The sequence below is a fragment of the Pseudoalteromonas sp. NC201 genome (assembly GCF_002850255.1).
GTDB lineage: Bacteria > Pseudomonadota > Gammaproteobacteria > Enterobacterales > Alteromonadaceae > Pseudoalteromonas.
Window position 1 is genome coordinate 37,501 of sequence record NZ_CP022522.1, and the last position, 56,797, is coordinate 94,297.

The window sequence follows — 56,797 nt, forward strand, 5'->3', positions numbered from 1 at the left end:
ACTAGTCGAGTCGGCCTGCGCGGAAGATGTAACGGGGCTAAACATACCACCGAAGCTACGGCTGCGAATATACCACCCAAACTATTTTAAGATTAACGTTGACGCACGAAGTGCCCAACGGTCAAGCGACCAACACGTTGAGTTGGCAAGAGATAGTTTCGGGGTATATTCGCGGGGTAGGGGAGCGTTCTGTAAGTGGCTGAAGGTGTGCCGGGAGGCATGCTGGACATATCAGAAGTGCGAATGCTGACATGAGTAACGACAAGAGGAGTGAAAAACTCCTCCGCCGGAAGACCAAGGGTTCCTATCCCATGTTAATCAGGGTAGGGTGAGTCGACCCCTAAGGCGAGGCTGAAGAGCGTAGTCGATGGGAAACGGGTTAATATTCCCGTACTCGGTATGAATGCGATGGGGGGACGGAGCAGGCTAGGCAAGCATGGCGTTGGTTGTCCATGTGAAAGGCTGTAGGCTGGTGACTTAGGAAAATCCGGGTTGCTAAGGCTGAGAGTCGAGACGAGCCACTAAGGTGGTGAAGTTGTTGATGCCCTACTTCCAGGAAAAGCCTCTAAGCTTCAGTTCATACTGAATCGTACCCTAAACCGACACAGGTGGTCAGGTAGAGAATACTAAGGCGCTTGAGAGAACTCGGGTGAAGGAACTAGGCAAAATTGTACCGTAACTTCGGGAGAAGGTACGCTCTTGTTTGTGAAGGACTTGCTCTGTAAGCAAACGAGAGCCGCAGTGACCAGGTGGCTGGGACTGTTTATTAAAAACACAGCACTGTGCAAAATCGTAAGATGACGTATACGGTGTGACACCTGCCCGGTGCCGGAAGGTTAATTGATGGGGTTAGCTTAGGCGAAGCTCTTGATCGAAGCCCCGGTAAACGGCGGCCGTAACTATAACGGTCCTAAGGTAGCGAAATTCCTTGTCGGGTAAGTTCCGACCTGCACGAATGGTGTAACCATGGCCACGCTGTCTCCACCCGAGACTCAGTGAAATTGAAATCGCAGTGAAGATGCTGTGTACCCGCGGCTAGACGGAAAGACCCCGTGAACCTTTACTACAGCTTGGCACTGAACATTGACCCTACATGTGTAGGATAGGTGGGAGGCTTTGAAGCAGAGACGCTAGTTTCTGTGGAGCCGACCTTGAAATACCACCCTTGTAGTGTTGATGTTCTAACTTAGGCCCCTGAATCGGGGTTGAGGACAGTGCCTGGTGGGTAGTTTGACTGGGGCGGTCTCCTCCCAAAGAGTAACGGAGGAGCACGAAGGTTTGCTAAGTACGGTCGGACATCGTACGGTTAGTGTAATGGTAGAAGCAAGCTTAACTGCGAGACAGACACGTCGAGCAGGTACGAAAGTAGGTCATAGTGATCCGGTGGTTCTGAATGGAAGGGCCATCGCTCAACGGATAAAAGGTACTCCGGGGATAACAGGCTGATACCGCCCAAGAGTTCATATCGACGGCGGTGTTTGGCACCTCGATGTCGGCTCATCACATCCTGGGGCTGAAGTCGGTCCCAAGGGTATGGCTGTTCGCCATTTAAAGTGGTACGCGAGCTGGGTTTAGAACGTCGTGAGACAGTTCGGTCCCTATCTGCCGTGGGCGTTTGAGAATTGAGAGGGGCTGCTCCTAGTACGAGAGGACCGGAGTGGACGAACCGCTGGTGTTCGGGTTGTGATGCCAATTGCATTGCCCGGTAGCTACGTTCGGAACTGATAACCGCTGAAAGCATCTAAGCGGGAAGCAGGCCTCGAGATGAGTTCTCACTTTGACTTAGAGTCAACTGAAGGGCCGTTGAAGACTACAACGTTGATAGGCGAGATGTGGAAGTGCTGTGAGGCATTAAGCTAACTCGTACTAATTACCCGTGAGGCTTAACCATACAACGCCAAAGTGGTTTACTAGAATTGTTCCAGACAATTCCTAGCATGACCTCCATCCATGGAGGCCTTAGCTAACAGAAGTTAATAGACTAAAGTAGACAAAAGAATTTAATAGCTTTTTCCAGATTTACATTGATGAAGGAGACTTCATTGATGAACAGAATTTCCTGGTGACTATAGCGTTTTGGACCCACCTGACCCCATGCCGAACTCAGAAGTGAAACAAAACAGCGTCGATGATAGTGTGGATTACCCATGTGAAAGTAGAACATCGCCAGGGCCAAATAAGAGAAGCCCGTTGCAGCAATGCGACGGGTTTTTTTGCTATTTGAGGTAAAGTACTTCCATGTAGCATCTCCCCTTCGTGCGTCCTTGTGCTCACTTCCTCGAACTGCGAAGCGGTGCTTCGGTTTCTCGTCACCCAAACTCAGAAGTGAAACAAAACAGCCGAAGGGTCGGCCCCGGTCAATGATAGTGTGGATCACCCATGTGACTCTCTATTTAAAAAATGAGAACATCCTACTTCGTAGCGAGCCAGGGCCAAATAAGAGGTTGATGAAAAGCGTTCATCCATGAACTTCATCGACATTCGAACATCCATGTACATCAAAACCCGTTGCAGCAATGCGACGGGTTTTTTGCTGTTTGGGGTATAGAGATTTGAGATTTAAAAATCTCGCGAGGTAAACTCGCTCCTACCATAGTATTATAAGCACAGTACAACATGGTAGGAGGCGGTTTACCCGCCGATGGCTTGCAATGAAGTTCCGGAAAAATCTCGCGAGGTTTTCTAAACCTAAGTAAATGCGCTCCTACCACAGTATAGGCACAGTGCAACATGGTAGGAGGTGGTTTATCCACCGAGCATTTGTAAGCGAGAAGTTGCTATATGGTTTTATGCAATAAGGGCTATAAGGAAGGGTCAATTAACGATATGATGGGCTAAAAACAGGGGGTCTTAGTGTGTCATTTCATTTAATTGCACTGTTGGTAATATTTGCATTGTTTGGTACTTCAGCCACTTACTTAATTCGCTTTATGTATAGCTATTGGATTAAGAAGCAGCTTGAAGTGAAGTACATTATTAATGCGAGTATTTGTGCGCTGTTAGTGATGGTGATCTCAGTGATCAATGAGCTTATCCGATAACCTGAGTGCTCATCAGTCTATAGAGGCACAGCCTGACAGGTATGGGCAATACATAGTGTTTGTATTGGCATCACAGGTTCACAACTAACCGCTGGCGCTTTTCCTTTGTTATTCAGCTTTTCTTGCTCTGTAATGGCGCTAACGACAGCTTCTACATCTTGCTCATCAGTATGCTTCGTTGAGTAGATCAGGTATTCTCTTGGTCCACCACAGGTTAATCGCTCACCTACTCCAATTACTTTACACTGATAGCTTGCATCACATCCTATATTTGCTTTTATATCGCTGAGTGTATGCGTAGCATTCGAGCGACTTGTTGCATCGCTTGGTGTTATTTCACAGCCAGATAACGCCGCAATTAGTGTGCCGATGCAAGCGAGAGAAATAGCTAACTTCATTATTGCCTCTAGTATGTAGGACGACTATTTTCTAGTTTAACACACTTATTTTCAACGCATTGTGTTGCGGGTTCAATTAAATGCTGACAGATACTCATCATCTGATTTTGCATATTATAGGCGCGCTCTAATGTAGTAATTTGCTCCGCTAACTGCTTAACTTGGGCCTCATCTGCTGATCTTGTTGAATACACTAGATAAGAAGAAGGGCCACCACAGGCACGATCGCCAACGGCAATGACTTTACACTGGGTATCGTTATCACAGCTTTTGTCGGCCACCACGCTTTCCAATGACTGTTTATGGGTTTTGATGTCAGAGGTGTCGAGCTTTTTACCATCTTGTTGAATAGGTAAGCTTGCTTCTTTTGATTCTTTAATTTCGGTGTGGTTTTCGCTTACAGGCTTAGTTTCTTGTGCTTTTTGTTCTACAGTTTCTTCTTTAGTTACTTCTTCTTGGCAACCAAACAGCAAAAAGGTTGCCAGTAAAGTGGGGATCATCTTGTTCATTATATGCTCTCCTAATGTTTGCTAATTAAACTACGCAAGTCCTTAAGGAATAGCAAGCTCTGCAGCCTGCATACACTATATGTGATCGCAGGCTGTGAGGGACAGCGCTATAGACCGCCTTTGGTGAGTTTTTGCGGATCGAGTAATGATTGGAGCTCGTGTTCACTCAGATCGGTTTGCTCAGCAGCGACCTCTATAATTGGGCGTCCTTCTTTGTAGGCAAGCTTGGCAATTTGTGCTGCTTTTTCATACCCGATCACAGGATTTAATGCGGTAACTAAAATCGGGTTTTTAGCCAGTGCCTTTTGAATATTCAGCTCATTCACCTTAAAGCTTGAAATAGCTTTGTCCGCAAGTAACCTCGCGGTATTTGAGAGGATCTCAATGCTTTGCAAAATATTTAATGCAATCACTGGCAGCATAACATTCAGCTCAAAATTGCCAGACTGGCCTGCAACACTAATCGTTGCGTCATTACCTATCACTTGAGCACTGGCCATTGCAGCCGCTTCTGGAATAACAGGGTTTACTTTACCTGGCATGATTGAAGAGCCTGGTTGTAGCGCCTCAAGCTCGATTTCACCTAGGCCAGCAAGCGGTCCTGAATTCATCCAGCGCAAGTCATTGGCTATCTTCATTTGTGCTACTGCAAAGGTTTTAAGTTGGCCTGAAAGTCCCACAATCGCGTCTTGTGAGCCGATATGATAGAAAAAGTTGTTGCCTTTACTGAAGCGGATCCCGATGTTAGTGCTCAGGTTTTGGCTAAATAATTTAGCGAACTGTGGATCGGCATTAATACCTGTGCCTACTGCTGTTCCACCTTGACCTAACTCGTAAACTTTTTCTAAGGAATGAACAATGCCCTGACAGGCATTATCTACTTGCGCTTGCCAGCCACTTAATGTTTGTGCAAAGGTCACCGGCATTGCATCCATCAAGTGCGTCCGGCCAGTTTTGACGTGATGACCAACTTGCTCTGCTTTTTGTTCAATACTACTAGATAAGTGTTTTAGTGCAGGCAGAAGGTCATACACTGCTGTGATTGCACTACTCACGTGAATCGCTGTTGGGATCACATCGTTTGAGCTTTGGCCCATGTTAACGTCATCATTAGGATGAATTGCGACACCGCTTAATTCAGTAGCTAGAGTAGCTATCACTTCGTTGGCATTCATGTTTGAACTGGTACCAGAACCAGTCTGAAAGACATCCACTGGAAATTGATCTAAGTGTTTGCCATCGATTAGCTGCTGACAGGCACTCACAATTGCTTTTGCTTTATCACTTGATAGATGGCCAAGGGATTGATTGGTTTCCGCTGCGGCTTGTTTGATGTAGGCCAATGCTTTGATAAAGCTACTTGGCATTGTGATCCCGCTAATAGGAAAGTTATTTACAGCACGCTGTGTTTGCGCTTTGTAGAGCGCATGCTCAGGAACATCTAATGTTCCCATACTATCGGATTCTTGACGAAATGTAGTCATCGTTGCTCCTAATAAAAAGGGTTAAACTGCTGGCAGGTTTGGCACGCATCTCGCTGGAGCTTCAAAAATTGCCGTGACGAAGTATGGTGATGTTTATAAAACCGTTTTAGTGCCAACAAAGGTTTAAATAATTGATCCATGCATTGTTTACGTATGGCTGTATCAACGAGTGGATCGGCAATCTGTTCTAACAGTTCGGACAATGTATTTTTAAGATAAAGCTCTTGCAGCAGCGGGTTATTATGGCGCTCGTACCATTTTGCCATGCCTATGCCTGCTGAAATATATTCCGCAACCAAGAGCGGCGCCTCAAGTTGTGGTCGCTGGCAGTGGCGATTAAGCTTCGCACGATAAGTTTGTAATAAAGTAGCTAGCTGCATAAATACAAAACCAAACGATGTAATGATAATGGTTATCATTACATCGTTTGGTTGGCAATTCAAGCTTTAGTATTCGCACTGCCAAACAATTTGTTTAGCATTCACCATAGCAGCTCACTATGAGTCTGAAATGAATTTAAGAAAGTGTGATTCAGCTTAATTATAGCCGAGGAGATATTGCTGCTCTGAATGCTCTTTCTCTTGTTCTTCGAGTTGCATCAGGTTGGCGACTTCTTGTCGGTAAGCGCGACTTTTCGTGAAGGTATTTTTACGCTTCTTCAGAACAAGTCCTTCGCTTTTAAGTTGGCTTGGCATTTGGGTGATCTCTGAAATTTTCATGCTCGCTTCTCCTCTTAGTACTCTTTAAACTTAGCAGAAGTTGTACCAAAATAAATTTCTTTTCTAATTTTAATTGCTTAGTGGAAGTTTTAGCTATTTGCCTTGCAATTGAGATAAATTCTTGCCTCAATGAGGCGCATAAATCGATCAAAATAGTGCAAACGAGATGACAAAACCTTACTCTCAAGCGTGTGAAAACAATAAACAGCCAATATTAGAAAAGCTCACTCCCTATCTAAATAAACCTTTGGAAGTGCTAGAGGTAGGTTCTGGTACGGGTCAGCATGCGGTGCACTTTGCTGCGGCGTTACCGCATTTAACGTGGCAGACGGCGGACAGGGAGGTTAATCACGCAGGTATTCAAGCGTGGCTTGATGACGCTGAGTTAGAAAATGCTTTACCGCCATTGGCGCTAGACTTACACCATGGGTGGCCTGTTAATCAGCGTTATGATGTGATCTATACCGCTAATACCTTGCACATTGTGTCATCAACGCTCGTAGAGCGTTTAATTGCAGGCGTTGGACGACACCTTAAAGAAAGCGGCTACCTGATAGTTTATGGGCCGTTTAATTATCAAGGTGAATTTACCAGCGAGAGTAACCGAGAGTTTGATGCGTATTTAAAGTCGCAAGACAAAGAGAGTGGCATTCGCGATCAAGAATGGGTATTGGCGCTTGCGGCAGAGCAAGAACTTACACTACAGCAAGACTATACGATGCCGGCTAATAATCGCTTATTGGTGTTTAAACGGTAGTTTTGCTTGGCACTCGGTAAAGTAATGCCCGAGTGCGTCTGCTTCGCGCTTGGTAAAATCCTCAAGCGCGTGTTGAAAGTCAGGTTGAAATAAGCGGTGATACGATTGCCTCCACACCGGCTCAAAACCCCTCACTAACTTGTGCTCGCCTTGAGCACCCGCGTCAAAGACAGCAAGCTGATTAGCAATGGCGTACTCTATGCCTTGATAGTAACACAGCTCAAAATGCAAAAAGTCGTAACTATCCTCAATTGCGCCCCAATAGCGACCATACAAGGTATCACCATCCACAAGATATAAACTAGTGGCAATAATTTCGTGGTTTAAGTAGGCGCAGCAAAGACGAAACTTATCTGGCATCGAGGTGATAACTTGCTGAAAAAAGTCGCGAGAGAGATAGCCGTGGTGTCGCGATCGCTTAAGATAGGTGAGCTGGTAACTAAGAAAAAACGCATCAAGTTGTGCTGTGCTTATTTCTCTGCCAACAGTCCAACTTATGTTAATACCCTGGGCTGTCACAGCTTGGCGCTCTTTCATGACCATTTTACGCTTTCTTGATGTGAGTCGTGCGAGAAAATCATCGAACTCGGCGTAACTTCGATTATGCCAATGAAATTGCACATTGCGGCGCATCGTTAAATGACTTTGAGTGAGAAAATCGCTTTCACGACAAAAATTAATATGGACTCCACTAATGCCTAGTTGGGCGAGGCTCGTGAGCGTAGCGTCAATATATTCAAGCAAGCAAGAAGATAGACGTTTAGTTAATATTCTTGGCCCTTGAGTTGGCGTAAAGGGGACGCCACATAGCCATTTCGGATAGTAATCTAATCCATGGCGCTCGTAGGCTTCAGCAAAAGCCCAATCAAAAACGTACTCGCCATAAGAGTGCGATTTAATATAGCCTGGTAAAATTGCAATCAACTCGCCCTGGCGTTCAATCATTAGGTGATGTGGTATCCAGCCAGTCTCTTTGCTGGTGCAGCCGCTCGACTCTAATGCAAGCAGCCACGCGTAGCTCGTAAATACATGTGATGGTGAAACGCAGTCCCACTGTGCTTCTGTCACTTCAGTTAGAGAATGAATAAACCTATGTTGGTACTCAGTCATTGTGGCCGTCAAAAAATGCGAGCAGTGCTTGCTCAAAGTTACTGTAATCAGGGTTAAACGTGATCCGCGCAAGAGCGGTGTATTGCGTCATGCTTTTCTCGTGACGCTCGCCAAAATGGACGGTTTTACCTGTGCGGCAGTTAATGAAGGCTTGGTCTTCTAAGTGGTAACTGGTGCAATTACGATAAGGCCCTTTGCGGCCGTAAAAAATATGTTCAGGTGGCTGCAAAATACCAATATGAGACATATCGACAATGTTGTCGGCTTTCACGCTCCGATAATTCACACCTTGCTTAGTCGATGGCGTTTCCGAGTAGATAAATTGGGTCAATGTTGATTTAGGTTGCCATTTTTCTAGCAGCTTTGCCGTTGCATGATTGTCTATGGTGGTATCGACATCGCTATAGCTGATAAACATCGGTACATCTGGCAAAGTGGTGAGTGATTTGAGTGGCGCCATAGCCTGATGGGCTAACGTTGCGCCATGCCATGGGAAAGATTCATATTTGGCGAAATCCAAATCGGCGTCTTCATCTATCCAATTGACAAATGGCACGTAATCAATCCATTTGGCTAGCCAACCGTTCTTATTATGTGGCTCTGTGGCGGGTGAAATAAGTGCAACAGAGCCTAAATTCTTGGGCTTGTGCTTCGCTATGCTACTCAGCACTATGGCGGCACCAGTGGAGTAACCAAGTACGGAAAAATGCTTAAAATCTTGGCTCGTCTGTGCGATGGCATAATCCGTATGGGTTTGCCAATCGTCAATATCAACTTCGGTTAAATCGCTTGGTGCAGTCGCGTGGCCTGGCAGTAACATGGTTCTGACATTGTATCCTGCTTCATAGAGCGCTGACGCAAGGTAGTGAAAAGTAAAAGGAGAATCGGTCAGACCATGGATAAGTAAAATGGCGTGATCTTTGTTGTCATGCTCAAGTGAAAATGGCGCGATTAAGTCACTTACCTTGGGGATTGTCAGGTTAAGTAATTTTGCTGTGGGCGTTATTAACGGGCATGGCAGTGTAGCGCGAGGATTGCGGCTTTCAATAATTTGCTTAGTCGAACGAATATAATCGTTATAGTTTTTTACATTCCCCACATCGACGGTGACGGGGCCTTTATCGATCGCTTCGCGGAATAATCCCGACTTTTTGCTCTTGGTGAATAGCGACATATCACTCACTTGGGTAACACAGTCTTGTGCGATGACCAAAGGTGAAGCAAACAGGCTAAAAGCAAATACTGTGGAGGTAAGGTAGTGGCGCATAGTCGGTCCTTATGAGCATAAAATCACATGCAGTATAGCGAGAACAGATGACGATAAAAATGGTTAGCGGATCGGTAATATGCGTTTTGCAAAAGTTTGCTTGAGGACAATCGTTGATTCAATCCCGCTAATCACCTTACAGGCGCCCAGTTGATGTTTGGCGAACTGTTCATAGCTGGGCAAATCCTTTGCTACGATTTCCAATAGGTAATCATGACTTCCTGAGATCACCGAACAACTAATCACCTGATCTTCAGATTCCACGTGTTGTTCAAATAAATGCGCTGCGGTTGCGGTATTTTCACTGAGTTTTATAAATGCATAAACCAGAATACTTAGGTCAACTTGTGCTCTATCAAGTGCCGCATGATAGCCTGAAATTACTCCTGTATCTTGTAAGCGTTTTACGCGTCGAAGACAGGGAGTATCGGAAAGGTTTGCCTTTTCGGCGAGTGAGGCATTACTCAAACGTGCGTTATGTTGCAAAGCGTTAAGGAGCAATTTGTCCTTGGCATCTAGATTTACCGACATAAACCAAATAAAAGAGTGATTCTTGCTAATCAGTATTAAACTTTTAGAGAAAATTGGCAAATTATGCTCATGGTGATTTGCTAGCCTTAACTGTGGAATAATCACGAGAAGTAATCATGAGTCCATTAGCCGTACAATTTGACGCTTGGATTAGAGGTCCGTTTGTCGACCTTAACGACAAGCTTGAGCATCTTTATTGGCAGCAACAGGATAAAGCAAACGTTGAAGGCGTTGGTGAAACGCTAAAAGCACAGTTATTAGAAGAAGGTAATCAGCTAGTCCAAGCCTTGCTAGAAGAAGGCAATACCGACGAGGGCTTTGAGCAAGCATTCGACTTACTCGGTAACGTTGGTCTATTTATGGCTGCATGCAGACGCCACGAAATTACCGAGCCAAGCCGTGAAAAGGTGTCTCCACTAACGCAAGCATCGGCACTGGCCATGCACATTGGTGCCTCTTTGGGAGTTACGCCGCGCTTCGCAACGGCTCATCTCACCACACACAACCGCGCAATCAACGGCGTGTATAAGCGCTTTACTTCTCATCCGGCAGAGCGCTTATTCATCGACTACAATACTCAGGCCATTCTTGCCTATAAACGCGCGTCCGAATCGTTAATGAAGGTGCATCATTTGGGAATTTCCCATCCCATGTCATTGGTGCTACTCAAACAAGTTAAGCAAGCGCTGCTTGAGGTGATAGAGTCTAATCGAGAGTTATTTAAGGAACTAGATCCCGAGGCATTCTTTTACGTTGTACGACCCTATTACAAACCATACCGAGTTGGTAAAGAGGTCTATCGTGGCGCAAACGCTGGAGATTTTGCGGGTATCAATGTTATCGATATGATGTTGGGGTTATGCCCGGCTAATGACATTAGTTACGGTCAAATGCTGGTGGAAAAATTCCTCTATATGATGCCAGAAGACCAAGCAACCCTGCGTGAATGCATGCGTACGCCTAATTTAATGGATGCGTTTCTGAGTGCATTGAAAGGACCGAAAAGTGATTGGTTTGGCCCTGCTTGTAGCTTGTTTATACAAGTGTGTAAGCTGCATGGAGATACGGCCATACAACATCACAATCAACTCGTCGAAAAGTATATCGCCAAACCTTCGCAGGCGATGCAGCAACAGCACTTAAGCAAAGTGACCGCCAGTGGTCCACCGATTGAAGTCTTACTCAAAGAACTCGCGGACTTAAGAGATAGGCGAGCTGCAGCCGAGCGCGATGATATCTTTACTCGGCATCATGATTTAAAACGATTACGCCAAGCAATAGGGGTTAAGCATGAAGCAATATAGGGATGATTTTCACTTGCCTACGGGTCGCTATTTATTGAGTCATTCCGTTGGTCGTATGTTGAAATCGGCAGCGGAAGATTTTCATCAGCAATTTATGGTGCCCTGGCAACAACAAAACCAAGAGCCTTGGCAGCAGTGGCTAAGCGGTATTGATCGCTTTACCTCAGCCCTAGCTTCCCTATTACACACTGATGCGCGCCTGTTTTGTCCGCAAACAAACCTTTCCAGTGGTTTAACGAAATGGGCGATGAGTTTGCCCGAAAGTGGCATTCGCAAAGTACGCGTATTGATGAGTGAGCAAGACTTCCCCAGCATGGGATTTGCGTTACAAAACGCGCTGGACAATATTGAGATTGTTTATATTCCCGAAGCGATGAATATGCACGACCTTAGCGTGTGGCAGCAATATATTGACGAGCAAATTGACTGGGTATTTGTCAGTCATGTTTATTCGAACAGCGGTCAGCAAGCGCCTGTCGCTGACATCATTAGCCTTGCTAACCAATATGGTTGTCGAAGTATTATCGATATTGCTCAGTCACTTAGTGTATTACCAATAAATTTAAGCGAGTGGGGCGCGGATTGCGTTATCGGCTCTTGTGTGAAATGGAGCTGCGGTGGCCCTGGCGCCGGTTTCATCTGGGTGAATGAGGATGTCTTGCCTTATTGCGAACCAAAAGACGTTGGCTGGTTTTCGCATCAAAATCCATTCGAGTTTGATATTCACCATTTTGCGCTGAGTGAAAGTGCGCTGCGTTTTTGGGGCGGTACACCAAGTGTGGCACCTTATATCTATGCGGGGCACAGCCTTGGCTATTTTGCCGAGCTTGGGGTTGAGCAAGTAAGAGCGTACAACTTTGCTTTGTTATCTGAGTTACAAGCGGCATTGCCTGAATTTTATCGCTCTCCTACAGCACAGAGTGCTTGCTCGGGGACCGCTATTTTGCATTTTGGCTCGCGGCATGAGTCAGTGATGGATCAGCTTAAGCGTGCGGACATTGCTGTGGATAATCGTCGCTACGGTATTCGTGTCTCACCACATATTTATAATAGTCAGGAGGACATCGCGCAGTTGGTGCGAGTTATCAACGAAAGCTAGTTTCCTAACCCTAGTGCTTTTTTGGTCTTCTTCTTCACCGAGCGCCAATGTGTCATTGGTTGCTTGGGCGCGCGGGCTATCAATGCGTTGAAATCAATTTCTTCTGCAAGTACCTCTCCTTGATGCGCCAAGATCACGGAGTGGGGTTGTAGTGCCTTTACTTTGGCAAGAGATTGACGATACAAGCGTGGATAGAATACCGGAAAAGGCGCAACAAATTGCCCTTTTACTTTTACCGTCAAGTCCGCTACATAGATGCGCTTACTGGGGAGATGATACAAGCTCAAATCTCTATCCGTATGACCGGGTGTGTGTATCGCTTGCCATTCGTTAAAGTAGGGCAAGCTATCACCGTCGGCTAGGAAAAAATCTGGTGATAATTGTCTTGGATACCAAAGGTTACGCTTGGCCTTGCGCTTTCTCCCAGCAACCCAAAGTGCCAGCGCCATATCGGAGAGGTGCATCATGACACCATCAATGCCACGATACCACTGACTGGGAGCATTTGCGGCCGCAATCTTTGCGCCGGTGAGTTTTTTGAGTTTATGCGCGCCACCGGCATGATCTGGGTGCATATGCGTGACCACAATCAGCTTGAGTGCGCTTAGTGGCTTGTGCAGTTGTAGGATGTAGTTGCAGACCAACTCAACATCGGCACGACAGCAACCATCGAGTAACAGCAGGCCAGTTTCGTGCTCAACCAGATAAATATGTTGAATATAGCCTTCTAAGACATGTATTTTCATTAGTCACACTCATTTCTCCAATCAGATCTCAACATAGCATAGGTTAAAGACGTCTGACCAGTTGTGTGTGGAAGTGATAAATCGCAGACATAAAAAAACCGCAATTAAGCGGTTTTCTTATAAGTGATGGCGGAGAAGGAGGGATTCGAACCCTCGATAGGGCTACAAACCCTATACTCCCTTAGCAGGGGAGCGCCTTCAGCCACTCGGCCACCTCTCCGGCGCAATACTTTAAAAATGGCGGAGAGATAGGGATTTGAACCCTAGATACGCTATTAACGTATGCCGGTTTTCAAGACCGGTGCTTTCAACCACTCAGCCATCTCTCCATGGGCAAAGATAATACTTAGCGATTTAGGCGCTGTAAACCGTTTTTAAACTGTTTGCTTAAAAAATGTGCTAAAAGTGAGGTTTTTTTAAAATTGTGCTAGAAATTAGCGGTTTGACGAAGAGGTTTTGTACAAAAATGCTGGTTGAAGTGGTGCTTTTATGGTCTATTGAAACAAATGCTGACGAGAGCATGGCGGGTTGGGGCGCCATGCTCTGTGCAGACTTACTTATACATAATCACGTCTTTTAACGCTAAGTGTTGACCACATACTGCCAACCACTTCGTCCAATTGATACGACGTTGTTTAGTTGGTTGTGTTTGGTTAAACGTGTTTTGTGATGGGCTGCAAGGTGCAGCTGAATTAAGCATGTCTGGCTCCTAATAAGCTATGATTGAAAACAAGGCTATTTTGCACGCAATTTGTTTAAATTTAAAACGATAAAAATTGATGTTTTCGGATAAAAATAACTAATGAATTAATGATTTGTTCATTTTTGTTTTAATGGGTTCTTTGCATGTTTATGCATGGTTGCGATTGTCTTGATTAGGCTGCAGCCCAATTAATATGTGTGTTTGTGGTTTTTGTTTTTGATTTTTGGTTTTAGTTTTGGTTTTTTATTCATATAAGTTGAGTTTTTGTATTTAAGGGTTTTTATGCTGGTGGTGGTCAACCCTTTAGCGGGTGCTGAGGGGAAAGCGCAAATTGCATGGTTAAAGCAACAATTAACACAACAACAGTTGACGGCAACTTGGTTTAATACCACTGGAAACTTTGTCGCAGATAGGGACGCAATTGCTCAAGCTGCTACGGCGGGAGTTAGCGTGGTGGTGATTGGGGGAGATGGCACTTTGCACCTAGTCGCCAATGCCATTGCTGAACGGGATAACACGCTTGCGCTGCTGCCAGCGGGGACTGGCAACGATTTTGCTCGGCAGTTTCATTATTCCAAAGCACAGTGGCGAGCAGCTGTATTTGCAGATCAGGTCACAACTATTGATTTGGGTAAAGTGGACGGGCGCTGGTTTGTCAATGTTGCTGGGATTGGCTTTAACGCGCATGTCATGAATAACTTAGGACAAACCAAACGGCTAGGAAAGCTGAGCTATACCTATGCGGGATTAATGTCGCTATTTACTGCCAAACTCATTCGCTATCACAGCAATACGTGGCCTGAGCAGGGTATGATGTTGTTACTTGCGAATGGCAAACACTTTGGGGCAGGGTTAACTCCTGCTCCTATGGCTTGCCTTGATGACGGTCAGCTGGAGCTACTATGGTTCACGCCGCAAACGCATTGGCAGCGGATGGTATTGTTTGTCAATATGCTACTTAAACGCCATATGGGTACAAGAAATGTGCACCACGGCCGCATTGCAGAGCTTTATATCGCACAAGAGGGGTATGACATTGAGGCTGATGGCGAGATTGTTGGGCGCACGCCTGCGACGATAACTTGCTGTCGCCGAGCTCTGAACATAAAAAAAGCGCCATTATAAAATGGCGCTGAAAAGTAAGAAGCTAAAGCATTGGTAAGACTTCAACTTCTAACTGGGGACCGAATGGACAACCAAGCGTAGATGCGATCTAAAGGCGTGAGTACAATCGCATTACCTAGGATGACCAAAATAAATCCAATAAAGGTGTTTTGCTGCCACTCAAAGCCTTCAAATAAGGTACTCAAGGCCACGGCAACAAAAGGAAATAACACTATCAAATAACTCGCTTTCTCAGGCCCAATATTCTTGAGTAGTGAGAAATAACAACCAAAGGCAATGACGGTGCCAAACACGCTAAGGTAAATCAGAGACCACCAATATGATGCCGGCGCTTGGTTGATAAACTGATGTTCACTAAAGGCGACATAGGTTGCTAACATGACAGCGCTGTAAAGCATGCCCCACGCATTTCCCGCCATAACATCAATTTGCTGATTAGAATTGCGTACGCTCACCATATTACCGAGTGACGCGACCACCGTTCCTAATAGAGCTAATGATAATCCCAAGAAGGCCTCGCTTTGCAAATCAAATGCGACCAAGTCGTGCCAAAACAAGCTGACTATCCCAAGCGTGCCCAGTGATGCACCAAAGTAAATTCGCTTTGCAATAGGTTTGGCAAAAAACAACTTAGTGTTGACGATGTTAACGACCAATAATAATGAAAATGCAATTGATGCCATCGCTGACGTTAAATGTGCCTGAGCCCAATATAAGAAGAGATAGTTAGCACCAAAATTACACAGCGCTAAGAGGATGAAAAAGCCGTGATCTCGGCGAGAAAATCGCATTGGCACACGCTTATAGATGACAAACGCCCACATACAAACCGCGGCGAGGCCAAAGCGGTAAAACAGCGACACAAACTCGTTGATGCTGCCAAGTTGGTATTCAATGGCAAGCCATGTTGATCCCCAAATCAACACAGTGATGGCGTAAAGAAATAGATTTTTCATGATCGGCTCTAGATTCAAACAGCAGTGGAAGTCTGTAGTTTACGCTGTTATTCTGTATAAGCTATATACAGAATTTGCTAATTTATACCTATACAGATGATTGCTTATGAGTACCGTTATTCAACGCCAACATTCCGCCTTTCTCTATCAGCAGGTGATCCAAATGATCTTGTCGATGGCAGAACAAGAGTCTATTTTACCGGGCGAAAAGCTTCCCTCATTGCGTGTTATGGCGCAAAACTTAAATGTCAGTATCCCAACGGTAAAGCAGGCCTATCAAGCACTTGAAGATCAAGGAAAAGTCATTGCCAAAGAGAAGTCCGGCTACTTTTTATGCCACAGAGCTTCGCACAACGACTCACCGAAGCGTGCACGATTGCCCGCCAAACCTGTGGTGGTGAACAAGCAGGCGTTGATTGAACAAGTGTATAAGGGGATCCATCAGCCACATGCAATCCCCTTAGGTATCGCCAACCCCATCGCCATTGCTGGTACTGAGCAGGTTCTTGCCAAAATTATGCGCCGCGCAATGAAAGAAGCAGGGAACGAACTCATTAATTATGGCCCTATGGACGGTTTAGATAGCTTAAAAAAGCAAATCGTGCGGCGTTATTTGGATATGGGTTTAGCAATAGACATGGATGAAGTGGTGATCACCAATGGCGCGCAAGAAGCATTGGCGATTGCGTTACAAGCGGTAACCAAGCCCGGAGACGTGATAGCGATTGAATCTCCCTGTTATTTTGGCATTGTTGAACTGGCTGAAAACTTAGGGTTAAAGGCCATTGAAATACCTGTTTGCCCGGATGATGGCATTTGGCTGAGCGACCTTGAACGGGCACTTGAAAAGCATGATATTCGAGCGTGTGTGTTTTCTACCAGTATTAGTAACCCGCTTGGTAGCTTTATGCCAGATACGAGACGTGCGCAGCTGGTGGCGCTATTAGAGCAACGTGACGTGGTGTTGATAGAAGACGATGTGTATGGCGATTTATATTTTACCGAGCAGCGTGGCATTCCGGCACAAGCATTTAGCCAAAAGGGCTTAGTGATCACATGTGCGTCATTTTCAAAAACCGCAGCGCCTAGCTATCGGGTGGGTTGGATGGTCGCCAGTCAATTTAGTGCAAAAGCAAAGCGCATAAAACGTGCGTTGAGTTGCTCATCATCTTTAATGAATCAATGGGCACTAGCGGATTTTCTCAGCTCCGGAGGCTACGAGCGCCATTTAAAGTTGGTCCGTAAACGGTTAATTGAGAATCGAGACCGTATGATCCAAGCGGTGAATGTTGCATTTGGTAGTGAGGTAAGAGTCAGTCGCCCGCAAGGCGGTTGTGTGCTGTGGTTAGACTTAGGTAAGCACGTCGATGGTGCCTTGTTGTTCCAAAAAGCCCTGGAGTGTGGGATCAGTATTACGCCTGGTACGCTATTTAGTGCCAGCAAAAAGTATCAAAATTGTATACGTATCAGTTATGGCTTGCCGTGGGATGCGTCGGTAGAGCAAGCGATTAAAACGCTGGGGGAGCTGGCTGATGCACAAAGGAAAGGGTTGGCATAACGTACCCTTAATTAAATGTAAGTTATGCCAACGTCAGATTATTTAAATTTAAACAGTTGGTACTCTGACATGGCGGGGATAGACTTTGCGACAATGGCTTCGTTTTTCGCGATTTGTTCAAAGTCGCCACACAGTGCGTCGGCTTTTTTCTCAATAGATTCTGCCTGTTGTTCAACTTTGGTTTCGATTTGTGTTGCGAAGTTTTCCATACGTTGTTCAAAGCTGCTCATATCACCGTTTGCATCTGACATTTCGTTGCCAATCGCAACCAGTAAGCTACCTATCGATTGCATCATGGCACCTTGTACTGCGGTCTCGATTTTTTCTTCAAACTGATTATCAAAATTTTGGCCAAACTCATCAAAGGTTTGCTTGCCCATCACAAACGCACCTTGCTGATAAAACGTATTTTGCACTTCTGTTTCAAGATCATCGATCACAGCATGGATGCTATCTAAACTGGTTAAATTAAAGGTGTGTGCCACTTCATTAAGGGCGACGCCCGCTAGTTTTATGCCTTCAAAAGCAATATCAGCCACTTGTGGTAGGCGGCCTCTTAGTTCATCACCATATTGCGTGAGCATCGTTTTTTGCTGTGTATTAAGTGCGATGCGCTCGCCATTGAGTGTCAGTTCGCCAAGGTTGTTGATCTCAGCTGTTTTGTTTTTGGCCGTTGTGATCACCAAGTTATCAGGTGTGATCCTAACGTCATTCTGAAATTCTACTTCACAATTGTCACCGCTAAACGTGATGTTATTTTTTTCGTGTGCAGCGACGGTGGTTGTCATCATTGTTGCTGCTGTTAGTAGTAAAATTTTATTCATGGTCGATCCTTATTGGCTCAGTTTCATGATTGTTGTTACAAGAACAGTGCCAAATATAAACCCAAGTAAAATCAATATATTGTGTTATATTGTTGAAAGTTAATGTGCTCTAAAAGTGATGAAATTGACTAAAATATAGTTGTTTTTGTCAAAATGAATTAGGCGATAAAAAATTTTTATTGTAAGGATAAGAAACTCTCACTTTTCAGAATGACAATTTAGCGCTAAATAGTGATCTTGAGAGACGGCTCTCATTTTATTAATGACTATTTTATTTTGGAGTTAGTTGTGGGTAAGACATTCTCTTACGATGCGCTTGATGATGATTTTGCAGACGATGAATTTGAAAAGTTGGGTCGTAACCAACATGACAAGCAAAAGCGTAAAGTCAAAAGAAAGCTAGACGACTACTTAGAGCAAAAACGCCTACGTAGAAATCTAGGCGATGATGATTTCGACTATATTGATGACTGATCATTAAACGTCATCTACGAGTCTAGCACTGACAGTAATTCAATTTGGCTGTGTGATTAAGCAGGGCTGTGGGTTACTCAATGCGATGTCTGAGTTATTGTGTCGTTGGTGATAGCCAAGCAAGTGACGAGATATTCAGATAGTAAGCAGCCGCAAATATGCGGCTGTTTTGTTTTGATTAATCTTTAAAAGATTTATGGCAGTCTTTACAGCCTTTTGCCCAATCTTTAAATGCAGAAGCAATCAGCTTTTTGTCACCTGAGTCAGCTGCAACAGCCAGTGCTTGAGCATACTCGGCAAATTGCTTGGCTTTACCATCGAACTCAGCTCTGTTTGACCAAACGGCTGGTAGGGCATCAGTATTGCCTTTGTCAGAACCGTCGATAAATGCTTCCCAAGGCATTTGCGATAATTGCGCAGCATTGTGAGCACGTTGTTTAAATACTTCGGCATCAAATGGTACTTTGCCTTTTAGCATGTCGCCCATATTGCCAATCTGGAAACGGATCAATTGGAAAGACGCTTTGCGGTATTCAATTGCATCATCAGCCGATTCAAACATAGTGTTAGCTTGTGCTGTTGCTGCAAGACAGCTAAATAGTGTGACGGTAAGTAGTTTCTTCATAGTAAGCCCCTAATATTTTTCCCTATTTTCAATGTAAATTACAAATATAATCAAACAATTGCGATAAGTGCCCTGTGACGAAGGCAACTAGTTTCAAATAATCAGCTCTCGATGTCTTTGAATATCATGCCCCTGCGCATACTGCGGGTGGCTAAAAAGATTTCTCCCAGCAAAGAGACAAATGCGCCAATAAGCAGCACCATAGCGGCGATAAAACAAGACGATAACGTAATGCCCAATGGCATACTGTACAAGTGTGACATGAACAGCAGCATAACCACTGCACACACAAGCAACGCACTGAGTACACTCATGCTAAATGCAACGTGAATAAAACGAGACCGTTTTAATAGTGCGCGCATTTCACGGCTAAAGTGCATTTTGAGCTCTTCATCTTGCGTGGTATTGATCTTGCGATCAAGTAAACGCGCCCTATCCGTGATCCGTGCTAAGCGGTTTGATAGTACCCCTAAGGTCGCAGCAATACCCGTAATTAAAAATACAGGGGCAACGGCGGTTTGGATAACTTTGGCCATCGTGAGAATGCTAACGACTTCTGGATTCATATAGTTACCTCGTTAATTCCAGTTTAGTTTTGATAAGGTGTTGGGTTGCTCACCGAGGAGGGTTTGCATCACTCGGTTGCGTTCATCAAGCAAGATGACTCTAGGAATGCCTTTGTTGGCATACGTGTTGTAGATATCTCGATTGGGATCGGCAACAAAATGGATGGGCAATTGCATGGTTTCGTTGAATTGCTCAAGTGTAGTGTTAGTTTCTTCTCGGCCAATAGCAACGATGGTTAACTCGGCCTGGGTGAGTAATTCAGATTGTTTTAGTTCACTCAATAAGCGTTGCGAATCGGAGCACCAAGTCGCGAATAAAATCACCAGCTTTTTGTGATTAGCATCGAACCTAACAGCTTGGTTTTTGATATCCGTCAATTGCAAATGTTTAAAGGAGTCGCCGGTGTAGATATAGGTCTGATAGCCATCGTCTGCCTGTGGTAGCGCTTCGTTTGAGGCCTTGCAGTCACTAAATCCGGTGGTGAGAACGGTACTAAGTAGTAACATTTTTATTGTTGTTTTCATGTCTATTCCTTGTTTCCGTGTCTGTGTTTTTGAAGTCTTGCGCGCATTTCAGTATATTGCCCCACTTAGATGATTTCTTAAAGTCCAATTTCTTATAGCCGTTGATATGATTTACCTTTCTTTATTTGGGCTTGCATTTATTGCCGCAACCTTATTACCTGCGTCGTCGGAGCTGGCGCTGAGTGGGCTCGTTGTGAAACAACAAGGCGAACTGGTTTGGTTATGGCTGGCTGCGACAATGGGTAATTTACTGGGTAGCTGTGTGAACTATTATCTTGGTTGGTTTATCGCTAAGTGGCGGGATAAGCGCTGGTTTCCGGTTTCTCAACAGCAATATGATAAGGCTTGTGAGCTATTTAATCGTTACGGTAAGTTTTCATTGCTATTTGCTTGGCTACCCATAGTCGGAGATCCTTTGACTGTGGTAGCGGGGTCTTTACGAACCTCTTTTGGGTGGTTTTTTGTGTTAGTTGCGCTCGGTAAAGGCGCTCGTTATGCACTGGTGATTTACCTTGCCTTACAGGTGATTTTTTAACACCAGAAGGCAAGGAAGTGAATATCAGAGTCTTATCGCTTAGTTTAGCTTCTGTACCAATCAAGCGTGAGTGACACTGAGTCAGCAAACCGTAAAGCGTGCGGTTTATCTACAGTGACTTTCGCATACGTCACGTCTCGATGCTGGTGACATTCTGCAAGTATGTCAGCCACTAATTTCTCAAGTAACAAAAAATGCCCTTCTTCTACTAGCGTGATGATTGCCTTGGTCACGGTTTTGTAGTTAAGCGCGTGAGCCACGTTATCATGATCTAAACATGCCGTATCCGCTGGGTAGTGAATTTCAATATTGATCACGACATCTTGCTTTTTCTCCCGCTCCTCGGGATTAAAACCAATAAAGGTACGTAGTCTTAAATTCGTCACCTTAATAATGGCATTCGACATAGCGTGCTTATCCTTTCACTAGCTGTAAAAATTCGTTGCGAGTTTTGGGGTCGCTTCTGAAGTTACCAAGCATGACAGACGTTCGCATACTAGAGTTTTGCTTTTCAACGCCACGCATCATCATACACATATGTTTGGCTTCAACGATCACACCAACGCCTTTTGCACCGGTGACTTCCTCAACGGCCTTGGCGATTTGATGAGTTAGCTGCTCTTGGATTTGAAAACGTCGGGCAAACATATCAACAATGCGGGCAAATTTAGACAAGCCGAGCACTTTACCGTTAGGTATATAAGCGATGTGACAACGGCCAACGAAAGGCAGAAGGTGATGCTCACACATAGAGTACAACTCTATATCTTGGATCAGCACCATGTCATCGGCATCCGAGCTGAATACCGCGTTATTGGTGATTTCATCCAGTGTTTGACGGTAGCCCTGAGTCAGATATTCCATCGCTTTCGCTGCGCGCTTGGGTGTGTCTAATAATCCTTCGCGGTCTGCATCTTCACCCACGGCTTCAATAATCGTTTTATAACTCTGTTGTAATTTATCTTGCATAATGCGTTACCTCAAATGGCGGCCACCGTCGATTTGTACCGTGCGTCCTGTCATATAGTTGCTAGAGAGTATCATGTCGACACTATTGATAACTTCTTTGCTACCGGGCTCAATTCCCATAATAGACTTTTTCAAGGTTTTTGCCTTGTACTCGTCACTATCGTCTTGATTAAAGATGATAAGAGAAGGTGCAATGCTATTCACTTTGATGTTAGGTGCAAACTTAGCGGCAAATGACCGAGTTAAGTTATCTAATGCAGCTTTACTTGCGGCATAGGCAATGTGTTTTGGACTGCCTTTTTCTACTACATAGTCAGTAATATGGATCACATCGCTGACGCTATTACTAGCTGTCAATAAGTCGCTCAAGGCATGATTGATCAAATAAGGGACTTTAGCGTGGATCCGCATCATATTGTCGAATAATGCTGAAAAATCAGGGTTATTGGCTTCACAATCCCAGCTCGATGCATTGTGGATGATGGCACTGAGTGCGTCGGTATGGGCACGAATTTGGTTGTTGAGTTGTGTGATTGCTTCTGGCTCGTCAAAATCGGCCTTGATACAAATGGCACCTAGCGATGCTAGTTCATCGATAACTTGATGTTTGGTGCGATACGTCAATATGATGGCTTGCTGTTTAGCGAGAAAGTGTTTCACCAAAGCAAGTCCAATGCGCTGTGCGCCACCAGTAATTAAAATAGGTGCAGCTGCGGGGCTCATACGTTAATCACCTTGTGAATTGAGAAATTAGGGTTGGCAGGATGAATAACTGGTTATCTCCTGCCAACAAGACTATTGTTCGTCGTATACCGTAGGAATTGGTTGACGCTTGTGTTGGGTGCGCTGATAAATGGCAATAAGTTTGTCGTTTACTTCACTGCTAACGGGCTTACCTTCAAGGAAATCATCAATATTGTCATAGCTTAGTCCTAGCGCTTCTTCATCGGAAAGGCCTGGACGGTCACATTCGAGATCGGCTGTCGGTACTTTATGTACTAGTCCCGCAGGTGCCCCGAGAAAAGCCGCTAGTGCGCGAACTTGGCGTTTTGACAGGCCAAACAAGGGCGCTAAGTCGCAGGCGCCGTCACCAAACTTGGTGTAAAAGCCCGTGATGTTTTCAGCGCTGTGATCGGTACCGACTACTAAACCGCGAGTCAGGCCTGCTATTTCGTACTGCGCTACCATGCGCTGGCGTGCTTTTACGTTTCCTTTAATAAAATCCACGTTGGCTTGGGAAGGCAGTGGCACGCTTCCACCCGCCATGGCAGCAAGTGCTTGCTCGTGCATAGCATCGGCCGCAGGCCTGATGTTGACTGTTAAGCGCTGGCTAGGTTGGATAAATTCGAGTGCAAGCTGCGCTTCATCTTCATCAGCTTGAACGCCATACGGCAAGCGCATGGCAATAAATTTATAAGCCCCAGTACCATGTTCAGCATTGAGTTCATCGATAGCTAGCTGGCATAGGCGCCCACAGGTTGACGAATCAACGCCTCCGCTGATGCCAAGCACAAGAGTGAAGCAGCCAGAGGCTTGTAATCGTGCTTTTAAAAATGAGACACGTCGTTTGACTTCAAATTCTGGGTCAATAATTGGCTGAACTTTCATTTCGGCCATGATTGCTTCACGCATACTGGTTCCTCAATACTATCGGGGCGATAAACTTCTATTATGTTGGTGCTGACGCGCTTTTTAAAGCCCTAAATGTGCTTTGATGGTGGCGAGCTCTTGCTTTAATTGCTCAATCTCGGCGATCAAGCTCTCGATTTCGCTGTCATTTTGTGTGTAGGTTATGGGTTCTGCCGATGTTGTTGTTGGTTCAACGACTTGGTCACCAAACAAGTGTTGATAACGACTTTCTCGTTTTCCTGGTTCTCGGGCAAGCTTAACCACATAATCATGTTCTTGCATCGCACTTAATGTCGACTCAACGTCCTGTACGGAACTGAATTCTGCGAGGCGGCTGCTGCGGGTACGCAGTTCACCTAGGGTTTGTGGTCCACGCAGTAACAACAAACAGATAATCGCTTTTTGTTTCGCGTTGACTTTAAGGTGACCAAAATCACTGTTACAAAAGCGCTGGCTGTACTTGTCGACGCGACCAGACAGTGCTTCGTCGCAGGTAATTAAGCGTTTTTCTTGTAGGCGAGTCAATGTATCTAGCACATCATTTTGAGAGAGTTCCATCACCGGCTCGCGATTTGACTTTTGATTACACGCATTGGTGAGGCCGTTGAGTGACATTGGATATTGTTCTGGGGTGGTGACTTGCTTTTCGATTAAGCTACCCAGTACACGTTGCTCTTGAGTATCTAATTGCATCACTTTCCTTATTTTTGTTGTTGCTGATGAGATTTATAACATCATCTTGATAATAGCAATATAATACCAATATTTACTGTAGCAAAGTGTGCGAGCTAACTTTGTTGGGCCGTAGACGAAGGTGCCTGCATTGTTTGCTGTGGTTTTACTTGCAGAAGTTTGGCTTTTAGCTCATCAAAGTCAATGGGTTTGGTGAGGTAGTCATCCATACCTGCATTGAGGCATTTTTCTCTATCACCTTGCATCGCGTTGGCGGTTAGTGCAACGATCACGCTATTCTGATGGTTTTTTCCGGCAACACCTTGGCGGATCTGCTGTGTTGCCTGATAACCATCCATCACCGGCATCTGACAATCCATTAGAATAACATCGTAAGGTTTGTTAATCGATTGCAAGTGTGCAAGTGCTAACTCTCCATTTTCTTGGCAGACTACTTTTGCACCTAAACGTTCTAACATGGTTATCGCAACGGTTTGGTTTATCCGATTATCTTCCACTAATAAGATTGAGCGTGCTAACAAGGGTTCAGCACTGACCGGTGAATCGGCTTTGACGGATTTCGGCTTGTCTGGATCTTGATAATCAGAGTTGAACACCTGAAGTGCTGCATATGGCGTAATGGGGTAGTACACCCGCTCACAAGAGGAAAATAGCGAGAGCGTTTCACTACTTTGTTCTTCAACGGCAACCACATGAGCGATCTGTTGTTGTGTTAGCTGCGTTTTGAGTGCTTGTTGCTTTTTCCGTGGTATGGCATTGAGTAACTTGGCATCCAAAATAACAGCAAGATGTGAGGATGGTTGTTGTAGCTGAGTCATGAGCATATCAAGTTGCTGCACGTGTAAGCACGTGATATGCCAAGGCTTCAGTAGTTTACTATAGTCTTCATTGATTTCGCTTAATATATATAACGTTGAATTATCAGACTTTTCATGCTCGGTAATGGGTTTGGCAGCAGTTAGTAGCACATTACAGGAGAACGTGCTGCCAACGTGTTCTTTACTAAATGCTTGTAGGTCGCCACCGAGCAATTGAGATAATTGCTTTGCAATGGTGAGACCAAGCCCTGTACCGCCATATTGCCGAGTGGTTGATATATCTGCTTGGGTAAATGAATCAAAAACTTTATTGAGCTTTTCCTTTGATATACCGATACCTGTATCTTCTACACTGCACCAAAGCCGAGTTTGCTCGCCCGTTTGTTCTGTATGGCAGCTTAATGTCACTGAACCATCATGGGTGAACTTAATTGCATTGCTTAGCAAATTATTGAGAATTTGTTTGAGGCGATTCGGATCAGTTTGCGCGGTATGGACTTTCATACCTGATAAATCGATATGCAGCCGGTTATTGTTGGCATCAGCGGCGCGCACAAACCCAGACAGCATATTACTGAGCATCTCGATAAGATCGCACTCAACAAATTCTATCGTTAGCTTACCAGCCTCGATTTTGGAAAAGTCGAGAATATCATTAATTATAGTGAGCAAAGATTTCGCTGAACTATGTGCCAAGGAGAGCTGGTGGTGTTGAGTCGAAGTGAGTTGTGAGTGCATGACAAGCTCAACCATACCCATTACACCATTAAGTGGGGTGCGTATCTCATGACTCATGCTGGCTAAAAACTCAGCCTTCATTTTTGCGGATTGCTCTGCTAAATCTTTATCAATGATGGCTTGATTTTTTGCCTTTTGGTGGGCTTTATTGATAAAAAGGCTTCCTAACATGGCGGCGATAGACTTCATTAAACGGAGATCGCTTTGACCCCAAGGTGGACTTATTATGTCGTACTCTGCACAAAGAACGCCTAAGGTTTGGTTTTTATGACTGATAGGGCAGCAAAGCATCGCCTTAATTTCAAAAGGCTCAAGGTACGTTGTGGTGAGGGCCATTGTTGTTGGGTGGTTTTCAGCTTGTTCCGCCGCAATTATTTGGCCACTCTCAATTTCATTGAATAACGCAGGCGCTATTGCTTTTCGCCAAGGAGGAAAGTGCTCTAAGTTATCCATCGCTGCATTTGAAAAACACACTGGGATCAGCTGGTTTTTATCCTCATTAAATTGCCAAATGCTAACTTTATTAACCTCCACTCCTTTGCTACAGGTATCTGCACAGAGTGTGAGTGCTTTGCTGAGATGGTTATTTAAGATGGCTTCGTGAGAGCTCAAATGGGCAAGGAGCTCATTATTTTTGGCGAATTTATCATGTTCCATCTCCATGATTTTGCGTTTATGAATATTTTGAATGGAACCAAAAATGTGGTTAGTGCGTTTGCCACTGCGAATAGCGCGTGCTTTCACCAGCACCCATAAGTCATCCATCTTTTGGGTTTGGATGATAAATTCTTCTTCGAACTCATGGCCGGTTTTTATAAGTTCATCAATACAGTCTTGCAAGCGCTTTCTGTGCAAACCTGCTTTGAAAAACTCTGTCGTATTCATCCAAGTAGGCTGAAATTGCCTTGACACGCAGAAAATACTACGGGTGACGTCCGACCAAATAATATCACGGGTTTTGACGTTAATTTCCCACGCGCCAACTTCTGCGAGTATGCCCATATTGGTCAGTGATAAGGCATTGCGTTGAAGTTGCGATAGCAGTCGAGTGATAAAGATAAATGCGGCAATAAAGATGACAATCAGCGCGATGATTGCTAAGCGAAAAGGCCATACCGCAGTTACTGCTGGTTGCCAGCCAACGCGGGGCACGGCGTAGAGTTCCCACTCACCGGAGGGCACATTAACACTAAATGCGATGGGGGCAAGCGAATGTATATTACTGTTGCCATAAAAATAATCACCTTCTCGGCCTTTGCCATCCACGCCTTGAATCGCAATCAGGTATTGACTTTCTAATGCGGTAAAGTTTGCTTGTTGATAAAGGTTATCCATATCGAGCACGACAGAGAGTAACCCCCAGAAGTGGGTTTTATCAGTGTAAACTGGAACTCTTGCGATTAAACCAGTCCCGCCCTGAAGTAATTCTAGTGGCCCTGCCATCACGATTTCGCGACTTTCTTTGGCGAGTATTGCGCCGTATTTTTGCGTCGGATGGGTTTGATAGTTTAGGCCTATGGCTTTTTCATTGCCTTTTAAAGGATAAATATAGTCGAGCCGCATATTTGGGGCTGCTCCGATATTGCGAAGGGTTCGGCTACTATCGAATAAGGGTTTTGCGAGCTGTTCGAAGCGAGCTTGAGATAGCTCGGATTGACCTGAAAGGGCAATGCCTAGCCCTCTGACAAGTTGTACATTTTTTGCCAGAATACCCTCTATTTTAGTGCGGTAGACATTCACTTCCTCGGTCGAGCGACTCTTTTCTATTGCGATTAAGCGGCGATAGTTTACTTGATCGACATACCATGCCACCGCAATGATCACGACCAGCAGAAGCCAGAAGCTATATTTCACAAAGCGAAATTTAAGTGGTGATGTCGATAGTTCAGAAATCATGGTGTTTTTGTGTTGAAGACGATGATTTAACTATAGTTCAGTCCTCACAAAGCGAAATCTAATTGAGCAAAATAAAACGTTTTAACTTGATTGTCTTATAACTGTGACACAGTCGAGAATATTGGTTTATTGGCCGATGACATGATATACCTTCCAGCTGTATATTTAGCACATTGTAAAGGATAGCCATGCTTACTTGGATTAAACGAATTGTTGTCGTACTGCTGTTGCTCGTATTACTAGGGACAGCGACCATCTATGGTCTGTTGGCATTGAGCTTGCCAGCACTCGATGGAAAAGGTAGTGCTACGACAATTGAAAATACCGTGACGGTAGCGCGAGATGCGATGGGACAAGCAGTGGTATCGGCGGACTCGCGAGCAGATGCGTCCTATGGTTTGGGCTTTGCGCACGGCCAAGACCGATTTTTTCAAATGGATTTATTACGTCGTAATGCTGCGGGTGAGTTGAGCGAGTTATTTGGTTCCGCTGCAATAGGTTTAGATGAAAGGATGCGATTTCATCAGTTTAGAAAGCGAGCTGAGTTAATTGTACGGTCCTTACCGAGTGCTTATCGATTAACTCTTGAGCGTTATACTCGTGGAGTGAATGATGGTCGAGCGCAATCTGGGTTCACCAGTTTTGAATATTTGCTATTGGGATCAAAACCTAAACCTTGGCAGCCAGAGGACAGCTTGCTAGTTATTTTCAGCATGTATCTAGATTTACAAACAGCCAACTATGAGCGTGATGAAGCCTTGATAGCCCTTAAGCAGCAATATGGTCAAGGTATGCTCGATTTCATTTTGCAGCCCAGCCACCATCAAGCCGCATTAGATGGTAGCGTAATAACGGCACCAACTGCCGCTATTCCAATCTTAGAGCCGCATCTGGCGCAAATTCAGCCCCAGCATATTGAAGATGTACCGTTATATGGCAGTAACAACTGGGCGGTAACCGGTGCGCTGACGAAAACAGGAGCGGCTATGCTATCGGACGATATGCATTTGGGTTTAAGCGTACCATCAATTTGGTATCGCGCGCAGCTAAACTATCAGGAACAGGGTAAAGAGGTACAAGTCACAGGCGTGTCGTTACCTGGCGCGCCTGCCATCGTTGTTGGTAGCAATAATCACATCGCATGGGGATTTACGAATGGCTATCTAGATGCTGCTGATTGGATAGAGCTTAATAGCGACACCAAAACACAGCAGATCGCTGAAGAGATTATGTTACCTAGCGGTGAGGTGCATACCTATCAGTTGGAAATGAGTGCGTTTGGCCCAGTAAAGCAGTTGGGTGATAAAAAGCTTGCGCTGAGTTGGGTTGCTCACCAGCCCTATGCAGTCAATCTAGAGCTCATTCAGCTTGAGCTGTTCTCTGAAGTTGGAGAAGCGACTGCACATGCCAAAAATGTGGGCATTCCAATTCAGAATTTGGTCGTGGTGGATAGTCAAGGTAGTGCAGCGTGGACGCCGATTGGCGCTATTCCTGCTCGCAAGTTTGCTCATGATACTGCGGTGAAGCAGGAAGAGTATGAATCCTCTTGGCAAAATAACGAGAGTATTCGCCCGGTGGTACAAGACCCTGAAAGCGGTAAGTTATGGACTGCAAACGCTCGAGTCGTGTCTGTCGCGGATAATCAACGCTTTGGTGATGGCGGTTATGCGCCAGGTGCACGCGCAGCACAAATTCGTGATGGCCTGATTAGTAAGCAAGTTTTCACCGAAGCAGATTTCTATCAGCTGCAACTAGATAACCAAGCGAAGTTTTTAACGCCTTGGCATGAGCGTTTAGTCACGCTATTGCAAACACAAGACCCAAGCTCCTTTGATAAAGACTTAAAGTTACTTAAAGACTGGCAGGGCTGCGCGTGTGCTGATTCAGTTGGCTACACTTTGGTGAAAGCTTATCGCAATGCCTTGATAGACACATTATATGCGCCGTTAGAGCAGTATTTACAAACGCAGAGCCTGTCGCTGAAGTCTGTTAAAGGTTATTTCGAACCCGGTCTTTGGCAGCTTTTAACTGAGCAGCCAAATAGCTGGCTTGGCAGCTATAGCAATTGGAATGAACTTGAGCTGGCGGCATATCAACTAGCCAAACAAAAACTCAGTGAACGCTATGGCAGTAATATGGCCGCTTGGCGTTGGGGAGATGTGAATGCACTTAAGGTGCAGCACCCATTCTCCAAACAAATGCCTATGCTAAGTGGATTGTTAGATATGCCAACCACACAAGCCTTTGGTGATACCTTTATGCCAGCAGTGCAAGGTAAGTCATTCGGTGCATCACAGCGCTTTATTGCACAACCTGGCCATTTAGAAAATGCGATTTTAACGGTTGCTGGTGGCCAAAGTGGACATCCGCTATCACCATTTTATCGTACGGGGTTTAATGACTATGCTGGAGGAGGTAACACCCCTTTGTTACCGGGCAAAATAACTCATCAGATCGTCATTTCACCTAAGTAAGGCTTTGCACTGAACGTATCGGAGGGGTTAACTTACGCCCTCCGATACACGCAAAATCGGTGCTGCGGTAACACGGTTTCGACCTGAATGTTTGCTGTCGTAAAGCGCAGCATCTGCATGTTGAATGACGACCTCAAAAGTTTGACTAGGGTCCCAATTTGCAACGCCAAAACTCATGGTGACTTTAAGTATTTCGTTTTCAAAACTGGTGGCTTCGACGGCTCGTCGTAATTTTTCCATGCGCTGCATTGCCTCTCCACTAGAGCAAGGCGCCAGCACAATTAAAAATTCTTCACCACCCCAACGAACGGCAATGTCTGCAGGGTGAATATGTGCTTTGATTGTTTCGGCCACGCTTTTTAAGATTTGATCTCCTTTGTCATGGCCAAAGGTGTCATTGATTTTTTTAAAGTGGTCGATATCCGCCATCACCAAACATAAAGGAGAGTGAGTAGAGATACAGTTTTCTTTAGCATGGGTGATTAATTCGCGCGCATAGCGACGGTTGAACATTTGAGTGAGCGGATCGTGTGCAGCGAGTTCTTCTAATTTGTCTCTTTGTTGCACCGTCATTTTACGTATGTGGCTGATTGTGTAGATCATTGGAATACCACATATGAGCACATTGGCAAAATGGACATAGGGAATTAACTGTTGATAGCGATATTGATAGGCAACATCACCAAACAATAATTCTAAGACTGCGAATAGCGTGATCAACACAACGGAATAAATCACGGCATTGCGTAACCTGAGTTGGTAGTCTAACAACATGAGGCAAGACACTGTCCAGAGATAGTACTGAAACCCGAGTGACATGCCGAGATAGGCACACACCAGCGTCGCATGGACGGCGACTTCAAGGCAGAAAACCCGCAGTGCAATAGAGGGCTTACTCGCATCAATGAGTTTAATGCCAACGTACCACATCAGCACACTACCCACGTTGACCCAAGCAAGTATGTTCACCTCTAAATGCCAAAATACACCAATGAGGCCAGCGTGTAGCCACATGCAATACGCGGCCACACGTCGTAATAATGCAAATTTTAATGCTTCTACTTGGTCTGGTTTGCTATAAGGGTGGTATTTAGTCAAACGTAAGCTCTTGTGGTATTCACAATAAAATAAAGTATAGAAGCTCTATTGTGATTTGCCGTCTATTTGACCTAAGCTCTGGTTATTCGCTCAGCATCCAGCAAGGTTGGCTGTAGTAGAGTGAGAGATAGGTAGATAACCTGAGCTGTGGATAACTAATGCCTTTCTAGCAGCCAGTTTTAGTGCTAACTGCGTTGAATTCACTTCCAATAGCCAGCTATTGGCGCGTAAATTCGCCTTGCCTACAGGATGTAGGTACCTTAGCGAGAGCAGGACGCGGAAGCGGTGTTTTCCCTAAAACTCTCTGGCTAGACAAGGAAAAAACTAAGTTGTGCTTTAGCAACAATGAGTTGGAACATTCCTTATCCAAACCTCAGGTTAGATAATAAAAGCTTTGGAGTTGATATGTCTGTAGAAAAAGCGCGGATCACGCTATGTAACCTAGAAAAGCCTGACTACGATCAGGTTAAGTCATTAATGGATGAAGCCTACCCAGATCTCGGTGGAGCGTGGCCTAGTCATACGATATTTAGGTTGATTGACCAGTTTCCTGAGGGACAGATCGGTGTCAAAGACGGTGAGCGTCTCGTCGGTATCGCGCTGAGTGTTCAAGTTGACTATCAAACCTTTTCTAACCCGCATACCTATGAAGACATTGTTGACGCGCATAGCCGAATTTTTAGTGATAGTAATGCTGATGCGCTGTACGGGCTGGATGTAGTGATAGCCAAAAGCCATCGTGGTCTACGCCTTGGTCGGCGACTGTATGATGCCCGTAAAGAGCTTTGTCGTCAGTACAACTTGCGTGCGATTTTAGCAGGTGGCCGTATTCCGCTTTATAAGCAATTCCGTGGCAGTATGTCGCCGATGGAGTATATAAACAAAGTCGATCATAAAGAATTACACGACCCCATTCTAAGCTTCCAACTTGCCAACGACTTCCAAGTAAAGCGACTGCTTAAACAATATCTACCGGAAGATCAGGACTCCGAAGGCTATGCGACCCTACTTGAGTGGAATAACATTCTCTTCGAGCCCACCGATACCGTGATCGAAAGTAAGAAAACCATCGTCAGAGTGGGGGCTGTACAGTGGCAAATGCGCCGGGTGGAATCGGTAGAGGAGCTAATGAAACAAGTTGAGTATTTTGTGGACACGGTTTCGGATTACCAAAGTGACTTTATCCTGTTCCCTGAATTCTTTAACGCGCCACTAATGGGTCTCGGAAGCTATAGAAATCAGACCGAAGCTATTCGTGCGTTGGCGACGTATACCGAGCAGTTTAGAGCCGCTATGTCGCAAATGGCGATTGAGTACAATGCCAATATTATCACGGGCTCTATGCCGCTACTTGAGGGCGACAAGCTCTATAACGTCAGTTACTTGTGTCACCGCTCTGGCAAAGTGGATGAACAACGTAAAATTCATATCACCCCTCACGAAGACTACGATTGGGTTATCAAAGGCGGTGATAAAATTGAAGTGTTCGATACGGATGCGGGCCGAGTAGGGATCCAAGTATGCTACGACGTGGAGTTTCCAGAGTTATCACGGATCATGGCTGAAAAAGGGCTGGATATTTTGTTTGTACCATTTTGGACTGACACGAAAAACAGTTATTTAAGGGTGAGGCACTGTGCGCAAGCTCGTGCGGTTGAAAACGAATGCTACGTTGTTATCGCAGGAAGCGTTGGCAACTTGCCACAGGTAGAAAGCCTAGATGTGCAGTACGCGCAGTCAGCGGTGTTGACGCCATCGGATTTTGCTTTTCCTCATGATGCCGCGCTCAACGAAGCAACACCAAATACGGAAATGCTGTTATTTAGTGACTTAGACTTAGATAAACTCAAAATATTGCATAGTGAAGGAACGGTGCGTAATTTACGAGACCGAAGAAAAGACCTGTATTCTGTGGAGTTGAAACAAAAATAGTATGGCGTGGGTTTATTTAATTATGGCTGGCCTGTTTGAAATAGGTTGGCCCGTTGGTCTGAAAATGGCGCAACAAGCCGATACTCGTTGGCTAGGCATAGTGATAGCCGTTGGTTTTATGGCCTTGAGCGGCTGGATGTTATGGTTGGCGCAAAAGCAAATTCCACTGGGTACCTCGTATGCGGTGTGGACGGGTATTGGCGCGGCAGGCACATTCTTAGTGGGTATCTTTTTCTACGGTGACCCAAGTAGTTTTATGCGCTACTTGGGTGTGTTACTTATCATCAGTGGGGTTGTGGTACTTAAGTTAGCATAACCAAAATAGCCGCGACGGCGATGAGTAAGAGTCCCATTGAATCGCGCTTCTTTACCGGCGCTTTGAGCCACAAGAATGAGATAAGCAAAGTGAAAAACACTTCGATTTGGCCGAGTGTTTTCACGTAGGCGACATGCTCAAGGCTCATTGCGCTAAACCAACCTATAGAACCGGTGCAACTGCTAACACTAATTGCCAGCGTCAGTTTGCGGCGTTGCCACAGCACGCGCCAAGAGTGTGGTTCGCGTATCGTCAAATACATACTCAACATCACAGTTTGGCAAACCAGCACTAACAATAACACCCAGGCTGCACTGTGGGGGAAAGGTAGGCCCGATGCAATACTGGCTTCACGCACCCAAAGAGAAGTAAGCGCGAAGCTTGTTCCACAGGCAAGTCCCACTAGTGCAGTTTTACCATTGAAAGCACGCAGGCTAAAACCGCTCAATAACAACACCGCGATAGCACCGATAAAGACACCAAACCAACCGAGTAAAGTTAAGCTCGAGCCAAAAAAGAGTACGCCCAAAATCGCCGCCACGAGTGCCTCACTCTTCGCAAGTCCAGCACCTATGGCGTAATTATTTTGCTTAAACAGCACCACCATTAACCCCGTCGCGATGATCTGCATGACACTGGCCCCCAGCACAAAGGCTAAAAAGTCATCGTTAATGACGAGCGATTCTGCAGGTGTGATCTGATAAAGGCTCCAAAGATATAAGCCCGCAAGTGGGCTGGCTAAAATAAATCTTGCTAAGGTGACGCTGGCTGTGGAGGCGCTTTCACTCAATTTGCTTTGAAAAGCATTTCGCCAAGCCTGAGAAAAAGCAGCTAGTAAGGTGAACAAAATCCACATGAGAGGTGACTCTACAATGCTCGAATGTGTATCAGCATACCGGATAGGAGCGAGTCTGAATAAATGAATTATCGTGATAGTGAAAATAATTCAATGTGTATTCAAGGTGCTACGGAAGCATTCTTGTGGTTGGCGTACTGCGACAATTTGCCACATGTTCAATTTTCAGTATCACGATATGATTAGGTCGATGCTACAAGATTGGGCCATAGGTTAGGGTATTACGTATTCACTTATGGCTTTTCTTTTTAACGCTATTCTGCTCTACTGAGTTGAATAATCAAAAGGTTGAAGGAGTATCTTGTGGGTATACTAATCATCTGTGCAATTCTTGCTATCTTACTACCTTATTTTGCCAAAATTCCTGTGGCAGTGGCGATGAACAAAGAAGGGGGCTATGACAACAAGCTCCCGCGTGAACAGCAAAAGAAGCTGACAGGGCTGGGGGCAAGAGCATTAGCCGCACATCAAAACTGTTTTGAGTCATTAGCTGTTTTTGCTGTCGCCTTAGCCGTTGCGTTTGGCACCCAAACCTACACTTCTCTAGTCGAATGGCTAGCCATAGGCCATATTGTCGCTCGAGCATTATATTGTGTGCTGTATTGGGCGAATATTGACGTGCTGCGCTCCATCGTATGGGCGCTAGGACTCGGCTGTGCTATCGCCATTATTGTGGTGTGTGGTTTATAGTTGTCCTTTGCGTGACTCTACACTCAGGTCAATTTAATTAACTCTGCTGAAATCTCTTTCACTTCAGCGGAGTTAACCTCTAGCTGTGTCAATGCTAAGTTTGCGATACGCACTCGGTATAAGTCGATAACCCGATAACCACAGTGATGTGCCATTCTTCTGATCTGGCGATTAAGTCCTTGGCGTAACACTATTCTAAAGCGGTCATGTGCGATTTGTTCAACGGTACAGGGTAGGGTTATTTGGCCCTTCACTGGCACGCCGGCTGCCATTTTAAGGCAAAAACCTGGATCTAGAGGCTTGTCGACTTGCACCTCATATTCTTTCTCTTGATGATGGTCTGGGTGGATTAACTGCTGACACAGTGCCCCATCGTTGGTGAGTAGTAGTAACCCCCGGCTGTCTTTGTCTAACCGACCTATTGGATAAACACGACACGATTTAGGTAGTACATGATAGATACTAGCTGGGTCATCTGGATTCACTTTGCAGTCTATACCAACAGGTTTATGGTAAACAAAGAGCCTTCTCGCTTGCGGGGGCGCGACCAGTTCACCATCGACCATAATGGAATCGGTCAAATTGATGTGATCTATGTGATTGGCCAAGCGACCATTTACGGTCACTCTTGCGCTGTCAATTAAGCGAGACGCTTGTCGCCTAGAGCAAACACCGCAGTGGCTGAGATATTTAGCCAAACGCATCGGATAGGACATAGACATTCACATGATCAAAATGAGATAACAGCGCGTATTGTAGGGCAACAGACTGTTTGGATCCATGTATGGGGAATATCAATGGCCATTGCGTTTTCAAAGTTAAAACAACATCAGCCGCTGCAAAAGGTAATAGTGCATTCCATTGATTTAGCGCTTTATCAAGTCAGTGTGCTTATTAATAACGTGGAATATTATGTCACGGAAGAAAATGGTGAGTTTTTAAAAGCACATAACCCGCTGCAAATTCAAAAACGCCTGCTTGATATTAGCTACATGGAAATGGTGATTAGACATCAAAGTGCTTATGACGAGATGATAGGGCACCCAGTGTCAGCCAATGACAATACATTAGAAGTGCCCTTTGGTCGTAATAACCTCTTCTAAGCGTTATTTGTGGTTCGTGAGTACTTCACTCACCGCGGTTGCAAAATCGCGTTGGTGGGCGATCCCCATGTTAATCAATCTAGTGTCTTTTAGAGCACAATTTTTTGGTCTTGTTGCATCGTCACTCGGTTGGCTCAGCGGCATGAGATCTTGCGTCGGTAGCTGCAAAGCCTGCGCCATGACCTGCGCCATTTCATATTTAGTGAATGCTTGATTGCCACTGATATGAATAATTCCACCAAGGCTAGGCTGTGCGATAACATCCTTGAGGGTTAGCGCAATATCATTGACATGGGTTGGGTAGCGAATGGCCCAATGATCGTGACTTGAAGCAGGGTTGGTCAACAGCTGCTTGGCAATAACGGTTACCGCAGATTCTTCCAGCGTTTTTACCTCGCCATATAATACAGGCACTCGCACTATGGTGTGTAGTGCGCTGTCTGCCAGTATGGCACGCTCCGCAGCTTGCTTAGTTTGACCGTAGAAGTTCACAGGATTAGTGATATCTGTTTCAACATAAGGTGCTGAGGTGCCGTCAAACACATAGTCAGTACTAATAAAGAAAAATCGAATATCTCTTTCGCGGCAGGCTTGGGCTAAGAACTCGGTTGCTGCAACATTAAGTGCAAGCGTTGCCGCTTGGTCTCGCTCACAATGCTCAGGCCTGCGCTCTGCGGCTGCGTGAATAAGTACTTCTGGGCTGTGACTATCTAAGAAGTCTAAAACCGAATTGTGGTCAGCCAAATCAAGTTTGTGAAGTGGCGCGGCGGCTCGGCTGAAGCCACATCCTAAAATTTCATGGGTACTACTTAGCTCTTGGCAAAGCGCGCGGCCAAGTAGACCAGTTGCGCCGGTGATCATAACTTTAGACATAGATAACAGCATCCTTTTTAAATGTGCTCGTACAGTAACAAAGGCAAATGAAAAACTACAGGTTTGTGTCGATTTCCGCTAGGTTAAATGAGGAGCAATTAAACAGAGAGTAACGATGAATAATAAAGTTCTGTTGGTCAGTATGTGGATGCTGTCTACATCAGCAAGCGCAACGCAAGTATTTATGAAAGGAAGTAACTGTCTGCTTACTGAAAAAACACAACAGATAGAATTAGTTGCGCAAAGTTCAGGCTCGATTTATGCGGTTGCTGGAAGAGAAGCAAGTAGTGAACAAGTCCGAAAAGTAGCGGGTAAACTGAGCGATGATGTAAAGATGAAGCTATTCGAAGCGCTGTCAACTAAAGCACAAGCTTATTCGTACGGCGTCATTGTTGATAGAGTGGTACTCAAAGAGCGTATCAAAGACACCTCAAAAGAAGTAAGTGTCTCTGGTCGGATTGTAGCTTACCCAGTCACTGCCTGTGAGACTTCGGAAGCCATCACGGCTAAAAACTATAACATGATAACCGCAACATCGTTTTCTGGTAAAACTCAGCGGATTGCCTTTAACGTGGAGATAGACCCAAACCCTAACGTACATGTGCCTAAACAGACGCAAGTTGATGATATGGTAATTTCACAAAAGCAAATCTTTGGTATTAGGTTAGGCTATACCTATACTGAAGCAGAGAAAAAAGTGGGGCGCTTTACCCTTGTCTGGCCACTTAATGAACGGCAAAAGCTAGCAATCATTGGTAGAAATCATGCGTTACTATTCGAAAACAATCTGTTTGTTGGTTATCAATATGCTTTCAATTTGTTGCCTGTAAGTCTTGCTAATCTTATTAATATTTACGACATTAACCTAGCCATTCATATTCAAGATGAAACCGTTGAAATCACGAAGGTTACATTGAGTGGGAAGGTGATGATGGCTATCAAAAACACTTTTCCTAGCGTGACGTTTTATCAAGAAGGAAAATACACCAAAGAGCCAAAAACTAAGCTTTCTGGCTTACAGATTGGTGAGTTTAATGTCACCAAACCAGCCGCACTTAGTTGCTATAAAGGTCAGATCGAGATAGACGAGTTTGTACAACATCACCAGCAAAGCCTAGTTCAATGGCAAAGCGTGGATGCGAAAACGGTGTTTTACACTGGTTGTAACCAGTTAATCGAATTAAATAAGCTTGGAAAGGTGACTTCGCTCAAGTTACTTGAGCCTTGGTCGCTAAGCAATGCAAATCTAATTGGGCTTGCTGATATGACAAGTGTGCTCTCACCCTGGGAGTTTTATGGAGTGCATTATTTAGACCCTGAAAATAAAGCTTCTTTGATAGGAGAGATTGAGGACTTTTACGGCACAATTGAGGTCACAGCCGAGCTGTGGGCTGGCCACTTCAAATCTTATGATGGTCAGCTTGTTTCTGCTGAATTTGAGAAGATGTAGAAGTCATCACTCCTACATCTCCAATTCGTTTAAGCCGTTTGTTCTGTCAGTGGCTTTTCAGATTGTTTTTCCCAATGCTTGGTTTTAAGACCAAGCACACCGACAAATACACCAATACCGATCGTAAATAATGCAATTTGCAGATAAAGGTTGGGCAAGTCTTCGATATTATTAGGATCAAAGCTACCAGCGAGTAGACCCGAGAAGATATTACCAATGGAGTAAGTCAGTACGAAAACCCCCATCATTTGCCCTGCAAAACGTTTGGGAGATAACTTACTTACTGCGCTTAATGCCACAGGACTTAAGCAAAGCTCACCCACGGTGTGCAAAAAGTAAGTGGTGATCAACCACATCGGTGCTACTTGTAGGCCTTGAGCTGCATATTGGGAAGCGAAAAACATCACAATAAATCCGCTCGCCATGATGATCAGACCAATCGCACATTTCACGCTATAGGTTGGCGTGATCATGCGCTTAGCCAAGTTAATCCATAGCGCAGCAAAGAAAGGAGATAACACGATAATGAAGAAAGCGTTGGCTGATTGGAACCAAGCGGTTGGAATACTAAAACTGCCGACTAATCTGTCAGTGTAATCGCGGGCAAATAGATTAAGCGATGAGCCCGCTTGTTCAAAACCAGACCAAAAACAAGTGGAAGCAACGCAAACCAAAAAGAGTGCCCACATCCGACGCTTTTCATCGGCATCAAGATTACCGCCAAAGTAGATATAACCGTAATACAAAAAGAATGTGACAGTAAAAGCAATCGCGACATATTTGGCGAGTTCTACTGGGTTAATCACAAAAACACCTGCAAACGCCGCTGCCGTTATTGCTGCAATAGCCGTAATGACTAAAACAATCGCACTCCAAGCTTTAGCACTTTGACTCCCCGTCATTGGGTTAGTTGGCGCATAGCCAACGGTAGCGATGTGTTTGTCTGTTAGGCGATAATTGACTAAGCCGATTGCCATGCCTACCGCGGCTGCACCAAAGGCCCAGTGCCAACCAACATTTTCCATAAAGTAGCCACATACCGCGTAGCCGATCACTGACCCTAGGTTAATCCCCATATAGTAAATCGCGTAGCCGCTGTCACGGCGGTTATCTTCATCGGTATAAAGCTGGCCAACCATAGCGCTAATATTGGGTTTTAATAAACCGGTGCCACTGGCAACAAAGATAAGACCAACAAAAAAGGAAAATTGACTTGGGATGGCAAGAATGATGTGGCCGCACATGATGATGATACCACCGTACCAAACCGCGCGTTGACCACCTAATAAACGGTCTGCTATCCAACCTCCCGGTAGACCTAAGAAATAAACCGAACCAGTGTAGAGGCCATATATTGCGGCGGCGGAGGCAACGGTGAAGCCAAGGCCTTCTTGCTGTAAGGTGGCTGTCATGAAAAGTACTAACATGGCGCGCATGCCATAATAACTCATTCGTTCCCACATCTCGGTGAGAAACAGAGTTTGCAGGCCTTTTGGATGACCAAAAAAGCCTGTATCACTTGTTGTGTCCTGTGATGACATATTTCACTTCCATTATTATCGTTTTTTGGAAGTCAATATTAGTACGTTATTCAAGCACCGAATGCAACCGCATGAAAGGAAACATTACATCATCTTTTTTAACATTTGTATGTCATCGATTTCCACATTGGCTAATCCTTTGTACTGGTATGGTGTAAAGTGGTTGCGAAGCCAAACACTAGGGCAGCCAGCACGGTGCGCTCCTTGTACATCGGTATCCAAGCTATCGCCGACATGTAAAAGTTGATGTGGTTTAAGGTTAAAATGTTGACAGGCAAGCTGATAAAGCTCAGGGTGAGGCTTGGCGCGGCCATCAATTCCGGCGCGAAGCACTAAGTCAAAACTATCGCGAAGATTAAATTTATCTATCTCGACATTACCATTAGTGATAGCAATAATGTGATATTGACTGCGTAACTGAGCAAGCAGGCTGATGACGGCGTCGCTGACCGTGATATTACTGCGGGCATCGGCAAAGGCTTGGTAGGCACGTAGTGCGTGCTGTCTACTTGTTGCGGTATCAAAGCCCAGTGCCGTGAAGCCCCATTCAAGTGCCACTTGACGCCACTTTGTCACATCTTCTGCAAGCGCACTGTTTTGTTTGAGCGTTTCGTTTCGACATTGAGACCAGAATGATCGCCCTTTCGCTTGCCACTCGGGAATAGTATCCAGGTGCGCTGTCATGGCGTTAACGGCCGCAATGATAATAGGCCTGTTGTCGTATAGTGTATCGTCTAAATCAAAACTGATGGCGGCAATGTCTGAAATGGGCTTATTGAATCTCATTGTTACTCGTCTTTTTGCTTTTTCGCTCTTGGGTGAGCGCTATCATACACTTTTGCTAAATGTTGAAAATCTAAATGGGTGTAGACCTGAGTGGCTGATAAGCTGGCATGTCCAAGCATCTCTTGTACCGCGCGCAAGTCACCGCTGGATTCTAGCATGTGGCTGGCGAACGAGTGCCTCAGTTTATGGGGGTGAATAGGTGTACTAACCCCTTGTTTCAAACCCCATTCTTTCATTCTTGCGCGGACATGGCGAGGACTGATCCGGCGCTTTAATTTGCTCACAAAAAGCGCGGGTTCTTCCAATGTTGCAAATTGCGGCCTTATTTTGAGCCAATCAGCTAGTGCGTTTAGCGCTTTACCACCGACAGGCACAACACGCTCCTTGCCGCCTTTACCAAGCACGCGTATTTCACCGTCTTTGACATCCAATAGGTTTGCGCCAATCAACTCGCTTAATCGCAAACCACTAGAGTACATTAATTCCATCATGGCCTTATCACGAATGGCAAGCGCATCATCTGCCTGAATTTCCAGAAGTTGTCCCATTTGGTCAACATCAAGGTTCTTTGGGAGTGGCTTTTGAAACTTAGGCCCTCGGATCCCTTGCGCGGGATTGACGACTGCCTGTTGCGATTGTGACTTGAGCTTGAGAAATTTATATAAGCTCCGAATACAACTGAGCTTAAGGTTGATGGTTCTTGGGCTGTAATTTTGACCGCGAAGCTTCATGCTGTAGCGGCGAATTTGCTCGCCACTGACTTCTAGCCAAGAAGAGGCGTGGTCACAAAAATACTGCGCTGCTTGAATAAGCTGAGTGTTGTATTGGGTTAGTGTATGTTCTGAGTAGTGCTTTTCGTGGCGCAAGTGTGCCATAAAGGCGGTTACTGGTTGCGTCCAATCTTCCGATAGTGGTGTTAGGCTCATGCCAGCGCTTCGAGCTTAAGCGATAATGTTTGAATAAAAGCCGTGATCAACATATTGTCATGCTGTGGCGAAAAGTGTTCTGGTGAGCGGCTGGCAAAAGCCAGAATAAAGCGACCTTTGTCTGACGCATCAACGCGGTAAAGTGCTACCGATCCTACTTCAATATCGGCAAACAAGAGTTCAGCTTGTGACTGACTGAGTCGTCCTAAGTAGCAGTTGTTACTGCTCAGTTTAGCTGACACGAGTTCCAAAAGCGTATCATCGATGTTGATGAGTTTACATGCTTGGATGTCCGGGTGGTCCTCAAAGCGCTGTGCTAACGTATGATTGATTGCACTCAACTCAGTACAACGCATGATAGCCAATTGGCATTCACTCAATTGCTTGAAAACCAGCTCGTTGGCTTTTGCATAATGGACCATGTCTTTGATCTGCTGCTGTAGTGAGTTGACTTCATCGCGGAGCATCCGCTGTTGGTGCAAAGCAAGGTTTGGAAGCCCTTGCTGCTGGTGGTGTAGCTGCAAATCCAATAGCACATAAGGGTGCCTGAGCAAAAAATCAGGATGCTTGCGCAGGTACTCAATGACTAATTGTTCAGTCGAATTTGCTTCTTTTATGGTCATATTGCGATTTGCCCATCAAAAACATGCTCCGCCGGTCCGGTCATTTTCACTACTTGACCTTGACCGCCCCAACGCACTTGAAGACTGCCACCTGGTAGGTCGACCCTAACGGTTTCTTCTAACTTGCCTTGCATTATGCCTGCAACTACGGCAGCACATGCTCCTGTGCCACAGGCAAGCGTTTCGCCAGCGCCGCGCTCCCAAACACGTAGCTTAACGTATTCACGAGAAACTACTTCCATAAAGCCAATATTGGCCTTTTGTGGGAAACGTTCATGGTGTTCAAGGAGTGGTCCAAGTGTAGCTACCTCAGCGGTTTCTACACTATCGACAATAATCACGCCATGAGGATTGCCCATAGAAACCGCGCTACAAAACACCGTATGTTCGTCGGCTCTTAAAATATAGGTGTTTTCTTGTTTGTTTGCACGAAACGGAATGGCTTGTGGGTTAAAATTTGGTTTGCCCATATTCACGGTAACTTGGCCGTCTTTTTCGGTATAAAGGGTGATATTGCCGCCCTTTGTAGAGACACAAACCTTGTGTTTGTTCGTTAAGCCCTTCATGCGGACAAAACGAGCAAAACAGCGAGCACCGTTACCACACTGCTCAACTTCGTTACCATCGGCATTGAAAATACGATAATGAAAATCTAAGTCCGGGGAATAAGGCGCTTCAACCATCAACAGCTGATCAAAGCCAATTCCAAAGTGGCGATCTGCTAACTTCTTAATTTGGTCTCGAGACAAAAACACATTTTGGGTGACATTATCTATCACCACAAAGTCGTTGCCTAAACCATGCATTTTTGAAAAGTTTATAAACATAGAGTGGTTATCTTTTGGTATAAAACCATGGCCTCACTTTACTAATACTTTGCCATGGATACCTCGACTAGGGAAGCTGCTTGGCATTAAGCCTTGTTTTGCACCCCTAGGATGTATCCAAGTCGATTATTGTGGCAGTAGTTGCTCAAATTGCCACAGAGATTCTAACGGCTCTCTTTGGCGGATTAGATGGTGTTGATTGTTATCAACCATGACCTCTGCACAGCGGGGGCGTGAGTTATAATTTGAACTCATGGTAAAGCCATACGCGCCTGCACTGCGCTGTACTAATAAGTCACCAGCCTTAATTTTAAGTACTCGGTCTTTACCTAGAAAGTCACCCGTTTCACATACTGGACCAACCACGTCGTAATTTATCGCGTCAACGTCGTCTCGCGGTGTGACTGGTACGATATTTTGCCAAGCCTGATAAAGCGATGGTCGTAACATGTCGTTCATGCCAGCATCAACAATGGCAAAATGCTTATGCTCGGTTGGCTTAATAAATTCGACTTTAGTCACCAGCACACCGGCATTGGCAGCAATCGCTCGACCAGGCTCAAAAATGAGTTCTAGATCATTGAACTGCGCCAATCGCGCTTTAATCTCTGCAGCGTAAGCACTCGGATGCGGCGGTTTTTCACCGTCATAAGGCACGCCAAGACCGCCACCGATATCGAGGTGATGCAAGTAAATTCCCGCTTTTTCAAGTTGAGAGATTAGAGCCAGCACTTTATCTAACGCCGCTAAAAATGGATTAACCTCAACCAACTGAGAGCCGATATGAAAGTCGATCCCAACCACTTTTAAACCCGGTAGGGCATAAGCGAGCTGGTAAACATCAAATGCGGCTTTGATATCAATACCAAATTTGTTCTCTTTTAACCCGGTTGAAATATAGGGGTGAGTTTTTGCATCGATATCTGGGTTTACACGCAATGAAATTGGCGCAATTTTATCCAGTCTGGTTGCCACTTCACTGATCCGATGAAGCTCTGCAATCGACTCAACATTAAAGCATTTAATCCCAGTCTCAAGCGCAAACGCAATTTCATCTTCCGTTTTCGCAACACCAGAAAAAACGACTTTTTGAGGATCTCCCCCTGCTTTTAGCACTCGCGCAAGTTCACCTTTCGACACGATATCAAAACCAGAACCAAGCTGAGCCAAGACGTTCAGCACGGCGATATTTGAATTCGCCTTTACTGCGTAGCACACTAAGTGGGGATGACCGGCTGCGGCATCCGTAAAAGCGTGATAATGCCGCGCTAAAGTCTTCTTCGAGTAGATATAGCAAGGAGTGCCATATTGCTCGGCGATTGTGGTTATGGCGACATCTTCAGCGAATAGTTCGCCATCTTGATAATTGAAATAATCCATTTTAACGCTCCTGTTGCTCTGCTTCAGGCTGGTTTGCTTGTGCTGCTTTCGGTTGGTTTGATTTTTTAGCCTGTTGTTCAGGCAAATAAAGCGGACCGCTTTGACCGCAACCCGATAATCCGATTAAAGTAGTAAAAACAAGTGCCGTTACGCTAAATTTATAAGGTGTCGCTTTCATTAGATAATTCGTGTCAGTGCCTTTATAATCGCAGAGTAACAGAATTGATAAAAAAAGCAGCTTTTCGCTATTGAAATTTCGTCTTCATCAAATTGCTCAAATAGCGAGTTAAGCTTAGGCACCATGCCGCAGTGCGTCAGTAAGAGGAAATCACGATGACAGAAAGTGAATATCATGAGTTAGCCGATGCGCTAATGTTGACTATTGAAGAGCAGATCGATGATTGTGACGCTGATTTAGATTACGAATCAGCATCGGGAATTCTAGAAATTATATTCCCTGACAAGAGCAAAATTGTTATCAACAAACAAGCACCATTGCACCAAGTCTGGGTGGCGACTAAGTTTAATGGTCATCACTTTGAGTTGCGTGGCGATCAGTGGATTGATAATCGTTCTGGTGCTGAGTTTTGGCAATTTATGAGCGACGCGGCGACTAAACAGGCAAATATCGCAATAGAGTGGCAGCACGATTAATGTTGGAGTTTGTAGATTATCCTGCCAAAGGACAGCATAAAGCGAGTATTATTTGGCTCCATGGCTTAGGCGATTCAGGTAACGGCTTTTTACCCATTGCATCTGAGTTAAATCTGCCTGACGAATTGGGTGCACACTTTATTTTTCCACATGCACCAGAGCAGCCGGTCACTATAAATGGTGGTATGGTGATGCGTGCATGGTATGACATTAAATCATTTGATCTGGATAAAAGAGCGGATGAACAAGGTGTGCGAGACTCATCAGCTCAGGTTGAAGCGTTAATTCAGGCACAGTTAGATAAAGGTATTCCAGCTCACCGTATTATCCTAGCTGGATTTTCTCAAGGGGGCGTGATTGCGCTCCACCTTGCACCGCGTTTAACTGTTAAATTGGCTGGTGTCATGGCACTATCAACTTATATGTGCGTGCCTGAAAAGCTCAGCGCAGAAGCACAGCAAAGCGAGCTTACTATTTTTATGGCGCATGGCAGTGCTGATCCTGTCGTGCCTATGTTTGCAGGTGAGCACGCATTTAACACGTTACAACAGCAAGGCTATGAAGTGAGTTGGCAAGACTACCCAATGGAGCATCAGGTATGTCTTGAAGAGTTAAAAGCCATTCGCGCTTGGTTAATTACGAGACTGAGCGATTAATATTAAGTGGTATAAGGTACTGGTGACAGATACAGGAGCAAAGCAATGTCACAAAAGATTGTCATAAAAACGTCGGTGAGTAAGCAACCCTCAGAGCCCTCAGCGGTGACCTATCAATGGCACTGGAAACGCATTTTTATGGCAACGGCAGCATTTGCTGGCATTGCAACCGCGGGTGTTTATGGTGTCGTGGATAACGTCAACGCAGATGAAGATGATGTCCAAGTGGCAGTACCTATGCATGCCACTATTGCAAAAACCGATACATCACTGAATGACTCTCCTGAATCAGTAGACTCTAATGAAGAGCGCGAGGGCGAGCAGCTAAGTGCGGATACCTCACCTGATACCGTTTTAACGACGCCCGAACTCACCCCTACTGGTGCCGCGACGACCTCAATAGAGGTCGCTCAAGTCATTGCACTAGACCAAGAACAGCAACAAGCTTCTGAAGAAACAGAAACAGAAACAGAAACAGAAACAGAAACAGAAACAGAAACAGAAACAGAAACAGAAACAGAAACAGAAACAGAAACAGAAACAGAAACAGAAACAAGGGCTGAAGCTAAAAATCAATTTGATGCTGAAGCGCGCATAGCCAGTGTCGCGCTAGGGGCAAAAATCGACACGCAATTTATCAGCCGTGCTGTACTCACTACCATGATTGATGACCGCGAACCAACGAACGTGTTGAAAGACGTAATTGCGACCACTCAGTTTAGTGACAAGCTTTACTTTTTTACTGAAGTACACGCGCTTAAAGATCAAGTGGTGTCGCATTTGTGGTTTCATCAAGACGAGCTGATGGCAGAAGTGGAGCTTCCTATCCAAGCTGCGCGCTATCGTACTTATTCAAGTAAGAACGTCATGCCGAGTCAAACCGGAGATTGGCGTGTTGAGGTGGTGACGCAGTCTGGACAACTGCTTGCCCAAAAGACGTTCCGCATTGTGGATAATAGTCAGCAATAATCTTACTCGCAGTATTGTGTATGGCAGCATGTGACTGACTGCCATCACCACATAGTTAACTATTTGCAGCGGCAATAACGCTGCAATAAATGAAAGGCAAATCATGACAGAACAAGTTTCCATATTACGTATTGCAACGCGCAAAAGTGCTTTGGCGCTATGGCAAGCCGAATTTGTTAAGGCAGAGCTTGAAAAACACCATGCGAATCTAAAAGTAGAGCTCGTGCCGATGTCGACGAAAGGCGACAAGATCTTAGATACGCCACTGGCAAAAATTGGCGGTAAAGGGTTGTTCGTCAAAGAGCTTGAGCAGGCCATGTTAGAAGGGCGCGCAGATATTGCAGTGCATTCAATGAAAGATGTACCTGTTGATTTCCCAGAAGGGCTCGAGCTGCATACTATTTGCGAACGCGAAGACCCAAGAGACGCGTTTGTGTCTAATACTTATACCTCACTGGCAGAGTTGCCTGAAGGTGCTGTGGTTGGCACATCAAGCTTGCGTCGCCAATGTCAAATTCGAGCGGCTCGTCCGGACTTAGTCATTAAGGATTTACGTGGTAATGTGAATACTCGCCTAGCCAAGCTAGATGCGGGTGAGTTTGATGCCATTATTTTGGCCGCGGCGGGACTTATCCGGTTAGAAATGGTGGATAGAATCGCAAGTTATATTGAACCTGAAGATTCATTACCGGCCAATGGCCAAGGCGCTGTCGGCATTGAATGTCGTAGCGATGATGCTCAAACTAAAGCATTCCTTGCACCACTGGAGCACACTGATACACGTATTCGTGTACTTGCCGAGCGGGCAATGAACCGCCGTTTGGAAGGAGGATGTCAGGTTCCAATCGGTGCTTACGCCGAAGTCTCGGGCGATCAGGTGCACTTGCGCGGTTTAGTAGGTGCTGTCGATGGCAGCGAAATTTTGCGCGGCGAATGCTCAGGTATGGTTGCAGAGGCTGAGCAACTTGGAATTCAATTGGCAGAATCCTTACTTGCGCAAGGTGCAGATAAAATTCTTGCTGAGGTTTATAGGGACGCTTAAATGAAAGTTGTGCTAACTCGACCCGTTGGCAAATCAGAACCTTTATCGGAGTTACTGACACAGCAGCAAATTCGCTCAGTGATTTGCCCAGTATTGCAGCTTAACGAAGTGGCGGTGAGTGACACCGCCAAAGCAATGATAAGCGAAGCCGAGTTAGCTATTTTTGTCTCGCCAGATGCGGTGCGATACTTTCACCAATTAGAAGTACCATTAGCCGGACATTGCGCAGCTTTTGCTGTTGGCGAAGGCACGGCCGATGCTATCCAGCAGACCCTAAATATCAAGGCTAAATACCCTAAACAACCTGATTCCGAAGGCTTGCTTGCACTCCCGCAGCTGTCCTCTGTTGAGGGCAAGCGTGTATTGTTGGTCAAAGGGAAAGGCGGGCGTCCCGTCATTGCGCAAACTTTAAAAGCGCGGGGGGCCATCCTTGACAGTCTAGTGGTTTATGAACGCGTTGCCGTAAAAGACAATGCAGATGGCTGGTTAGACCACTGGCGAAGCCAGCAGATTGAAGGTATAGTCATTACCAGTAATAGTGCAGCGGATGCGATTTTTAATACGCAGTCGTCAGCAAGTAAAGATTGGTTGGCTCAGCGCACTTTCTTTGTTGTGAGCCAACGTATTGCTGAGCATGTACAGCAATCCTATAACATCGAACAGTCTCAAATTGTGGTATGTCATGGCCCTGATAATCGTGCCATCGCAGGGAGTATCATCGACTATACCAAGCAGCAAGGGCGCAAAATGACTCAGTCTGAATCGCAAACAAAGAATACAAATACCCAGCAAGCTGCAAAAGCAGCAGAGCAAACCGTAACGCCACATCACGCGAAGGCTGGTGTGAGTAAGGTTGCGCTCCTTGCATTATTAGTGGCGCTGGGTAGTGGCGCTGGTGCTGGCTATGTTTATTTGCAACAGCAACAACAGTTGCAACAAGCGTTGCTAGCTAACCAAGCGATTAACGCTGAAAATCAGCTATTAAACACGCAGCTGAGCGGCGCTAAGTCGCAACTTCAACGAGTAGAGAATGTGCTTGATTCGCTGCAAGACAATGTCGCAAAGCGATTGGCTGAGCAGCAGCAACATGTGGAAACCCAGCTAACGCAGACGCTTGCCAAGGCGCAGCAGCAAGTAAGCGGTGCAGTGGCCTCTGAAGCATTGTATTTACAGCGCCTTGCTGCATTTAAGGTTGCGGCAGAGCAAGATTATCTTGGCGCAATCGCTATCCTGCAGCGCTTGCAAGAGAGCTTAGAGTCTGAGTCCAACACGGCTGCTGTTAAGCAGGCGATTGCGAAAGATATTGCGGCTTTGAAGGCCTTGCCTAAGCCACAAACGGAGTCACTTTACTTTGAGCTTCATGGTTTATTGTCTCAAGTTGATACGCTAACGATCAAAACCAAGCAAATTCCGCAAAAGGCTGCGAGTGAAGATGCTGCGCTATCGCAACAGGTTGATGATTGGCAAGCGAACTTAAAGCGCTCTTGGCAGGGATTGGTTGATGACTTTATTACCATACGTCACCATGATGAAGTGGTGATAGACCCACTGCTAGATAAAAACGAGCAGCTGCTTATACGCACGCAGCTGCGTGCGTATTTAACCCAAGCACAAACTGCATTAATAGATCAACAAGCGAGCATTTACTTCAGTGCGCTTGATAGTGCAGCCGACACGCTGGCGCGTTATTTTGATACGCAACACGCGTCTGTGAGCGCGATGCAGCAGGCTTTAAACAAGCTGAGCCGCAGTGAAGTTCAGCGCCAAGAACCGATTGAACTTGTCACCCCAGCAGCAGTAAAAGGGTGGCTAAAATGATGGCAAAAATCATCACCTTCGCGCTTATTTTTATCGCGCTAGCCGCCAGTCATTTGCTCATTGATGAGAAAGGCTATGTGTTGATCTCTTTCAATCAAACCACGATTGAAGGCAGCATAGTGTCTTTCACTACCTTGCTGTTGCTTGCCATCACCGCTTTCGTGTTGTTGGGTAAGGTAGTGCGTTGGTCGTGGCATCGCCTAGTCAATACGAAAGGTCATTTTTCCAGAAAGCGTAAACTAAAAGCGCAACAAACATGGAACGAAAGTTTGTGGCTATTTATTAACGGCGAAGTGGAACAAGCCGCAACCTTGTTGACGAAAACGCCGCAGCCGGATGAACGCCAAGACTATGTGCGTGCCATCGCAGCCAAAGCGGCGTTAAAGCAAGGAGATATTGTCAAAGCGAATACGGAGCTAGAAGCAATATCGGATGTCAACCAAGGACAGCTTGCGGCACTATGGTTAGAGGCAAATAATAGTGAACAGGCGTTGGCTTTACTTGATGATAAAATGTCTGCGGCTAAACCAACTTCAGCGGTGCTTAGCGGTTACATTTTTGCTTGCCTACAGGCTAAGCAACCCGAGCTGGCTGCTGCACAAATCGCGAAGTGGCATAAAAAGCTTAACTGGAGTGATACACAGTGGCAGAGTGTGTTCGAGCGCATGTTTGTGATAGCCCCAGAGCAAGCAGACACTTTGTTTAATATGCTACCTAAGGCAGTAAAAGCGCATGCAATACCAGCCCTTAATAAGGTAAAGCTGCAACAGGGGCGCATAGCGGAAGTGCTGGGTGAGCTCAAGAAGCTGCTCAAACAAGGTCAATATCACCAGCTGGCCGACTATCTGCAACACAGCACGCAAAGTAATAATGAACTCAAGTTAGCACTGCAGCAGCAATTGAAAAAACATCCAGATGACAAGGAGTTGCTGTTCTCATTGGCTTGCCTTTGCAATGCTGAGGGGGATTACGAACTTGCTGCGAAGATCTTTGATTCTTTAAGCGCAAACCCTTGGGAAGCGCGCTGGAGTAAGCAAGCTCAGCTCGCCTACGAAAAAATGCATACCTACGAGAAAGCGTATTTAATCGCAAAATCGTAACGAAAAGCCTGCGCAGCAATGTGCAGGCTTTTTTGTATTAAAGTTAGCTATACTCAATTCTGACATATGTCCTTGCTATCTCAGTTTAGGTGCGTATGATCCCAAAAATTTTAACTGCAAATCGAGTCTCTTATGATCAATAACACACTCCCACTATTAGATTTACATCGCCACTTAGATGGTAACGTTCGTGCTACAACGATTTTAGAACTTGGCCAGCAGTTTAATATGGATTTACCAGCAACGGATCTCGAAGGTCTACGCCCGCATGTTCAAGTGTTGGACAATGCACCCAATCTAATGGCGTTTCTTGAAAAACTAGATTGGGGCGTAAAGGTACTAGGTGACTACGATGCTTGTCGCCGCATTGCGATTGAAAATGTTGCCGACGCAGTTGCACAAGGTATTGATTACACTGAGCTAAGGTTTAGCCCTTACTACATGGCAAAAACCCATAATCTACACCCGCAGGGCGTTGTTGAAGCCGTAGTCGACGGTGTACAAAGTGCAGTTAAAGGCCAAGACATTAAGGTTAACCTGATCGGGATTATGTCACGCACATTTGGTGTTGAGAAATGCCAATATGAGCTAGACGCGCTACTTGCCTTTAAAGAGCAGTTGGTTGCGATTGACCTCGCGGGTGACGAGCTGGGCTTCCCGGGCGAGCTGTTTATTGAACATTATAAGCAGGTTCGCGATGCTTACCTTGGTGTGACGGTACATGCTGGCGAAGCTGAGGGCGCGGTAAGTATCTGGCAAGCCATTAAAGAACTTGGTGCAACACGTATCGGTCACGGAGTTAAAGCAATCCATGACCCAGCTCTGATGGACTATTTACGTGATAATCGTATCGGGATCGAGTCTTGCCTAACCAGTAATATCCAAACAAGTACTGTCGAAAGTTTAACCACGCATCCATTGAAAGCATTTTTAGATCATGGTGTATTGGCAACCATCAATACCGATGACCCTGCGGTTCAAGGTATCGAGTTGGACAACGAGTATAGCCATGCAGCTGCGGCGGCAGGTTTAGATTTGAGTGATATCCATAAAGCGCAGCGCAATGCGGTTGAGATTGCCTTTTTAAGCGAAGCTGATAAAAAAGCGTTGCTTGCAAAGAAAGCGTAGGCTGAAATTGCTGTGTGGGATCACCCCGCACAGCTAAGATAACTCTCTTTTAGCGCCGCAACGACTTGGCTACGTGTCACAATTCCAATCACTTTGCCTTCATTGAGTACGGGATAAACCTTAGGACTATTTTGCTGCATACGTTGTGCAAGGTCGACAACGGTTGTTGCAGCTTCGATACTGAGGGCAGGCGTAGCCAGTAAGTCTCTCAGCTGTACTTTACCATCACAAAAGTAGCTGGAATTAAGCAAAGGCTTGAGTAGCTGCTGCTCTGAAATAAATCCAACAAGATGACGCTGTGCATCTATCACTGGCGCACCAATTAAATGATGCTTTTGTAGCAAACTAATCGCGTCGGTTAGTTCGGTCTCGGCGGTTAACTGTGGGAAATCGGGTGACATGATGTCACGAACATAGAGTTTACTCATCATATTTCTCGCGGTGTTTGTGTGTAATATGAGAGTAGCGGGTGAGACTGCTTTGGTAAAATGGATTATTTTGATTGGTTTATTCTGTTTTTTCAATGTGTGACTAAAGGCCAGCCACACATTGGATAAACTGCTATTAAATAACTTGGCTTAAGTTACTTAACCTGAGGTTTGGATAAGGAATGTTCCAACTCATTGTTTCTAAAGCACAACTTAGTTTTTTCCTTGTCTAGCCAGAGAGTTTTAGGGAAAATAAGGCGAATTTACGCACCAATAGCTGGCTATTGGAAGTGAATTCAACGCAGTTAGCGCTAAAACTGGCTGCTAGAAAGGCATTAATTATCCGCAGCTCAGGTTACTTAATAAACGCAAAAGCGTCGGCGTACATAAAGTCGCGCTCAGCACCATGATTGATAAAGTCATCACGCACGATACCTATCATGTCAAAGCGGCCAGCCATATAAATACTGTACGGTTCTAAAGAAACGATATCTTTCATCACAGCCTGATGAACGAAGCCGCGATGGCCTTGCCATGCTTCACTGGCATTTTCTACCACAGGAATAAACTGAAAGTGTTTATTTGAGGCGGCCCAAGCTTCCATCTCCGCTTTTGCATATAGCGCAGATTCTTCTTTTACACCCCAATAAAATAAAACAGGTTGGTCGTAACCTGTTTCAGCCAAGTGATCGGCCATAGATTTGACATAAGAAAACCCAGTGCCGCCGGCAAGTAGAACTAGTGGACGCGCTTGATCAACACGGATCTGAGATACGCCAAGACCAACTTCTAATGCAACGGTTTGCTTTGTATCAAAAGCGTTACGTAGGTGATCTAGTGATTGCATGGCATAAGAGTCTGCGCCAGAAGCACCGATATGTAACTCTAACTGCTCTGTTTTTGAAGGGCTGCTGGCAATCGAGAAAGCACGTTTGTCTTTTTCACCAAGTACCAATTGCAGATACTGGCCGGCTTCGAATTGCACCGCTTCTTCAGGTTTTAATATAACTTTGTGAACAAATTCCGTAAGAGGTGTAATTGAGACAACCTCTGCTGCTAATACTTGCATGTGTTACCTTTATTAAGCACGTGGCTAAAGTCTGTGCACTCTAGCATAGCTGAGTGCACAATGTTAGATGATATATGTCATTTGATGGTGATCCCTAGGGTATCCCAAATTTCGTCAACGTGTTGTTTAACCTTGGGATCCATAACGATAGGCTCGCCCCATTCACGGTCGGTCTCACCCGGCCACTTGTTGGTTGCGTCCATACCCATTTTAGAACCAAGTCCGGACACAGGGGAAGCAAAATCGAGATAATCAATAGGCGTGCTTTCAACTAAGGTGGTGTCTCTTGCGGGATCCATACGTGTTGTTATCGCCCAAATCACATCATTCCAGTCGCGAGCATTTACATCATCATCACAAACAATGACAAACTTGGTGTACATAAATTGTCTAAGGAAAGACCATACGCCCATCATCACGCGTTTAGCATGACCCGGATACTGCTTTTTCATGGTGACGACCGCCATGCGGTATGAGCAGCCTTCTGGTGGAAGGTAAAAATCGACGATTTCCGGAAATTGCTTTTGTAAAATCGGCACGAATACTTCGTTGAGCGCAACACCAAGAATAGCTGGCTCATCAGGCGGGCGGCCCGTATAAGTGCTGTGATAAATAGGATCTTTGCGATGTGTCATATGAGTGACAGTCATTACAGGGAAGTCGTCAACTTCATTGTAGTAGCCGGTGTGATCGCCATATGGGCCTTCTGGCGCGAGCTCGCCCGGTTGAATATATCCTTCTAAGACGATTTCGGCACTCGCTGGTACTTGCAGTTCGTTTGAAATTGATTTAACAACCTGCGTCTTACTACCACGCAGTAGACCTGCAAATGCGTATTCGCTTAGCGTATCTGGAACTGGGGTTACCGCACCTAAAATCGTCGCGGGATCAGCGCCAAGTGCAACAGATACCGGATACGGTTCGCCGGGGTGCTCTTTGCACCACTCCTGAAAATCAAGCGCACCGCCACGATGTGATAGCCAGCGCATAATAATTTTGTTTTTACCCAATAGCTGTTGACGATAAATCCCTAGGTTCTGACGCTTTTTATAAGGACCTTTGGTTACCGTTAACCCCCATGTAATTAAAGGTGCGGCATCACCAGGCCAGCAATGTTGAATAGGTAGTTTAGTGAGATCAACCTCATTATCGCTCAGTACAACTTCCTGACATGGGGCTTTTTTCACTTCTTTGGCTGGCATATTCAACACTTGTTTGAATACCGGTAGCTGGCCAATGGCTTCTTTAATTCCCTTCGGTGGATCGGGTTCTTTTAAAAAAGCGAGTAACTTGCCGACTTCTCTTAGTTCACTGACATCGCTTTGTCCCATCCCCATTGCGACGCGCTTTGGTGTGCCAAAGAGGTTAGCCAGTACCGGAATGTCATAACCAACAGGGTTTTCAAATAGGATAGCGGGTCCACCTGCTCGCAGCGTTCGGTCTGCAATTTCAGTCATTTCTAGTTTGGTGGAAATGGGCTGCTTGACGCGAACAAGTTCTCCTTGTTTTTCAAGCTGGGCTATAAAATCTCGTAAGTCTTGGTATTTCATCGGCGCACTGTGAGTTGAGTTTGGCCTAGTATATCAACTAGGCATATTTTTCCTAGCTGTACGGATGGGATGGTGAAAAGGTTTAGTGACTCACTTTTGCGTCTACACTATTGCGAAATAGACTACACTTTCAGAGCGTATTGGCTTGTCAGTACGCCGGAGCAAGTGTATAAATTGTTATAAAAAGATGTGTGTGTTGAGTTGTTTTGATATGAAACAAGCAAAAATCGACTTTCGATGTAGCTCACATACCCTTTGCGCTATAGTCGCCGCGGTTGCATAAAACGATATCCTGAGGGGTCTGAGTTTGAAGTTGATGTCAAAATTGCTCGGGGGGCTGCTGTTGCTGTTTTGTATTTCAGCACCAGCTAACGAGTTACCATATTATACTTTTTCTAATCATAGCGCGGTGATGTTGATCATCGAGCCCACGTCTGGAAAAATTTTGGATGCCAATAAGACTGCTGCCGCATTCTATGGTTATAGCGAGGCGGTACTAGAATCAAAAGTCATTCAAGATATCAACTTATTTACCGCCGAGCAGGTTGCCAATGAGCGTCAAGCGGCATTAAATGAAGGCCGCAATTATTTTATCTTCCAACATCAAACTGCAGACGGTAGTACTAAAACAGTGAGTGTTCACTCAACGCCGTTTGAAGATAGCGATGGTAAACCAAGGTTACTTTCTATCATTCAAGATATGAGTGAGCAGCGTAAGCTACAGCAAGATCTTTGGCATTACCAAGCCAATCTTGAACAACAGGTCATGCTGCAGACTGAAAAAATCAAGCAAGCCAATATGGTACAGGTCATTTTGTTAACTGCGGTAATTGCTGTGCTTATTCTATCGATGGCGGTATTGATGACCGTTTTGGTCAGGCTAAGGCGCTCCAATCAGCGAGCACAAGACCAAGGTGCGAAGCTCAGTGCCATTTTTGATGGTATTAAAGCATATCTGGTGTTTACGGATGAAACTCATCACATTGAAGCCGCTAATGGCTCAGTGTTAAAGGATTTTGATAGTTTAGAAGCGTTAAAATCAAAATCTATTTATACCTTATTTGATGTGCTTGATAGTGAAAAGCTGCTAACGGAAGGAACGCTTGAGTGCCAACTTGATGCGCGTTTTGGTTATCGCAATGTGCGGGTTTCTTGTGCCCCGGTGGTAAGTGAAACACAAGCAAAACTGGGTTTTATCTATGTTATTCAAGATATTACGGAAGAGCTTGAGAACGAAAGAGAACAGCGCTTGGCAAGTACGGTATTTTCGACAACCTCTGAAGGTGTGTTGGTCTCCGACAAACATAATCAAATCCAAATGGTAAATCGTGCATTTAGCGAAATTACAGGCTTTGGCATGGATGAAGTGATAGGGGAGACTCCATCAATCCTGAACTCTGGACGTCACGATGAGCGCTTTTTCAACGCGTTATATGATGACTTGGTTAACAAAGGCCATTGGGAGGGAGAGATTTGGAACAAGCGCAAAAATGGTGAAATTTATCCGAGTTGGCTGCAAGTATCTGCAGTATTTAACGATGCTCGGGAAATTGATATGTATGTTGCGTTATTCAGTGATATTACCTCGAGAAAACGTAACGAACAGTTGATGTGGCAGCAAGCCAACTTTGATAGTTTGACAGGTCTTGCAAACCGCCATCATTATCACGTTAAATTTGATTTAGCGTTAAAACGAGCAGCTCAGCTAGAAGAGCGCTTTGCAATTTGTTTTATCGATCTTGACCGCTTTAAAGCAGTGAATGACACGCTTGGACATCATATTGGTGATCTACTACTCAAAGAAGCTGCAAACCGTATTAATGAGTGCGTGCGCAGTTCTGATACCGTTGCAAGATTAGGTGGGGATGAGTTCGCGTTATTGCTACAAGATATAAGTTCTATCAGTGAT

General features: G+C 45.2%; 57 protein-coding genes, 2 tRNA genes and 2 rRNA genes (2 of these 61 running past the window's edge). 24 read left to right on the plus strand and 37 right to left on the minus strand.

Features of this window, described 5'->3' with window-relative positions; translation table 11 throughout:
- From PNC201_RS00165 to PNC201_RS00175, 3 genes are all read left to right on the plus strand, one after another.
- Positions 1-1,891 (plus strand): 23S ribosomal RNA (locus PNC201_RS00165) (it extends 1,088 nt beyond the left edge of the window).
- A gap of 167 nt (positions 1,892-2,058) precedes the next feature.
- Positions 2,059-2,172, plus strand: a 5S ribosomal RNA gene (gene rrf, locus PNC201_RS00170).
- A 683-nt stretch (positions 2,173-2,855) separates the two neighbouring features.
- Complete coding sequence (locus tag PNC201_RS00175; RefSeq protein ID WP_010378060.1) at positions 2,856-3,041, plus strand: hypothetical protein; 186 nt, start codon at positions 2,856-2,858, stop codon at positions 3,039-3,041.
- Between the two features lie 17 nt (positions 3,042-3,058).
- On the opposite strand, the gene PNC201_RS00180 is transcribed toward PNC201_RS00175, so the two are convergent.
- The 5 genes from PNC201_RS00180 to PNC201_RS00200 all read right to left on the minus strand — a co-directional run bounded on the left by PNC201_RS00180 (position 3,059) and on the right by PNC201_RS00200 (position 6,151).
- Positions 3,059-3,439 carry a hypothetical protein gene (locus PNC201_RS00180; protein WP_102055808.1) on the minus strand — a complete coding sequence of 127 codons (381 nt, stop codon included), beginning with the start codon at positions 3,437-3,439 and terminating at the stop codon, positions 3,059-3,061.
- Between the two features lie 8 nt (positions 3,440-3,447).
- Positions 3,448-3,948, minus strand: coding sequence for a hypothetical protein (locus PNC201_RS00185; RefSeq protein ID WP_102055809.1), 501 nt, complete (start codon positions 3,946-3,948; stop codon positions 3,448-3,450).
- A 107-nt stretch (positions 3,949-4,055) separates the two neighbouring features.
- Positions 4,056-5,432 (minus strand): class II fumarate hydratase, encoded by a 1,377-nt coding sequence (locus PNC201_RS00190; protein WP_102055810.1) that lies wholly within the window; start codon positions 5,430-5,432, stop codon positions 4,056-4,058.
- A gap of 8 nt (positions 5,433-5,440) precedes the next feature.
- Positions 5,441-5,851 carry a hypothetical protein gene (locus tag PNC201_RS00195; RefSeq protein WP_010604192.1) on the minus strand — a complete coding sequence of 137 codons (411 nt, stop codon included), beginning with the start codon at positions 5,849-5,851 and terminating at the stop codon, positions 5,441-5,443.
- A gap of 117 nt (positions 5,852-5,968) precedes the next feature.
- Complete coding sequence (locus PNC201_RS00200) at positions 5,969-6,151, minus strand: hypothetical protein (protein ID WP_010378070.1); 183 nt, start codon at positions 6,149-6,151, stop codon at positions 5,969-5,971.
- 166 nt (positions 6,152-6,317) lie between these two features.
- Here PNC201_RS00200 and PNC201_RS00205 point away from each other — a divergent pair, with 166 nt between their 5' ends.
- Positions 6,318-6,908, plus strand: coding sequence for a DUF938 domain-containing protein (locus PNC201_RS00205; protein WP_102055811.1), 591 nt, complete (start codon positions 6,318-6,320; stop codon positions 6,906-6,908).
- Here the strand turns inward: PNC201_RS00205 and PNC201_RS00210 are convergent.
- The 3 genes from PNC201_RS00210 to PNC201_RS00220 all read right to left on the minus strand — a co-directional run bounded on the left by PNC201_RS00210 (position 6,888) and on the right by PNC201_RS00220 (position 9,816).
- Positions 6,888-8,018, minus strand: coding sequence for a GNAT family N-acetyltransferase (locus PNC201_RS00210; protein WP_102055812.1), 1,131 nt, complete (start codon positions 8,016-8,018; stop codon positions 6,888-6,890). The genes PNC201_RS00205 and PNC201_RS00210 overlap by 21 nt on opposite strands.
- Positions 8,011-9,285: an alpha/beta hydrolase gene (locus PNC201_RS00215; protein ID WP_102055813.1), complete on the minus strand. Its 1,275-nt coding sequence runs from the start codon at positions 9,283-9,285 to the stop codon at positions 8,011-8,013. Before PNC201_RS00215 ends, PNC201_RS00210 begins: the two co-directional genes overlap by 8 nt.
- Before the next feature lie 63 nt (positions 9,286-9,348).
- Positions 9,349-9,816: an Lrp/AsnC family transcriptional regulator gene (locus PNC201_RS00220; RefSeq protein WP_026001098.1), complete on the minus strand. Its 468-nt coding sequence runs from the start codon at positions 9,814-9,816 to the stop codon at positions 9,349-9,351.
- 116 nt (positions 9,817-9,932) lie between these two features.
- Here PNC201_RS00220 and PNC201_RS00225 point away from each other — a divergent pair, with 116 nt between their 5' ends.
- Together PNC201_RS00225 and PNC201_RS00230 are read left to right on the plus strand one after the other, a co-directional pair.
- Complete coding sequence (locus PNC201_RS00225; RefSeq protein ID WP_102055814.1) at positions 9,933-11,120, plus strand: PrnB family protein; 1,188 nt, start codon at positions 9,933-9,935, stop codon at positions 11,118-11,120.
- Positions 11,107-12,219, plus strand: coding sequence for an aminotransferase class V-fold PLP-dependent enzyme (locus tag PNC201_RS00230; protein WP_102055815.1), 1,113 nt, complete (start codon positions 11,107-11,109; stop codon positions 12,217-12,219). Before PNC201_RS00225 ends, PNC201_RS00230 begins: the two co-directional genes overlap by 14 nt.
- Here PNC201_RS00230 and PNC201_RS00235 read toward each other — a convergent pair.
- The 4 genes from PNC201_RS00235 to PNC201_RS23355 all read right to left on the minus strand — a co-directional run bounded on the left by PNC201_RS00235 (position 12,216) and on the right by PNC201_RS23355 (position 13,665).
- A complete protein-coding gene (locus tag PNC201_RS00235; RefSeq protein ID WP_102055816.1) occupies positions 12,216-12,965 on the minus strand; it encodes an MBL fold metallo-hydrolase in 750 nt (249 codons plus the stop codon). The two genes, PNC201_RS00230 and PNC201_RS00235, sit on opposite strands and share 4 nt — an antisense overlap.
- Before the next feature lie 127 nt (positions 12,966-13,092).
- A tRNA-Ser gene (locus PNC201_RS00240) sits at positions 13,093-13,185 on the minus strand.
- An 18-nt stretch (positions 13,186-13,203) separates the two neighbouring features.
- Positions 13,204-13,294 (minus strand) — tRNA-Ser (locus PNC201_RS00245).
- 224 nt (positions 13,295-13,518) lie between these two features.
- Positions 13,519-13,665 carry a hypothetical protein gene (locus tag PNC201_RS23355; RefSeq protein WP_017219379.1) on the minus strand — a complete coding sequence of 49 codons (147 nt, stop codon included), beginning with the start codon at positions 13,663-13,665 and terminating at the stop codon, positions 13,519-13,521.
- A 285-nt stretch (positions 13,666-13,950) separates the two neighbouring features.
- Here PNC201_RS23355 and PNC201_RS00250 point away from each other — a divergent pair, with 285 nt between their 5' ends.
- The gene (locus tag PNC201_RS00250; RefSeq protein WP_102055817.1) at positions 13,951-14,793 is read left to right on the plus strand and encodes a diacylglycerol/lipid kinase family protein; all 843 of its coding nucleotides are present in this window, start codon (positions 13,951-13,953) and stop codon (positions 14,791-14,793) included.
- A gap of 41 nt (positions 14,794-14,834) precedes the next feature.
- Here PNC201_RS00250 and PNC201_RS00255 read toward each other — a convergent pair whose 3' ends face one another.
- Positions 14,835-15,749 carry a DMT family transporter gene (locus PNC201_RS00255; protein WP_039490974.1) on the minus strand — a complete coding sequence of 305 codons (915 nt, stop codon included), beginning with the start codon at positions 15,747-15,749 and terminating at the stop codon, positions 14,835-14,837.
- A gap of 106 nt (positions 15,750-15,855) precedes the next feature.
- Here PNC201_RS00255 and PNC201_RS00260 point away from each other — a divergent pair, with 106 nt between their 5' ends.
- A complete protein-coding gene (locus PNC201_RS00260; RefSeq protein ID WP_026345634.1) occupies positions 15,856-17,307 on the plus strand; it encodes an aminotransferase-like domain-containing protein in 1,452 nt (483 codons plus the stop codon).
- A 38-nt stretch (positions 17,308-17,345) separates the two neighbouring features.
- Here the strand turns inward: PNC201_RS00260 and PNC201_RS00265 are convergent, their stop codons facing one another.
- Positions 17,346-18,131, minus strand: coding sequence for a YggN family protein (locus PNC201_RS00265; RefSeq protein ID WP_102055818.1), 786 nt, complete (start codon positions 18,129-18,131; stop codon positions 17,346-17,348).
- 288 nt (positions 18,132-18,419) lie between these two features.
- On the opposite strand from PNC201_RS00265, the gene PNC201_RS00270 reads away from it, so the two are divergent.
- Entirely contained in the window at positions 18,420-18,605 is a 186-nt protein-coding gene (locus PNC201_RS00270; protein ID WP_010604204.1) for a PA3496 family putative envelope integrity protein, read from the plus strand.
- Between the two features lie 178 nt (positions 18,606-18,783).
- On the opposite strand, the gene PNC201_RS00275 is transcribed toward PNC201_RS00270, so the two are convergent.
- The 3 genes from PNC201_RS00275 to PNC201_RS00285 form a co-directional block, all read right to left on the minus strand.
- Positions 18,784-19,230, minus strand: a complete 447-nt coding sequence (locus PNC201_RS00275; RefSeq protein ID WP_102055819.1) for a c-type cytochrome — start codon at positions 19,228-19,230, stop codon at positions 18,784-18,786.
- A 101-nt stretch (positions 19,231-19,331) separates the two neighbouring features.
- The gene (locus PNC201_RS00280) at positions 19,332-19,796 is read right to left on the minus strand and encodes a DUF2721 domain-containing protein (RefSeq protein WP_017219384.1); all 465 of its coding nucleotides are present in this window, start codon (positions 19,794-19,796) and stop codon (positions 19,332-19,334) included.
- 12 nt (positions 19,797-19,808) lie between these two features.
- Positions 19,809-20,321, minus strand: a complete 513-nt coding sequence (locus tag PNC201_RS00285; RefSeq protein ID WP_102055820.1) for a TlpA family protein disulfide reductase — start codon at positions 20,319-20,321, stop codon at positions 19,809-19,811.
- Between the two features lie 106 nt (positions 20,322-20,427).
- On the opposite strand from PNC201_RS00285, the gene PNC201_RS00290 reads away from it, so the two are divergent.
- Positions 20,428-20,856, plus strand: a complete 429-nt coding sequence (locus tag PNC201_RS00290; RefSeq protein ID WP_102055821.1) for a YqaA family protein — start codon at positions 20,428-20,430, stop codon at positions 20,854-20,856.
- A 44-nt stretch (positions 20,857-20,900) separates the two neighbouring features.
- On the opposite strand, the gene folX is transcribed toward PNC201_RS00290, so the two are convergent.
- The 6 genes from folX to PNC201_RS00320 all read right to left on the minus strand — a co-directional run bounded on the left by folX (position 20,901) and on the right by PNC201_RS00320 (position 27,599).
- Positions 20,901-21,263, minus strand: a complete 363-nt coding sequence (gene folX / locus PNC201_RS00295; protein WP_095727082.1) for a dihydroneopterin triphosphate 2'-epimerase — start codon at positions 21,261-21,263, stop codon at positions 20,901-20,903.
- A gap of 7 nt (positions 21,264-21,270) precedes the next feature.
- Entirely contained in the window at positions 21,271-21,825 is a 555-nt protein-coding gene (gene folE / locus PNC201_RS00300) for a GTP cyclohydrolase I FolE (RefSeq protein ID WP_010604208.1), read from the minus strand.
- 6 nt (positions 21,826-21,831) lie between these two features.
- The gene (folM, locus tag PNC201_RS00305; RefSeq protein WP_102055822.1) at positions 21,832-22,548 is read right to left on the minus strand and encodes a dihydromonapterin reductase; all 717 of its coding nucleotides are present in this window, start codon (positions 22,546-22,548) and stop codon (positions 21,832-21,834) included.
- A gap of 72 nt (positions 22,549-22,620) precedes the next feature.
- A complete protein-coding gene (nadE, locus tag PNC201_RS00310) occupies positions 22,621-23,457 on the minus strand; it encodes an ammonia-dependent NAD(+) synthetase (RefSeq protein ID WP_010604210.1) in 837 nt (278 codons plus the stop codon).
- A gap of 60 nt (positions 23,458-23,517) precedes the next feature.
- The gene (locus PNC201_RS00315; protein ID WP_102055823.1) at positions 23,518-24,147 is read right to left on the minus strand and encodes a YceH family protein; all 630 of its coding nucleotides are present in this window, start codon (positions 24,145-24,147) and stop codon (positions 23,518-23,520) included.
- A 95-nt stretch (positions 24,148-24,242) separates the two neighbouring features.
- A complete protein-coding gene (locus tag PNC201_RS00320; protein WP_102055824.1) occupies positions 24,243-27,599 on the minus strand; it encodes an ATP-binding protein in 3,357 nt (1,118 codons plus the stop codon).
- Between the two features lie 188 nt (positions 27,600-27,787).
- Between PNC201_RS00320 and PNC201_RS00325 the strand changes: the two genes are divergently transcribed.
- Positions 27,788-30,073: a penicillin acylase family protein gene (locus PNC201_RS00325; protein ID WP_102055825.1), complete on the plus strand. Its 2,286-nt coding sequence runs from the start codon at positions 27,788-27,790 to the stop codon at positions 30,071-30,073.
- Positions 30,074-30,100: 27 nt separating this feature from the next.
- Here PNC201_RS00325 and PNC201_RS00330 read toward each other — a convergent pair whose 3' ends face one another.
- On the minus strand, positions 30,101-31,171 hold the full coding sequence (locus PNC201_RS00330; protein WP_102055826.1) for a GGDEF domain-containing protein: 1,071 nt from the start codon (positions 31,169-31,171) through the stop codon (positions 30,101-30,103).
- A 405-nt stretch (positions 31,172-31,576) separates the two neighbouring features.
- On the opposite strand from PNC201_RS00330, the gene PNC201_RS00335 reads away from it, so the two are divergent.
- On the plus strand, positions 31,577-33,103 hold the full coding sequence (locus PNC201_RS00335) for a carbon-nitrogen hydrolase family protein (RefSeq protein WP_010604215.1): 1,527 nt from the start codon (positions 31,577-31,579) through the stop codon (positions 33,101-33,103).
- Position 33,104: 1 nt separating this feature from the next.
- Positions 33,105-33,419: a DMT family transporter gene (locus tag PNC201_RS00340; protein WP_010604216.1), complete on the plus strand. Its 315-nt coding sequence runs from the start codon at positions 33,105-33,107 to the stop codon at positions 33,417-33,419.
- Here the strand turns inward: PNC201_RS00340 and PNC201_RS00345 are convergent.
- Positions 33,406-34,275: a DMT family transporter gene (locus tag PNC201_RS00345; RefSeq protein ID WP_102055827.1), complete on the minus strand. Its 870-nt coding sequence runs from the start codon at positions 34,273-34,275 to the stop codon at positions 33,406-33,408. The two genes, PNC201_RS00340 and PNC201_RS00345, sit on opposite strands and share 14 nt — an antisense overlap.
- A 303-nt stretch (positions 34,276-34,578) precedes the next feature.
- On the opposite strand from PNC201_RS00345, the gene PNC201_RS00350 reads away from it, so the two are divergent.
- On the plus strand, positions 34,579-34,965 hold the full coding sequence (locus PNC201_RS00350) for an MAPEG family protein (protein WP_010604218.1): 387 nt from the start codon (positions 34,579-34,581) through the stop codon (positions 34,963-34,965).
- Between the two features lie 23 nt (positions 34,966-34,988).
- Here PNC201_RS00350 and PNC201_RS00355 read toward each other — a convergent pair whose 3' ends face one another.
- Complete coding sequence (locus PNC201_RS00355) at positions 34,989-35,681, minus strand: pseudouridine synthase (RefSeq protein WP_029215736.1); 693 nt, start codon at positions 35,679-35,681, stop codon at positions 34,989-34,991.
- An 81-nt stretch (positions 35,682-35,762) separates the two neighbouring features.
- On the opposite strand from PNC201_RS00355, the gene PNC201_RS00360 reads away from it, so the two are divergent.
- Positions 35,763-36,068 carry a DUF6482 family protein gene (locus PNC201_RS00360; protein ID WP_010604220.1) on the plus strand — a complete coding sequence of 102 codons (306 nt, stop codon included), beginning with the start codon at positions 35,763-35,765 and terminating at the stop codon, positions 36,066-36,068.
- Positions 36,069-36,071: 3 nt separating this feature from the next.
- Here the strand turns inward: PNC201_RS00360 and PNC201_RS00365 are convergent, their stop codons facing one another.
- On the minus strand, positions 36,072-36,941 hold the full coding sequence (locus tag PNC201_RS00365; protein WP_102055828.1) for a dTDP-4-dehydrorhamnose reductase family protein: 870 nt from the start codon (positions 36,939-36,941) through the stop codon (positions 36,072-36,074).
- Between the two features lie 115 nt (positions 36,942-37,056).
- Between PNC201_RS00365 and PNC201_RS00370 the strand changes: the two genes are divergently transcribed.
- Entirely contained in the window at positions 37,057-38,391 is a 1,335-nt protein-coding gene (locus PNC201_RS00370) for a hypothetical protein (RefSeq protein WP_102055829.1), read from the plus strand.
- Between the two features lie 29 nt (positions 38,392-38,420).
- Here the strand turns inward: PNC201_RS00370 and PNC201_RS00375 are convergent, their stop codons facing one another.
- The 7 genes from PNC201_RS00375 to lptM all read right to left on the minus strand — a co-directional run bounded on the left by PNC201_RS00375 (position 38,421) and on the right by lptM (position 44,652).
- On the minus strand, positions 38,421-39,932 hold the full coding sequence (locus tag PNC201_RS00375) for a peptide MFS transporter (protein ID WP_102055830.1): 1,512 nt from the start codon (positions 39,930-39,932) through the stop codon (positions 38,421-38,423).
- Between the two features lie 84 nt (positions 39,933-40,016).
- The gene (locus PNC201_RS00380; RefSeq protein ID WP_102055831.1) at positions 40,017-40,718 is read right to left on the minus strand and encodes an HAD-IA family hydrolase; all 702 of its coding nucleotides are present in this window, start codon (positions 40,716-40,718) and stop codon (positions 40,017-40,019) included.
- A 2-nt stretch (positions 40,719-40,720) separates the two neighbouring features.
- Positions 40,721-41,644, minus strand: a complete 924-nt coding sequence (locus PNC201_RS00385) for a tyrosine recombinase XerC (protein WP_102055832.1) — start codon at positions 41,642-41,644, stop codon at positions 40,721-40,723.
- The gene (locus PNC201_RS00390; RefSeq protein WP_039491010.1) at positions 41,641-42,267 is read right to left on the minus strand and encodes a DUF484 family protein; all 627 of its coding nucleotides are present in this window, start codon (positions 42,265-42,267) and stop codon (positions 41,641-41,643) included. The genes PNC201_RS00385 and PNC201_RS00390 overlap by 4 nt, the downstream gene beginning before the upstream one ends.
- Entirely contained in the window at positions 42,264-43,094 is an 831-nt protein-coding gene (gene dapF, locus PNC201_RS00395) for a diaminopimelate epimerase (protein WP_039491011.1), read from the minus strand. Before dapF ends, PNC201_RS00390 begins: the two co-directional genes overlap by 4 nt.
- Positions 43,095-43,220: 126 nt before the next feature.
- Positions 43,221-44,474, minus strand: a complete 1,254-nt coding sequence (gene lysA / locus PNC201_RS00400) for a diaminopimelate decarboxylase (RefSeq protein ID WP_102055833.1) — start codon at positions 44,472-44,474, stop codon at positions 43,221-43,223.
- Position 44,475: 1 nt separating this feature from the next.
- Complete coding sequence (gene lptM / locus PNC201_RS00405; protein ID WP_010604229.1) at positions 44,476-44,652, minus strand: LPS translocon maturation chaperone LptM; 177 nt, start codon at positions 44,650-44,652, stop codon at positions 44,476-44,478.
- 155 nt (positions 44,653-44,807) lie between these two features.
- On the opposite strand from lptM, the gene cyaY reads away from it, so the two are divergent.
- The 7 genes from cyaY to add all read left to right on the plus strand — a co-directional run bounded on the left by cyaY (position 44,808) and on the right by add (position 51,841).
- Positions 44,808-45,128 (plus strand): iron donor protein CyaY, encoded by a 321-nt coding sequence (cyaY, locus tag PNC201_RS00410; RefSeq protein WP_010378141.1) that lies wholly within the window; start codon positions 44,808-44,810, stop codon positions 45,126-45,128.
- Positions 45,128-45,784, plus strand: coding sequence for an alpha/beta hydrolase (locus PNC201_RS00415; protein ID WP_102055834.1), 657 nt, complete (start codon positions 45,128-45,130; stop codon positions 45,782-45,784). The genes cyaY and PNC201_RS00415 overlap by 1 nt, the downstream gene beginning before the upstream one ends.
- A gap of 45 nt (positions 45,785-45,829) precedes the next feature.
- Positions 45,830-46,753 carry a DUF2914 domain-containing protein gene (locus tag PNC201_RS00420; RefSeq protein ID WP_102055835.1) on the plus strand — a complete coding sequence of 308 codons (924 nt, stop codon included), beginning with the start codon at positions 45,830-45,832 and terminating at the stop codon, positions 46,751-46,753.
- Between the two features lie 103 nt (positions 46,754-46,856).
- Complete coding sequence (gene hemC / locus PNC201_RS00425) at positions 46,857-47,795, plus strand: hydroxymethylbilane synthase (protein ID WP_102055836.1); 939 nt, start codon at positions 46,857-46,859, stop codon at positions 47,793-47,795.
- Positions 47,796-49,613, plus strand: a complete 1,818-nt coding sequence (locus PNC201_RS00430; protein WP_102055837.1) for a uroporphyrinogen-III C-methyltransferase — start codon at positions 47,796-47,798, stop codon at positions 49,611-49,613.
- The gene (locus tag PNC201_RS00435; RefSeq protein WP_102055838.1) at positions 49,610-50,713 is read left to right on the plus strand and encodes a heme biosynthesis HemY N-terminal domain-containing protein; all 1,104 of its coding nucleotides are present in this window, start codon (positions 49,610-49,612) and stop codon (positions 50,711-50,713) included. Before PNC201_RS00430 ends, PNC201_RS00435 begins: the two co-directional genes overlap by 4 nt.
- Positions 50,714-50,845: 132 nt before the next feature.
- A complete protein-coding gene (gene add, locus PNC201_RS00440) occupies positions 50,846-51,841 on the plus strand; it encodes an adenosine deaminase (protein WP_039491021.1) in 996 nt (331 codons plus the stop codon).
- 20 nt (positions 51,842-51,861) lie between these two features.
- On the opposite strand, the gene PNC201_RS00445 is transcribed toward add, so the two are convergent.
- The 3 genes from PNC201_RS00445 to ubiD all read right to left on the minus strand — a co-directional run bounded on the left by PNC201_RS00445 (position 51,862) and on the right by ubiD (position 54,888).
- Complete coding sequence (locus PNC201_RS00445; RefSeq protein ID WP_370599214.1) at positions 51,862-52,272, minus strand: CBS domain-containing protein; 411 nt, start codon at positions 52,270-52,272, stop codon at positions 51,862-51,864.
- Between the two features lie 352 nt (positions 52,273-52,624).
- Positions 52,625-53,338 (minus strand): NAD(P)H-flavin reductase, encoded by a 714-nt coding sequence (gene fre / locus PNC201_RS00450; RefSeq protein WP_010604238.1) that lies wholly within the window; start codon positions 53,336-53,338, stop codon positions 52,625-52,627.
- Between the two features lie 77 nt (positions 53,339-53,415).
- Positions 53,416-54,888 (minus strand): 4-hydroxy-3-polyprenylbenzoate decarboxylase, encoded by a 1,473-nt coding sequence (gene ubiD / locus PNC201_RS00455; RefSeq protein WP_102055839.1) that lies wholly within the window; start codon positions 54,886-54,888, stop codon positions 53,416-53,418.
- A gap of 316 nt (positions 54,889-55,204) precedes the next feature.
- On the opposite strand from ubiD, the gene PNC201_RS00460 reads away from it, so the two are divergent.
- Positions 55,205-56,797, plus strand: partial view of a sensor domain-containing protein gene (locus PNC201_RS00460; protein ID WP_102055840.1) — the 5' portion only. The gene runs 1,020 nt beyond the window's last position; only the first 1,593 of its 2,613 coding nucleotides appear in the window; its start codon is at positions 55,205-55,207; its stop codon lies beyond the right edge, outside the window.

Bases quoted from the DNA above. Each gene is read 5' to 3' on its own strand.
- PNC201_RS00380 (WP_102055831.1), bottom strand. From the start codon at position 40,718: ATGAGATTCAATAAGCCCATTTCAGACATTGCCGCCATCAGTTTTGAT.
- PNC201_RS00225 (WP_102055814.1), top strand. From the start codon at position 9,933: ATGAGTCCATTAGCCGTACAATTTGACGCTTGGATTAGAGGTCCGTTT.
- PNC201_RS00195 (WP_010604192.1), bottom strand. From the start codon at position 5,851: ATGATAACCATTATCATTACATCGTTTGGTTTTGTATTTATGCAGCTA.
- PNC201_RS00285 (WP_102055820.1), bottom strand. From the start codon at position 20,321: ATGAAAACAACAATAAAAATGTTACTACTTAGTACCGTTCTCACCACC.
- PNC201_RS00345 (WP_102055827.1), bottom strand. From the start codon at position 34,275: ATGTGGATTTTGTTCACCTTACTAGCTGCTTTTTCTCAGGCTTGGCGA.
- PNC201_RS00220 (WP_026001098.1), bottom strand. From the start codon at position 9,816: ATGTCGGTAAATCTAGATGCCAAGGACAAATTGCTCCTTAACGCTTTG.
- PNC201_RS00320 (WP_102055824.1), bottom strand. From the start codon at position 27,599: ATGATTTCTGAACTATCGACATCACCACTTAAATTTCGCTTTGTGAAA.
- PNC201_RS00420 (WP_102055835.1), top strand. From the start codon at position 45,830: ATGTCACAAAAGATTGTCATAAAAACGTCGGTGAGTAAGCAACCCTCA.
- PNC201_RS00190 (WP_102055810.1), bottom strand. From the start codon at position 5,432: ATGACTACATTTCGTCAAGAATCCGATAGTATGGGAACATTAGATGTT.
- cyaY (WP_010378141.1), top strand. From the start codon at position 44,808: ATGACAGAAAGTGAATATCATGAGTTAGCCGATGCGCTAATGTTGACT.
- PNC201_RS00315 (WP_102055823.1), bottom strand. From the start codon at position 24,147: ATGCAATTAGATACTCAAGAGCAACGTGTACTGGGTAGCTTAATCGAA.
- PNC201_RS00250 (WP_102055817.1), top strand. From the start codon at position 13,951: ATGCTGGTGGTGGTCAACCCTTTAGCGGGTGCTGAGGGGAAAGCGCAA.
- PNC201_RS00265 (WP_102055818.1), bottom strand. From the start codon at position 18,131: ATGAATAAAATTTTACTACTAACAGCAGCAACAATGATGACAACCACC.
- PNC201_RS00260 (WP_026345634.1), top strand. From the start codon at position 15,856: ATGAGTACCGTTATTCAACGCCAACATTCCGCCTTTCTCTATCAGCAG.
- PNC201_RS00210 (WP_102055812.1), bottom strand. From the start codon at position 8,018: ATGACTGAGTACCAACATAGGTTTATTCATTCTCTAACTGAAGTGACA.
- PNC201_RS00415 (WP_102055834.1), top strand. From the start codon at position 45,128: ATGTTGGAGTTTGTAGATTATCCTGCCAAAGGACAGCATAAAGCGAGT.
- nadE (WP_010604210.1), bottom strand. From the start codon at position 23,457: ATGCGTGAAGCAATCATGGCCGAAATGAAAGTTCAGCCAATTATTGAC.
- PNC201_RS00360 (WP_010604220.1), top strand. From the start codon at position 35,763: ATGGCCATTGCGTTTTCAAAGTTAAAACAACATCAGCCGCTGCAAAAG.
- PNC201_RS23355 (WP_017219379.1), bottom strand. From the start codon at position 13,665: ATGCTTAATTCAGCTGCACCTTGCAGCCCATCACAAAACACGTTTAAC.
- PNC201_RS00375 (WP_102055830.1), bottom strand. From the start codon at position 39,932: ATGTCATCACAGGACACAACAAGTGATACAGGCTTTTTTGGTCATCCA.
- PNC201_RS00340 (WP_010604216.1), top strand. From the start codon at position 33,105: ATGGCGTGGGTTTATTTAATTATGGCTGGCCTGTTTGAAATAGGTTGG.
- lptM (WP_010604229.1), bottom strand. From the start codon at position 44,652: ATGAAAGCGACACCTTATAAATTTAGCGTAACGGCACTTGTTTTTACT.
- PNC201_RS00390 (WP_039491010.1), bottom strand. From the start codon at position 42,267: ATGACCATAAAAGAAGCAAATTCGACTGAACAATTAGTCATTGAGTAC.
- PNC201_RS00365 (WP_102055828.1), bottom strand. From the start codon at position 36,941: ATGTCTAAAGTTATGATCACCGGCGCAACTGGTCTACTTGGCCGCGCG.
- PNC201_RS00430 (WP_102055837.1), top strand. From the start codon at position 47,796: ATGAAAGTTGTGCTAACTCGACCCGTTGGCAAATCAGAACCTTTATCG.
- PNC201_RS00445 (WP_370599214.1), bottom strand. From the start codon at position 52,272: ATGATGAGTAAACTCTATGTTCGTGACATCATGTCACCCGATTTCCCA.
- PNC201_RS00205 (WP_102055811.1), top strand. From the start codon at position 6,318: ATGACAAAACCTTACTCTCAAGCGTGTGAAAACAATAAACAGCCAATA.
- PNC201_RS00435 (WP_102055838.1), top strand. From the start codon at position 49,610: ATGATGGCAAAAATCATCACCTTCGCGCTTATTTTTATCGCGCTAGCC.
- hemC (WP_102055836.1), top strand. From the start codon at position 46,857: ATGACAGAACAAGTTTCCATATTACGTATTGCAACGCGCAAAAGTGCT.
- PNC201_RS00280 (WP_017219384.1), bottom strand. From the start codon at position 19,796: ATGAATCCAGAAGTCGTTAGCATTCTCACGATGGCCAAAGTTATCCAA.
- dapF (WP_039491011.1), bottom strand. From the start codon at position 43,094: ATGTTTATAAACTTTTCAAAAATGCATGGTTTAGGCAACGACTTTGTG.
- PNC201_RS00275 (WP_102055819.1), bottom strand. From the start codon at position 19,230: ATGAAGAAACTACTTACCGTCACACTATTTAGCTGTCTTGCAGCAACA.
- add (WP_039491021.1), top strand. From the start codon at position 50,846: ATGATCAATAACACACTCCCACTATTAGATTTACATCGCCACTTAGAT.
- ubiD (WP_102055839.1), bottom strand. From the start codon at position 54,888: ATGAAATACCAAGACTTACGAGATTTTATAGCCCAGCTTGAAAAACAA.
- lysA (WP_102055833.1), bottom strand. From the start codon at position 44,474: ATGGATTATTTCAATTATCAAGATGGCGAACTATTCGCTGAAGATGTC.
- PNC201_RS00185 (WP_102055809.1), bottom strand. From the start codon at position 3,948: ATGAACAAGATGATCCCCACTTTACTGGCAACCTTTTTGCTGTTTGGT.
- PNC201_RS00255 (WP_039490974.1), bottom strand. From the start codon at position 15,749: ATGAAAAATCTATTTCTTTACGCCATCACTGTGTTGATTTGGGGATCA.
- PNC201_RS00355 (WP_029215736.1), bottom strand. From the start codon at position 35,681: ATGTCCTATCCGATGCGTTTGGCTAAATATCTCAGCCACTGCGGTGTT.
- PNC201_RS00215 (WP_102055813.1), bottom strand. From the start codon at position 9,285: ATGCGCCACTACCTTACCTCCACAGTATTTGCTTTTAGCCTGTTTGCT.
- PNC201_RS00235 (WP_102055816.1), bottom strand. From the start codon at position 12,965: ATGAAAATACATGTCTTAGAAGGCTATATTCAACATATTTATCTGGTT.
- fre (WP_010604238.1), bottom strand. From the start codon at position 53,338: ATGCAAGTATTAGCAGCAGAGGTTGTCTCAATTACACCTCTTACGGAA.
- PNC201_RS00180 (WP_102055808.1), bottom strand. From the start codon at position 3,439: ATGAAGTTAGCTATTTCTCTCGCTTGCATCGGCACACTAATTGCGGCG.
- folM (WP_102055822.1), bottom strand. From the start codon at position 22,548: ATGAGCCCCGCAGCTGCACCTATTTTAATTACTGGTGGCGCACAGCGC.
- PNC201_RS00230 (WP_102055815.1), top strand. From the start codon at position 11,107: ATGAAGCAATATAGGGATGATTTTCACTTGCCTACGGGTCGCTATTTA.
- PNC201_RS00200 (WP_010378070.1), bottom strand. From the start codon at position 6,151: ATGAAAATTTCAGAGATCACCCAAATGCCAAGCCAACTTAAAAGCGAA.
- PNC201_RS00325 (WP_102055825.1), top strand. From the start codon at position 27,788: ATGCTTACTTGGATTAAACGAATTGTTGTCGTACTGCTGTTGCTCGTA.
- PNC201_RS00290 (WP_102055821.1), top strand. From the start codon at position 20,428: ATGATTTACCTTTCTTTATTTGGGCTTGCATTTATTGCCGCAACCTTA.
- PNC201_RS00385 (WP_102055832.1), bottom strand. From the start codon at position 41,644: ATGAGCCTAACACCACTATCGGAAGATTGGACGCAACCAGTAACCGCC.
- PNC201_RS00335 (WP_010604215.1), top strand. From the start codon at position 31,577: ATGTCTGTAGAAAAAGCGCGGATCACGCTATGTAACCTAGAAAAGCCT.
- folX (WP_095727082.1), bottom strand. From the start codon at position 21,263: ATGTCGAATGCCATTATTAAGGTGACGAATTTAAGACTACGTACCTTT.
- PNC201_RS00370 (WP_102055829.1), top strand. From the start codon at position 37,057: ATGAATAATAAAGTTCTGTTGGTCAGTATGTGGATGCTGTCTACATCA.
- folE (WP_010604208.1), bottom strand. From the start codon at position 21,825: ATGCAAGATAAATTACAACAGAGTTATAAAACGATTATTGAAGCCGTG.